General features: G+C 60.4%; 48 protein-coding genes and 1 pseudogene (1 of these 49 running past the window's edge). 18 read left to right on the top strand and 31 right to left on the bottom strand.

Annotated elements, in window-relative coordinates; genetic code table 11:
• From NTD85_RS21490 to NTD85_RS21470, 5 genes are all read left to right on the top strand, one after another.
• A protein-coding gene (locus NTD85_RS21490; RefSeq protein WP_262143156.1) for a DUF308 domain-containing protein crosses the window boundary here: on the top strand, nucleotides 1–1,189 show its 3' portion. Its footprint begins 131 nt before the window's first position; only the last 1,189 of its 1,320 coding nucleotides appear in the window; its start codon lies beyond the left edge, outside the window; it ends in the stop codon at nucleotides 1,187–1,189.
• A 237-nt stretch (nucleotides 1,190–1,426) separates the two neighbouring features.
• Complete coding sequence (locus NTD85_RS21485) at nucleotides 1,427–1,909, top strand: MarR family winged helix-turn-helix transcriptional regulator (RefSeq protein WP_045122382.1); 483 nt, start codon at nucleotides 1,427–1,429, stop codon at nucleotides 1,907–1,909.
• Nucleotides 1,899–3,368, top strand: a complete 1,470-nt coding sequence (locus NTD85_RS21480) for an efflux transporter outer membrane subunit (protein WP_103522140.1) — start codon at nucleotides 1,899–1,901, stop codon at nucleotides 3,366–3,368. The genes NTD85_RS21485 and NTD85_RS21480 overlap by 11 nt, the downstream gene beginning before the upstream one ends.
• Before the next feature lie 15 nt (nucleotides 3,369–3,383).
• Nucleotides 3,384–4,586, top strand: a complete 1,203-nt coding sequence (locus tag NTD85_RS21475; protein ID WP_103485344.1) for an efflux RND transporter periplasmic adaptor subunit — start codon at nucleotides 3,384–3,386, stop codon at nucleotides 4,584–4,586.
• A 140-nt stretch (nucleotides 4,587–4,726) separates the two neighbouring features.
• Complete coding sequence (locus NTD85_RS21470) at nucleotides 4,727–6,256, top strand: DHA2 family efflux MFS transporter permease subunit (RefSeq protein ID WP_003223741.1); 1,530 nt, start codon at nucleotides 4,727–4,729, stop codon at nucleotides 6,254–6,256.
• 125 nt (nucleotides 6,257–6,381) lie between these two features.
• Here the strand turns inward: NTD85_RS21470 and lpxH are convergent, their stop codons facing one another.
• Together lpxH and NTD85_RS21460 are read right to left on the bottom strand one after the other, a co-directional pair.
• Complete coding sequence (lpxH, locus tag NTD85_RS21465; RefSeq protein WP_262143155.1) at nucleotides 6,382–7,134, bottom strand: UDP-2,3-diacylglucosamine diphosphatase; 753 nt, start codon at nucleotides 7,132–7,134, stop codon at nucleotides 6,382–6,384.
• Nucleotides 7,131–7,637 carry a peptidylprolyl isomerase gene (locus NTD85_RS21460; RefSeq protein WP_003223743.1) on the bottom strand — a complete coding sequence of 169 codons (507 nt, stop codon included), beginning with the start codon at nucleotides 7,635–7,637 and terminating at the stop codon, nucleotides 7,131–7,133. The genes lpxH and NTD85_RS21460 overlap by 4 nt, the downstream gene beginning before the upstream one ends.
• A 250-nt stretch (nucleotides 7,638–7,887) precedes the next feature.
• Here NTD85_RS21460 and NTD85_RS21455 point away from each other — a divergent pair, with 250 nt between their 5' ends.
• Both NTD85_RS21455 and cysS read left to right on the top strand, forming a co-directional pair.
• Nucleotides 7,888–9,588, top strand: a complete 1,701-nt coding sequence (locus tag NTD85_RS21455; protein ID WP_262143154.1) for a glutamine--tRNA ligase/YqeY domain fusion protein — start codon at nucleotides 7,888–7,890, stop codon at nucleotides 9,586–9,588.
• 22 nt (nucleotides 9,589–9,610) lie between these two features.
• Entirely contained in the window at nucleotides 9,611–10,993 is a 1,383-nt protein-coding gene (gene cysS, locus NTD85_RS21450) for a cysteine--tRNA ligase (RefSeq protein ID WP_262143153.1), read from the top strand.
• Between the two features lie 61 nt (nucleotides 10,994–11,054).
• Here cysS and uppP read toward each other — a convergent pair whose 3' ends face one another.
• Nucleotides 11,055–11,927: an undecaprenyl-diphosphatase UppP gene (uppP, locus tag NTD85_RS21445; protein WP_003223749.1), complete on the bottom strand. Its 873-nt coding sequence runs from the start codon at nucleotides 11,925–11,927 to the stop codon at nucleotides 11,055–11,057.
• A gap of 253 nt (nucleotides 11,928–12,180) precedes the next feature.
• Nucleotides 12,181–14,028: a sigma-54-dependent Fis family transcriptional regulator gene (locus NTD85_RS21440; RefSeq protein WP_262143152.1), complete on the bottom strand. Its 1,848-nt coding sequence runs from the start codon at nucleotides 14,026–14,028 to the stop codon at nucleotides 12,181–12,183.
• A gap of 371 nt (nucleotides 14,029–14,399) precedes the next feature.
• On the opposite strand from NTD85_RS21440, the gene NTD85_RS21435 reads away from it, so the two are divergent.
• The 6 genes from NTD85_RS21435 to NTD85_RS21410 are packed head-to-tail and all read left to right on the top strand — an operon-like array spanning nucleotide 14,400 to nucleotide 20,354.
• Nucleotides 14,400–15,494: an ABC transporter ATP-binding protein gene (locus tag NTD85_RS21435; protein WP_262143151.1), complete on the top strand. Its 1,095-nt coding sequence runs from the start codon at nucleotides 14,400–14,402 to the stop codon at nucleotides 15,492–15,494.
• The gene (locus NTD85_RS21430; protein WP_262143150.1) at nucleotides 15,494–16,609 is read left to right on the top strand and encodes an ABC transporter ATP-binding protein; all 1,116 of its coding nucleotides are present in this window, start codon (nucleotides 15,494–15,496) and stop codon (nucleotides 16,607–16,609) included. Before NTD85_RS21435 ends, NTD85_RS21430 begins: the two co-directional genes overlap by 1 nt.
• On the top strand, nucleotides 16,606–17,472 hold the full coding sequence (locus NTD85_RS21425) for a carbohydrate ABC transporter permease (RefSeq protein WP_262143149.1): 867 nt from the start codon (nucleotides 16,606–16,608) through the stop codon (nucleotides 17,470–17,472). The genes NTD85_RS21430 and NTD85_RS21425 overlap by 4 nt, the downstream gene beginning before the upstream one ends.
• 10 nt (nucleotides 17,473–17,482) lie before the next feature.
• Entirely contained in the window at nucleotides 17,483–18,283 is an 801-nt protein-coding gene (locus tag NTD85_RS21420; RefSeq protein ID WP_003223758.1) for a carbohydrate ABC transporter permease, read from the top strand.
• A gap of 10 nt (nucleotides 18,284–18,293) precedes the next feature.
• Complete coding sequence (locus tag NTD85_RS21415) at nucleotides 18,294–18,566, top strand: DUF2160 domain-containing protein (RefSeq protein WP_003223760.1); 273 nt, start codon at nucleotides 18,294–18,296, stop codon at nucleotides 18,564–18,566.
• A gap of 45 nt (nucleotides 18,567–18,611) precedes the next feature.
• Nucleotides 18,612–20,354: an ABC transporter substrate-binding protein gene (locus NTD85_RS21410; RefSeq protein WP_103485333.1), complete on the top strand. Its 1,743-nt coding sequence runs from the start codon at nucleotides 18,612–18,614 to the stop codon at nucleotides 20,352–20,354.
• A 305-nt stretch (nucleotides 20,355–20,659) separates the two neighbouring features.
• Here NTD85_RS21410 and NTD85_RS21405 read toward each other — a convergent pair whose 3' ends face one another.
• The 3 genes from NTD85_RS21405 to NTD85_RS21395 form a co-directional block, all read right to left on the bottom strand.
• A complete protein-coding gene (locus tag NTD85_RS21405; RefSeq protein ID WP_262143148.1) occupies nucleotides 20,660–20,863 on the bottom strand; it encodes a type II toxin-antitoxin system prevent-host-death family antitoxin in 204 nt (67 codons plus the stop codon).
• Between the two features lie 394 nt (nucleotides 20,864–21,257).
• Nucleotides 21,258–22,691 carry a heavy metal sensor histidine kinase gene (locus NTD85_RS21400; RefSeq protein WP_103521753.1) on the bottom strand — a complete coding sequence of 478 codons (1,434 nt, stop codon included), beginning with the start codon at nucleotides 22,689–22,691 and terminating at the stop codon, nucleotides 21,258–21,260.
• Nucleotides 22,688–23,362 carry a heavy metal response regulator transcription factor gene (locus NTD85_RS21395; RefSeq protein WP_003223767.1) on the bottom strand — a complete coding sequence of 225 codons (675 nt, stop codon included), beginning with the start codon at nucleotides 23,360–23,362 and terminating at the stop codon, nucleotides 22,688–22,690. Before NTD85_RS21395 ends, NTD85_RS21400 begins: the two co-directional genes overlap by 4 nt.
• Before the next feature lie 412 nt (nucleotides 23,363–23,774).
• Between NTD85_RS21395 and NTD85_RS21390 the strand changes: the two genes are divergently transcribed.
• The 5 genes from NTD85_RS21390 to NTD85_RS21370 all read left to right on the top strand — a co-directional run bounded on the left by NTD85_RS21390 (nucleotide 23,775) and on the right by NTD85_RS21370 (nucleotide 30,257).
• Nucleotides 23,775–25,022 carry a TolC family protein gene (locus NTD85_RS21390; RefSeq protein ID WP_262143147.1) on the top strand — a complete coding sequence of 416 codons (1,248 nt, stop codon included), beginning with the start codon at nucleotides 23,775–23,777 and terminating at the stop codon, nucleotides 25,020–25,022.
• A gap of 47 nt (nucleotides 25,023–25,069) precedes the next feature.
• On the top strand, nucleotides 25,070–26,263 hold the full coding sequence (locus NTD85_RS21385; RefSeq protein WP_262143146.1) for an efflux RND transporter periplasmic adaptor subunit: 1,194 nt from the start codon (nucleotides 25,070–25,072) through the stop codon (nucleotides 26,261–26,263).
• Nucleotides 26,264–26,278: 15 nt separating this feature from the next.
• Complete coding sequence (locus tag NTD85_RS21380; RefSeq protein ID WP_262143145.1) at nucleotides 26,279–29,428, top strand: CusA/CzcA family heavy metal efflux RND transporter; 3,150 nt, start codon at nucleotides 26,279–26,281, stop codon at nucleotides 29,426–29,428.
• A 212-nt stretch (nucleotides 29,429–29,640) separates the two neighbouring features.
• Complete coding sequence (locus NTD85_RS21375) at nucleotides 29,641–29,844, top strand: co-regulatory protein PtrA N-terminal domain-containing protein (protein WP_003223774.1); 204 nt, start codon at nucleotides 29,641–29,643, stop codon at nucleotides 29,842–29,844.
• Nucleotides 29,845–29,924: 80 nt separating this feature from the next.
• On the top strand, nucleotides 29,925–30,257 hold the full coding sequence (locus NTD85_RS21370; RefSeq protein WP_262143144.1) for a DUF2790 domain-containing protein: 333 nt from the start codon (nucleotides 29,925–29,927) through the stop codon (nucleotides 30,255–30,257).
• A gap of 118 nt (nucleotides 30,258–30,375) precedes the next feature.
• On the opposite strand, the gene NTD85_RS21365 is transcribed toward NTD85_RS21370, so the two are convergent.
• From NTD85_RS21365 to NTD85_RS21250, 24 genes and pseudogenes are all read right to left on the bottom strand, one after another.
• Entirely contained in the window at nucleotides 30,376–31,560 is a 1,185-nt protein-coding gene (locus NTD85_RS21365) for an acyltransferase family protein (RefSeq protein WP_262143143.1), read from the bottom strand.
• 179 nt (nucleotides 31,561–31,739) lie between these two features.
• Nucleotides 31,740–33,065, bottom strand: coding sequence for an OprD family porin (locus tag NTD85_RS21360; RefSeq protein ID WP_262143142.1), 1,326 nt, complete (start codon nucleotides 33,063–33,065; stop codon nucleotides 31,740–31,742).
• Between the two features lie 425 nt (nucleotides 33,066–33,490).
• A pseudogene (locus NTD85_RS21355) lies at nucleotides 33,491–33,586 on the bottom strand (transcriptional regulator); the annotation flags it as partial.
• Between the two features lie 269 nt (nucleotides 33,587–33,855).
• Entirely contained in the window at nucleotides 33,856–35,319 is a 1,464-nt protein-coding gene (gene nuoN, locus NTD85_RS21350; protein WP_103486072.1) for an NADH-quinone oxidoreductase subunit NuoN, read from the bottom strand.
• A 7-nt stretch (nucleotides 35,320–35,326) separates the two neighbouring features.
• Complete coding sequence (nuoM, locus tag NTD85_RS21345) at nucleotides 35,327–36,859, bottom strand: NADH-quinone oxidoreductase subunit M (protein WP_003223785.1); 1,533 nt, start codon at nucleotides 36,857–36,859, stop codon at nucleotides 35,327–35,329.
• A 39-nt stretch (nucleotides 36,860–36,898) separates the two neighbouring features.
• Nucleotides 36,899–38,752, bottom strand: a complete 1,854-nt coding sequence (gene nuoL, locus NTD85_RS21340; protein ID WP_083366307.1) for an NADH-quinone oxidoreductase subunit L — start codon at nucleotides 38,750–38,752, stop codon at nucleotides 36,899–36,901.
• A complete protein-coding gene (gene nuoK, locus NTD85_RS21335; RefSeq protein ID WP_003223790.1) occupies nucleotides 38,749–39,057 on the bottom strand; it encodes an NADH-quinone oxidoreductase subunit NuoK in 309 nt (102 codons plus the stop codon). The genes nuoL and nuoK overlap by 4 nt, the downstream gene beginning before the upstream one ends.
• Before the next feature lie 3 nt (nucleotides 39,058–39,060).
• Complete coding sequence (gene nuoJ, locus NTD85_RS21330; RefSeq protein ID WP_003223793.1) at nucleotides 39,061–39,561, bottom strand: NADH-quinone oxidoreductase subunit J; 501 nt, start codon at nucleotides 39,559–39,561, stop codon at nucleotides 39,061–39,063.
• Between the two features lie 9 nt (nucleotides 39,562–39,570).
• Nucleotides 39,571–40,119 (bottom strand): NADH-quinone oxidoreductase subunit NuoI, encoded by a 549-nt coding sequence (gene nuoI / locus NTD85_RS21325; protein ID WP_003223795.1) that lies wholly within the window; start codon nucleotides 40,117–40,119, stop codon nucleotides 39,571–39,573.
• Nucleotides 40,120–40,130: 11 nt separating this feature from the next.
• Nucleotides 40,131–41,138, bottom strand: a complete 1,008-nt coding sequence (gene nuoH / locus NTD85_RS21320) for an NADH-quinone oxidoreductase subunit NuoH (RefSeq protein WP_003223797.1) — start codon at nucleotides 41,136–41,138, stop codon at nucleotides 40,131–40,133.
• The gene (gene nuoG, locus NTD85_RS21315) at nucleotides 41,135–43,849 is read right to left on the bottom strand and encodes an NADH-quinone oxidoreductase subunit NuoG (protein WP_262143141.1); all 2,715 of its coding nucleotides are present in this window, start codon (nucleotides 43,847–43,849) and stop codon (nucleotides 41,135–41,137) included. The genes nuoH and nuoG overlap by 4 nt, the downstream gene beginning before the upstream one ends.
• Nucleotides 43,850–43,984: 135 nt before the next feature.
• Complete coding sequence (gene nuoF, locus NTD85_RS21310) at nucleotides 43,985–45,340, bottom strand: NADH-quinone oxidoreductase subunit NuoF (protein WP_027614663.1); 1,356 nt, start codon at nucleotides 45,338–45,340, stop codon at nucleotides 43,985–43,987.
• Complete coding sequence (gene nuoE, locus NTD85_RS21305; RefSeq protein ID WP_003223804.1) at nucleotides 45,337–45,834, bottom strand: NADH-quinone oxidoreductase subunit NuoE; 498 nt, start codon at nucleotides 45,832–45,834, stop codon at nucleotides 45,337–45,339. Before nuoE ends, nuoF begins: the two co-directional genes overlap by 4 nt.
• Nucleotides 45,835–45,836: 2 nt before the next feature.
• Complete coding sequence (nuoC, locus tag NTD85_RS21300) at nucleotides 45,837–47,621, bottom strand: NADH-quinone oxidoreductase subunit C/D (protein ID WP_003223807.1); 1,785 nt, start codon at nucleotides 47,619–47,621, stop codon at nucleotides 45,837–45,839.
• 69 nt (nucleotides 47,622–47,690) lie between these two features.
• Nucleotides 47,691–48,365, bottom strand: a complete 675-nt coding sequence (locus tag NTD85_RS21295; protein WP_003223809.1) for a NuoB/complex I 20 kDa subunit family protein — start codon at nucleotides 48,363–48,365, stop codon at nucleotides 47,691–47,693.
• A gap of 10 nt (nucleotides 48,366–48,375) precedes the next feature.
• A complete protein-coding gene (locus NTD85_RS21290; protein WP_003223812.1) occupies nucleotides 48,376–48,789 on the bottom strand; it encodes an NADH-quinone oxidoreductase subunit A in 414 nt (137 codons plus the stop codon).
• A gap of 645 nt (nucleotides 48,790–49,434) precedes the next feature.
• Nucleotides 49,435–50,760: an isocitrate lyase gene (gene aceA, locus NTD85_RS21285; protein WP_003223815.1), complete on the bottom strand. Its 1,326-nt coding sequence runs from the start codon at nucleotides 50,758–50,760 to the stop codon at nucleotides 49,435–49,437.
• A 473-nt stretch (nucleotides 50,761–51,233) separates the two neighbouring features.
• A complete protein-coding gene (locus NTD85_RS21280) occupies nucleotides 51,234–51,971 on the bottom strand; it encodes a secretin N-terminal domain-containing protein (protein ID WP_201138135.1) in 738 nt (245 codons plus the stop codon).
• Nucleotides 51,972–52,214: 243 nt separating this feature from the next.
• Nucleotides 52,215–52,640, bottom strand: a complete 426-nt coding sequence (locus NTD85_RS21275) for a GNAT family N-acetyltransferase (RefSeq protein WP_003223818.1) — start codon at nucleotides 52,638–52,640, stop codon at nucleotides 52,215–52,217.
• The gene (locus NTD85_RS21270; RefSeq protein WP_262143140.1) at nucleotides 52,633–53,805 is read right to left on the bottom strand and encodes a cupin domain-containing protein; all 1,173 of its coding nucleotides are present in this window, start codon (nucleotides 53,803–53,805) and stop codon (nucleotides 52,633–52,635) included. Before NTD85_RS21270 ends, NTD85_RS21275 begins: the two co-directional genes overlap by 8 nt.
• 86 nt (nucleotides 53,806–53,891) lie before the next feature.
• Nucleotides 53,892–55,262 carry an adenylosuccinate lyase gene (gene purB / locus NTD85_RS21265; RefSeq protein ID WP_003223822.1) on the bottom strand — a complete coding sequence of 457 codons (1,371 nt, stop codon included), beginning with the start codon at nucleotides 55,260–55,262 and terminating at the stop codon, nucleotides 53,892–53,894.
• Between the two features lie 127 nt (nucleotides 55,263–55,389).
• A complete protein-coding gene (gene hflD / locus NTD85_RS21260) occupies nucleotides 55,390–56,013 on the bottom strand; it encodes a high frequency lysogenization protein HflD (protein WP_003223824.1) in 624 nt (207 codons plus the stop codon).
• Complete coding sequence (mnmA, locus tag NTD85_RS21255) at nucleotides 56,010–57,134, bottom strand: tRNA 2-thiouridine(34) synthase MnmA (RefSeq protein WP_262143139.1); 1,125 nt, start codon at nucleotides 57,132–57,134, stop codon at nucleotides 56,010–56,012. The genes hflD and mnmA overlap by 4 nt, the downstream gene beginning before the upstream one ends.
• A 59-nt stretch (nucleotides 57,135–57,193) precedes the next feature.
• Entirely contained in the window at nucleotides 57,194–57,640 is a 447-nt protein-coding gene (locus tag NTD85_RS21250) for an NUDIX hydrolase (protein WP_003223828.1), read from the bottom strand.
• Between the last annotated feature and the right edge of the window lie 31 nt (nucleotides 57,641–57,671).

The raw sequence follows: 57,671 nt of genomic DNA, 5'->3' as shown, positions 1-57,671 counted from the left end.
GTATTTTCCGCTGCATGTCTTTGGCTATCTGCTGTTACTCGAGGCCCTGATCATTCTGTTGGTGCCGGCACCGCAGACCGGCACCGCCGCCGCTTTGCGCAAGGCGCGCGGTCTGGCGTTCCTGCTGCTTGGGCTGCTGATCGTCGACCGGCAACATGTCGCCAGCCTGATTCTGGCAGTGCTGTTCGGTGTGGCGTTTCTGCTCGATGGCGGCTTTCGGCTGGCGGCGGCGGTGGTGGTGCGTTTTGTCGGTTGGCGACTGTCACTGCTGACCGGATTGTTCGAAATCACCTTTGGCCTGTTCATCCTCGAACCGTATCCAACGCTGTATAAGGGCACGGTGCCGTTCTGCATTGGCATGAGCATCTTTCTTTCAGGCTGCGCGTTGTTGCGCCAGTCACTGCGCTTCAAGCACCAGCCACCGTTGGCGAGTCCGGCCTCGGTCGGTGGGCCGGCCCCCAGCACCGCGCTGGTGATCCATGTCTGGACACCCAGCGGCACCGTTGATGACACCCTGGTGCGCAACCGCCTGCTCAACCGCTATATCGCGGCAGTCGACATCAACGGTGTGATTTCTGCCGGCCACGCGGCCCTGGAATGCGGCCCGGACATTTACATCAGTCATTACCCGCTGGATGACATCGATCGTTCGGCGGGGGATTTCGTGCGGTTGCTGCGGGCGACGCCGAACAATGATGTCGCCGGCCGGTTTCTGCCTGACTATGCGGGTGAGGTGGCGGACTGGTGTCCGTCTTCGGTTCAGGTCAGTTTTGCTCATTACGACGCCCGGCGACTGCAGGCGTTCTGGAGCGAATACCGGCAGAACAGCACGTACAACCTCACCAGCCGCAACTGTTCCAGTGCCGTCGCCCATAGCCTCGAAGCGGCCCTTGAAGGGGCGATGAATCGCGGGCATTCGAACATGCTCGATTTCGCCCGAGTGATCGTCAGCCCCGAGTTCTGGGTGGCGGCGCAAGTGCGCAAGCGCGCCGAAGTGATGGCCTGGACGCCCGGTCTGGTGCTCGACTATGCACTCGCACTGCATGCCGCGATCGAGCCCGCACCGCCGGGCTGGCACAGCATGTATGCGGTGATCAAACGCGCTTGCGGTTATGCGCTGACGGCCTTGCGCGGGCGCGAAGTGCATCCCCTCCAGCCGCCATCTGTGCATCCTTCCGACAAATCCTGACCGACGTTACACCCAGTCGCTGCCTTCGCGAGCAAGCTCGCTCCCACATTGATCCATGTATGCATGAGATCCCTGTGGGAGCGAGCTTGCTCGCGAAAGCGTCAGTGCGGGCAACACAAAAACCCACTCCACTGGTCAACTAATTACAAAGCAACCTAACTATTACGTTGACATTCGCTGCCTAGGCAGTAACATCTCGACATACATTCACTGCCTAGGCAGTTATTAGGTGAGCACATGAAGCATTTCACCCCGGACGAATTCAAGCATTGCCATCTCGGCCTGTTGCTGGGCCGTGCCGCGCTGCTCAAAGACAAGATCATCGACACCCACATGGACCCCCACGGCATCACCGCCGCGCAGTTCAAGGTGTTGATCATCATGGCCCAGTACGGCGTCGATACTCCGGCCGAGCTGTGCCGGCATCTGTCGCTGGACAGCGGTTCGATGACACGCATGCTCGATCGTCTGGAACAGAAAGGTTTCCTGGCTCGCCAACGCAGCGAAGGCGATCGCCGTCAGGTGCAGCTCAAACTCACCGAGCAGGGCCAGCAACTGGCCGATCGTCTGCCGCACATCGGCGCCGATGCAATGAATGAACTGGCCGGCGCCGTCACTACGGACGAGTTGAAGACCCTGGAATACATCCTCAAGAAAATCCTGCTGGCCGCCGGTGACCCGATCACCATCCAGCGCTTAGGTGAACACAATGAGCAGTAAAACCTTGCGCAGCAGCCTGACCCTGGTGCTGTCGGCAATGATCCTTGCCGGTTGCGCCAATTACAGCGGCCTCGACACTCAAGGCAAAAATCTTGATGCGAAAAGCCTGAAAGTCGGCCAGTCCCTCAACGGTGTGACCCTGTCGCCGGCGGCATGGCCGAAAAGCGACTGGTGGACCAGCCTTGGCGACCCACAACTCGACGGTCTGATCCGCGAAGCCCTGCACGACAGCCCGGACATGCAGATCGCCGAAGCCCGCGCGCATCAGGCCAGCGCCGCCGCGTATGCTGCCGATGCCGAACGCTATCCGACCCTCGACGCCAGCGCCGGTATCAGCCGCTCGCGTCTGGCCAAGGACCAGGATCCGCTGGGCAAGGGCGATGCCTATGCCACCGTGCGCAATATCAGCGCCGGCTTCAATTACAACTTCGACCTGTGGGGCGGCCAGCGAGATGCCTGGGAAGCCGCACTCGGTCAGGCCCGCGCTGCCGAAGTCGACCGTCAGGCCGCGCAATTGACCCTCGCCGCCGACGTGGCCCGGGCCTACAGCGATCTGGGACAGGCGCACATCGTCTACGACCTGGCCAACGACGATCTGAAACGCACCAAACAGATGCTCGATCTGAGCCAGCGCCGCTTGAGTGCCGGGATCGACAGCCAGTACCAGTTCCAGCAAACCCAGAGTCTGGAAGCCAGTTCCGAAGCCAGCCTGATCGATGCCGAAAAGCGCTTGAACAGCGCCAAGATCGCTCTGGCCGTGTTGCTCGGCAAAGGCCCGGATCGCGGCAACGAAATTGCTCGGCCGAAAGTCCTGCAAGCCAGCGCCGTGGCGGTGCCGTCGGTGTTGCCGGCGGAACTGCTCGGTCGGCGTCCGGATCTGGTCGCTGCGCGCTGGCGCGTAGAGGCGGCGAGCAAAGACATCGACTCGGCGAAAACCCGCTTCTATCCCAACCTGAACCTTACGGCGTCTGCCGGTGCCGAATCCTTGTTGGGTGACGCAATGTTCGGGTCGGCCAGTCGCTTCTTCAGCATCGCCCCGACCATCTCGGTGCCGATCTTCGACGGCGGGCGACTGCGCGCCAACCTTGATGCGCGCGACGCCGATTACGATCTGGCAGTGGCGCAGTACAACAAAAGCCTGGTGAAAGCACTGGGTGATGTCAGCGACACGATCAACCAGTTGCGTGACATCGGCCGGCAGATCGGGGCGCAGCAACACGCCACCGAGATTGCCCAGGACTCTTACAACACCGTCGTCCAGCGTTACGGTTCCGGCATCGGCAACTACCTGGACGTGCTCAGCATCGAGCAGCAATTGCTGCAGGCCCAGCGTCAGCTGGCCAACCTCAATGCCGAGCAGATCGACCTGTCGATTCAACTGATGCAAGCGCTGGGCGGCGGCTTTCAGGGTGAAACCCTGACCGCAGCCAACGCCACCCCAGCCACGTCGCACAACTAAATTCAGGTATTTGTCATGGCCACTGCCGAAAACACTCAAACTCAAGACAACACCCCCGACACCGGTAATCCACGCAAGCGCAAAGTGATGCTGCTGGTGCTGGCCGTCGTGGTTCTGCTCGCCGGTGCTGGCGTGTGGGCGTATCACGAATTCATCGGGCGCTTCAACGAAAGCACCGACGACGCCTACGTCAACGGCAACGTCGTTGAGATCACGCCGCTGGTCACCGGCACCGTGGTCAGCATTGGCGCTGACGATGGCGATCTGGTCCACGAAGGCCAGGTGCTGATCAACTTCGACCCCAACGATGCCGAAGTCGGTCTGCAAAGTGCCCAGGCGAAACTGGCGCGTACCGTGCGTCAGGTGCGCGGCCTGTACAGCAACGTCGATGGCATGAAAGCCCAGGTCAACGCGCAACAGGCTGAAGTGCAGAAGGCTCAGGACAACTACAACCGGCGGAAGAACCTCGCTGCTGGCGGCGCGATTTCCCAGGAAGAACTGTCCCACGCCCGCGATGACCTGACCTCGGCGCAAAACGCCCTGGCCAACGCCAAACAGCAACTGAAAACCACCAGCGCGCTGGTCGATGACACCGTGGTTTCGTCGCACCCGGACGTGATGCAGGCTGCTGCTGAACTGCGCCAGGCCTACCTGACCAACGCTCGCAGCACCCTGATTGCGCCGGTCACCGGTTACGTCGCTAAACGTACCGTGCAACTCGGTCAGCGCGTACAGCCGGGCACCGCGCTGATGGCGGTGATCCCGCTGGATCAGCTGTGGATCGACGCCAACTTCAAGGAAACCCAACTGCGTGACATGCGCATCGGCCAACCGGTGGACATCGAGTCTGACATCTACGGCAGCAGCGTGAAGTACAGCGGCACCGTCGACAGCCTCGGCGCCGGTACCGGCAGTGCGTTTGCTCTGTTGCCGGCGCAGAACGCCACCGGTAACTGGATCAAGATCGTCCAGCGTGTGCCGGTGCGGATTCACATCAACGCCGAAGAGCTGGCCAAGCATCCGCTGCGGGTCGGTCTGTCGACCAACGTTGAAGTGAACCTGCATGACCAGAGCGGTCCGGTGCTGGCCCAGCAACCGCCGCAAAAGGCCTCGTTCACCACCAACGTCTACGAGCAGCAACTGGCCGAAGCCGACGCGATGATTGCGCAGCTGATCCACGACAACAGCGCTGCGGTGAGCAAGACCGCACAACGCTAAGGTCACACCTGACCCTGTGGGAGCGAGCTTGCTCGCGAAAGCGGTGTGTCATTCAGCATTGATTTGTCTGACAGGCCGCCTTCGCGAGCAAGCTCGCTCCCACAAGAGGGCGGCGTCAACCCGGTTTCATAGGATTCACAATGAGCAATAACGCCTCTTTCACGCCGCCCAGCCTGTTGCTCAGCACCATCGGCCTGTCGCTGGCGACTTTCATGCAAGTGCTCGACACCACCATTGCCAACGTGGCCTTGCCGACCATTTCCGGCAACCTGGGCGTGAGTTCGGAGCAGGGCACCTGGGTCATCACCTCGTTTGCCGTGAGCAACGCCATCGCGCTGCCGCTGACCGGCTGGCTCAGTCGGCGTTTCGGCGAGGTGAAGCTGTTTCTCTGGGCGACCATTCTGTTTGTGTTGGCCTCGTTTCTCTGTGGTATCTCCACGTCGATGCCGGAACTGATCGGCTTCCGTGTGCTGCAAGGCCTGGTGGCCGGGCCGCTGTACCCGATGACGCAGACCCTGTTGATTGCCGTCTATCCCCCCGCGAGGCGCGGCATGGCCCTGGCATTGCTGGCGATGGTCACGGTGGTTGCGCCAATTGCCGGGCCGATTCTCGGCGGCTGGATCACCGACAGCTATAGCTGGCCGTGGATCTTCTTCATTAACGTACCGATCGGCATCTTCGCGGTGATGGTGGTGCGCTCGCAACTGGCCAAGCGTCCGGTGGAAACCAGTCGCCAACCGATGGACTACGTCGGCCTGATCTCGCTGATCATCGGCGTCGGCGCGTTGCAGGTGATCCTCGACAAGGGCAATGACCTGGACTGGTTCGAATCGAACTTCATCATCATCGGCGCGGCGATTTCGGTGATCGCTCTGGCGGTGTTCGTCATCTGGGAAATGACCGACCAGCACCCGGTGGTGAACCTGCGGTTGTTCGCCTACCGCAACTTCCGCATCGGCACGCTGGTGCTGGTGCTGGGTTACGCCGGGTTCTTCGGCATCAACCTGATCCTGCCGCAGTGGCTGCAAACGCAGATGGGTTACACCGCGACCTGGGCTGGTCTGGCGGTGGCGCCGATCGGCATTCTGCCGGTGCTGCTGTCGCCGTTTGTCGGCAAGTACGCGAACAAGTTCGACCTGCGCCTGTTGGCCGGTCTGGCGTTCCTGGCGATTGGCCTGAGCTGCTTCATGCGCGCCGGATTCACCAACGAGGTGGACTTCCAGCACATCGCTCTGGTGCAGCTGTTCATGGGGATCGGCGTGGCACTGTTCTTCATGCCGACCCTGAGCATCCTGATGTCCGACCTGCCGCCGAGCCAGATTGCCGACGGTGCTGGTCTGGCCACCTTCCTGCGGACTCTGGGCGGTAGCTTTGCGGCATCGCTGACCACGTGGATCTGGATTCGCCGCGCCAATCAGCATCATGCCTACATGAGCGAAAGCATCAGCACCTTCGAGCCGGCGACCCGCGAGACGTTGAATCATTTAGGCGGCGCGAGCCAATCGGCGTACGCGCAGATGGATCAGATCCTCACCAGCCAGGCGTACATGCTCTCCACCGTGGATTATTTCACGTTGCTGGGCTGGGGGTTCATGGGGCTGATTCTGATTGTGTGGCTGGCGAAACCGCCGTTTGCGGCCAAGGCCGGCCCGGCCGCCAGCGGTCACTAAGCAAAACGCGGTCAAAAATGTGGGAGCGGGCTTGCTCGCGAAAGCGGTGTGTCATTCAGCAGAGATGTCGACTGAACCACCGCCTTCGCGAGCAAGCCCGCTCCCACATTGGGTTTTGTGTTGTGTCAGTTGGCAGGTGCTGCCAGTTGTGGTGGCGGAGCGAAGTCGAACGGTGCCAGGGCATACCCGTTCTCATCCACCTGCAACGCCCAACCCTGACGATCCCAATCCCCCAGCACAATCCGCTTCGCCGCCTGCTCGCCGAGCTGCAGCTTGTGGATCGCAGGACGATGGGTGTGGCCGTGGATCAGGGTTTTCACCCCGTATTGCTGCATGATCCGCGGAATCTCTTCCGGCGTGACATCGACGATGTCATTGGCCTTCATCCGCACCTGCGCACGGCTTTCGCTGCGCAGCTTGCGCGCCAGTTTGTGGCGGGTGCTCAGCGGCAGGTGGCGCAGGATGAACAGGGCGATCGGGTTGCGCAGGTAGCGCCGCAGCTTCATATAGCCGACATCGCGGGTGCACAGGCTGTCGCCGTGCATCAACAACACCGGCTCGCCGTAAAACTGCACGACACTCGGGTCCTTCAACAGCGTGCAGCCGGCTTCTTTGCAGAAGGCCTTGCCGAGCAGGAAGTCGCGGTTGCCGTGCATCAGAAAAATCGCCGTGCCGCTGTCGCTCAATTGGCGAAGGGCCTGGCAGATGGAACGCTGGAAGGGCGTCATGGCATCGTCGCCAATCCACGCCTCGAAAAAGTCGCCCAAGATGTACAACGCACTCGCCGAGCGGGCGCGTCCGGCGAGCAAATCCAGAAACGCCCGGGTGATGTCCGGGCGCTCCTCTTCCAGATGCAAGTCTGAAATCAGCAATATCACGCTTCGATGATCTCGGCTTTCTCGATGATCACGTCGTCTTTCGGCACGTCCTGGTGACCGGCCTTGGAAGTGGTGGCAACGGCTTCGATCTTGTCGACGACATCGGTGCCGGCAACGACTTTACCGAACACGGCGTAACCCCAGCCCTGAGCGGTCTTGGCGGTGTGGTTGAGGAAGCTGTTGTTGGTGGCGTTGATGAAGAACTGCGCCGAGGCCGAATGTGGATCCATGGTGCGGGCCATGGCCAGGGTGTACTTCTCGTTCTTCAGGCCGTTGTCGGCTTCGTTCTGGATGCTCGGGCGCTTGTCTTTCTTTTCCTGCATGCCAGGCTCGAAACCGCCGCCCTGGATCATGAAACCCTTGATGACGCGGTGGAAAATCACGTTCTCGTAGTGACCGTTTTTAACGTATTCGAGGAAGTTGGCAGCGGTGATCGGCGCTTTTTCCGCGTCCAGTTCGATGACGATGTCGCCGTAGTTGGTGGTCAGTTTGACTTGAGTCATGATCGCTACTCTTTATAAGGAATTCGTGGTTATGGGACATTCAGCCCCATGACCGGTTCAGCCTGCATCGGCCAAGGTGCGCAGTTTAGCGTGACAGGCGCGAATTTCGAGGCTGTTTTTCATATCCCGGCGATTAAATGCGCTCCTTTATAGGCCGCGCTCTGTCAGGCCCTTGACAGCATCGGCTATGATAGCGGCTTTGTTTTGTCTGGCCCCCTTTGCGGCCGCGCACATGTAAGTCAAGGATCCTATGAGCAAGCCCACTGTCGACCCTACCTCGAATGCCAAGTCCGGCCCTGCCGTGCCGGTCAATTTCCTGCGGCCGATCATCCAGGCAGACCTGGACTCGGGCAAGCACACCCAGATCGTCACCCGTTTTCCGCCTGAGCCCAACGGCTACCTGCACATCGGCCACGCCAAGTCGATCTGCGTGAACTTCGGCCTGGCCCAGGAGTTCGGCGGCGTCACGCACCTGCGTTTCGACGACACCAACCCGGCCAAGGAAGACCAGGAATACATCGACGCGATCGAAAGCGACGTCAAATGGCTGGGCTTCGAGTGGTCCGGCGAAGTGCGCTACGCCTCGCAGTATTTCGACCAGTTGCATGACTGGGCGGTCGAGCTGATCAAGGCCGGCAAGGCCTACGTCGACGACCTGACCCCTGAGCAGGCCAAGGAATACCGTGGCAGCCTGACCGAACCGGGCAAGAACAGCCCGTTCCGCGACCGTTCGGTGGAAGAGAACCTTGACTGGTTCGCGCGCATGCGTGCCGGTGAGTTCCCGGACGGCGCCCGCGTGCTGCGCGCGAAGATCGACATGGCCTCGCCGAACATGAACCTGCGCGACCCGATCATGTACCGCATCCGCCACGCCCATCACCATCAGACCGGTGACAAGTGGTGCATCTACCCGAACTATGACTTCACCCACGGTCAGTCGGACGCCATCGAAGGCATCACCCACTCGATCTGCACCCTGGAATTCGAAAGCCATCGTCCGCTGTACGAGTGGTTCCTGGAAAACCTGCCGGTGCCGGCCAACCCGCGCCAGTACGAATTCAGCCGTCTGAACCTGAACTACACCATCACCAGCAAGCGCAAGCTCAAGCAACTGGTCGATGAAAAGCACGTCAACGGCTGGGACGACCCGCGCATGTCGACGCTGTCCGGCTTCCGTCGCCGTGGCTACACGCCGGCTTCGATCCGCAACTTCTGCGACATGATCGGCACCAACCGTTCCGATGGCGTGGTCGACTTCGGCATGCTCGAGTTCAGCATCCGTCAGGACCTCGACGCGAACGCCCCGCGTGCCATGTGCGTGCTGCGTCCGTTGAAAGTCGTGATCACCAACTACCCGCAAGACCAGGTCGAAAACCTCGAACTGCCGCGTCATCCGCAGAAAGAAGAACTCGGCGTGCGCAAGCTGCCGTTCGCCCGTGAAATCTACATCGACCGCGATGACTTCATGGAAGAACCGCCAAAGGGCTACAAGCGCCTCGAGCCGAACGGCGAAGTGCGTCTGCGTGGCAGCTACGTGATCCGTGCCGACGAAGCGATCAAGGACGCCGACGGCAACATCGTCGAGCTGCGTTGCTCGTACGATCCGGACACCCTGGGCAAGAACCCTGAAGGCCGCAAGGTCAAAGGCGTGATCCACTGGGTGCCGGCGGCTGCCAGCATCGAGTGCGAAGTGCGTCTGTACGATCGCCTGTTCCGTTCTCCGAACCCGGAGAAGGCCGAAGACAGCGCGAGTTTCCTCGACAACATCAACCCTGACTCACTGCAAGTGCTGACCGGTTGTCGTGCTGAGCCATCGCTGGGCGATGCACAGCCGGAAGACCGTTTCCAGTTCGAGCGCGAAGGCTACTTCGTCGCCGATATCAAGGACTCGAAACCAGGTCAGCCGGTATTCAACCGTACCGTGACCCTGCGTGATTCGTGGGGCCAGTGATTTAGCGTCAAGGAAATCTAAAGTGCTGACGATCTACAACACGCTCACCAAGAGCAAAGAAGTCTTCAAGCCGCTGGATGGCAACAAGGTGCGCATGTACGTGTGCGGCATGACCGTGTACGACTACTGCCACCTCGGCCACGGCCGCAGCATGGTCGCGTTCGACCTGGTGACCCGCTGGTTGCGGTTCAGCGGTTACGACCTGACCTACGTGCGCAATATCACCGACATCGACGACAAGATCATCAATCGTGCCCGCGAGAACGGTGAGTCGTTCGACGCGCTGACCGAGCGCATGATCGCGGCGATGCACGAAGACGAAGCGCGCCTGAACATCAAGAAGCCGGACATGGAACCGCGTGCCACGGATCATATTCCGGGCATGCACGCGATGATCCAGACCCTGATCGACAAGGGCTTCGCTTACGCCCCGGGCAATGGCGACGTGTACTACCGCGTCGCCAAGTTCATGGGCTACGGCAAGCTGTCGCGCAAGAAGATCGAAGACCTGCGCATCGGTGCGCGCATCGAAGTCGACGAGTCGAAAGAAGATCCGCTGGACTTCGTCCTGTGGAAAGCCGCCAAGCCGGGCGAGCCGAGCTGGGAATCGCCGTGGGGCGCCGGCCGTCCGGGCTGGCACATCGAGTGCTCGGTGATGTCCACCTGCTGCCTCGGTGAGACCTTCGACATTCATGGCGGCGGCAGCGACCTCGAGTTCCCGCACCATGAAAACGAAATCGCCCAAAGCGAAGCGGCCACCGGCAAGACCTACGCCAACGCGTGGATGCATTGCGGCATGATCCGTATCAATGGCGAGAAGATGTCCAAGTCCTTGAACAACTTCTTCACCATTCGCGACGTGCTCGACAAGTACCACCCGGAAGTTGTGCGTTACCTGCTGGTGTCGAGCCACTACCGCAGCGCGATCAACTACTCGGAAGACAACCTCAAGGACGCCAAGGCCGCTCTCGAGCGTTTCTACCACGCGCTGAAAGGCCTGCCGAGCGTGGCCCCGGCCGGCGGCGAAGCCTTCGTCGAGCGTTTCACCACGGTGATGAACGACGACTTCGGCACGCCGGAAGCCTGCGCGGTGTTGTTCGAGATGGTGCGTGAGATCAACCGCCTGCGCGACAGCGATCTCGATGCAGCGGCCGGTCTGGCGGCACGTCTGAAAGAACTGGCGAGCGTGCTGGGTGTGTTGCAACTGGAAGCCGATGACTTCCTGCAAGCGGGCGCCGAAGGGCGTGTCGATGCGGCTGAAGTCGACGCACTGATTGCAGCACGTCTGGCGGCACGCGCCGGCAAGGACTGGGCCGAATCCGACCGCATCCGCGACCAGCTCACCGCCATGGGCGTGGTGCTGGAAGACGGCAAGGGCGGCACGACCTGGCGTCTGGCTGACTGATTGCTTGATCCGCGTTAAAACAAAACCCGCCATGTGCGGGTTTTGTTTTTTCTGGCGGGTGTCAGCTCAAGGCCCCGGTGCTGACCGCGACGATCAGGAAAATCCCCAGCACCGCGCGGTAGATGACGAATGGCCAGGTGGAGAATTTCTCGAGAAAGCGCATCAGGCCCCAGATCGCGAAGAACGCCGAGATGCTGGCAATCACCAGACCGAAAATCAGGTGTCCCCAAACGGCGGCTGGAAGGTCGGCATGGAACAACACCCACAACTCTTTCAAACCGGCGAGGGCAATCGCCGGCAGCCCGAGCAGGAACGAGAACCGCGCCGCTTCTTCACGCTTGAAGTTGAGAAACAACGCTGCCGTCAGCGTCGAGCCGGAGCGCGACACGCCGGGAATCAGCGCGCCAATCTGCGCAATGCCGACGATCAGCGCATCGCGCAGACGCATTTCGTCCACGGTGCGCCGATGCCGGCACGACAGTTCGGCAGCGGCCAGCAGAACCGCCATGACCACGCAGGAAATCCCGATCACCATCAGGCCGCGCAGGGGCGAGTTGCAGGCGTTGAGCGTCGAGGACAGCGCAATGCCGGCAATGCCGATGGGTATGGTCGCCAGCACGATGGCCACCGCGAGGATGAACCAGCGGTTGTTGAAATCCCGTTGGCGCACCGCGTCGACGCTGCCACCGACCACTTGCTTGACGTCGCGCCAGAAATAACTGACCACCGCCGCCAGTGCAGCCAGCTGCATGGCCGCGGAAAACGCCGAGCCGGGATCCGGCCAGCCGAGCAGGGCCGGGACGATGCGCATATGCGCGGTGGAGGAAACGGGCAGCAACTCGGTGATGCCTTGAATGATGCCGAGGAAGCCGATCTGCAGGTAATCCAGCGAGGCGAAACCGATATCAAGGCCGGTGGAACAGATGTTGGTCAAAGCACTTATCCTGTGAAAATCAGGAGGAGGGAGGTGTCTGAATCAATGGCATGGCGAAAAACTGAAACATTTCGTCACAGTCTAGTCGGTTCGGTCAATGGGGGCGGATTGATAGTTGTGGGGTGTCTGGGCTGACGCCTTCGCGAGCAAGCCCGCTCCCACAGGGGATCAGTGTCGTAGACAAGAATCAGACATGACAAAAATCCAATGTGGGAGCGGGCTTGCTCGCGAAGAGGCCGGTTCAGCCACCCCGTCACTCAGCCTGACGCAAGCGCTTGTAAAGGGTATTGCGACTAACCCCCAACCGCCGCGCCAGATGCGAAATATTGCCCCCAGCCGCCAGCAATTCGCGGCTCAACGCCTCGGCATCGTTCAGATCAACTCCCAGCGGCGGCGCCAATTCCACCGGCTCCATCTCCAGATCGACAAAAAAATCATCCGGCAGATGCTCGGGCCGCACCGGTTGTTCCTCGGCCATCGCCAGAGCCACCTGCATCACGCTGCTGACCTGGCGCAGATTGCCCGGCCATGGATGACGGGTGAACAGTTCCAGCACCTCACGGCTCAGCCCGGCCCATTGCGTCGGTTCGCGATGTTGCTCCCACAGGCGTTTGAACAGCGCCTCCTTGTCGCTGCGCTCGCGCAACGGTGGCAGTTCCAGGGTCAGCCCACCGATGCGGTAATAAAGATCTTCGCGGAATCGCCCCAGTTGCACCTGCTCCCTGAGCGAACGGTTAGTCGCCGAGATGATCCGCAAGTCCACCGCGAACAACTCGCTGCTGCCCACCGGTTGCACGCAGCGCTCCTGCAACACCCGCAACAACCGCGCCTGAGTGGGCAATGGCATGTCGCCGATTTCGTCGAGGAACAGGGTGCCTTTGTCAGCCTTGCGGATCAGGCCGATGCTGCCTTTCTGGTTGGCGCCGGTGAACGCACCTTTTTCATAGCCGAACAGTTCCGACTCCACCAGTTCGGCCGGGATCGCCGCGCAGTTGACGGCGATGAATGCCTGTTTGCTGCGTGAACTGGCTTGATGCAGGGCTTTGACGAAGACCTCCTTGCCAACCCCGGTTTCGCCGTGGATCAGCAGCGGAATGTCTTTCTCCAATAGGCGCTCGGCCTGACGCACGGCTTTTTCCACGCGGCTGTCGCCAAAATGCAGAGAGTTGAGGCTGATCGTTCCCGGCACTTTGATCGGCGCTGCGGCGGGCTTGGGTTCGGCAAATACCCGAGCCTGAATCGGCGTCTGTTGCGGGCGCTTCAGCAAGCACTGGAAGCGGTTGCGTCCAGAAGTCTGCAGGGCGAACGGCAAGCCGTCAGGCTGATTCAACAGCTCTAATAGCGACACGTTGAACAGGCTCTCGATACTGACCCGTGACAGGCGCACGCCGAGCAGATTGTCCGCCCGCCGGTTGGCCGACAGCACCTGACCGCTCTCATCGAAGATCAGCAAACCGGCCCACTGACTGTCGAGGTTGTTCAACCCGGTGTTGAAGGTCAGTTGAAAGTGCTGGCCATGGAACAGGTTGAGGATCAGCCGGTTCTCCACGGTCTGGCTCATCATCTTGACCATGCCCAGGGTGTGCGAGGGCGGCAGGTAGCTGTCGCTGGACACATCGAGTACGGCGATGACCTTGCGCTCGGCGTCGAAAATCGGCGCGGCGGAGCCGGTCATGAAGCGATTGGCCTTAAGGAAGTGTTCATCGTGTTCGATGTGCACCGCTTGTTCGCAGGCCAGCGCAGTGCCGATCGCATTGGTGCCGCTGGAGCGCTCCATCCAGCTCGCCCCGGCGCTAAACCCACGGGCGAGGTTCGGCTCGATAAAGCGCTGAGTGCCCCACGATGTCAGCACCTGGCCCTGATGGTCGGCGAGCATGATCAGGCAATTGGAGTTGCTGAGGATGTTTTCGTAATAGGGCAGGACTTCCTGGTGGGTGGTCTGCACCAGTGAATGATGACGGTCGAGTAAATGCGCGATGCCGGAGGCGGGCAATTGATCGAACGCCGGGCTGCTTTGGTGGCTGAGGCCGAACGCGCGGCACCGTTGCCAGGAGCTCTGGACGATCGCGTCGTGGGACAGCGGCGGGGTAGGTGCGGCCATGGTGGTGGGCCTCTGATGCAGCGTTTTTATTATTGTTATGAACCCAAATCCTGAGCAAAACACAGATCAACTGTGGGAGCGTGCTTGCTCGCGAAAGCGTCGTATCAGTCACCGAATCGGCTGAACGACACACCGCATTCGCGAGCAAGCTCGCTCCCACAGGATCTCCGGTGTTCACCGAAATGAGTTCACAGAGTGTTGTTCACGATTGTTCATTGTCAATCGCCAGACTGTTCAAATCTGTTCAGTCATGAACACCCATTCCCTACGTTTTCGGTGCTTTTCACGACAAATCAACCACTTGCCATTTCTGGCACGAATGTCGCTCTGCTGCACAGGTCGCTTGACTCCAATAATAAAAAGGCCGAGCCATGTCACTCACCCTGGAGCACGTCTGCCGTACCGTCGAGGGCCAGACCTGGATCGACGATGCCTGCCTGACATTCGAACCCGGATCCTTCAACGTTCTGCTCGGCCGCACGCTGTCCGGCAAAACCAGTCTGATGCGCCTGATGGCCGGTCTGGACAAGCCTGACAGCGGCCGCATCCTGATGAACGGCGTCGACGTCACCCAGCGCCCGGTGCGCCTGCGCAATGTGTCGATGGTCTATCAGCAGTTCATCAACTACCCGACCATGACCGTGTTCGAGAACATTGCCTCGCCGTTGCGCCAGGCCGGTGTTGCCAAGGACATCATTCACAGCAAGGTGCAGGAAACCGCACGGATGCTGCGCATCGAGAGGTTTCTGCAGCGCTATCCGCTGGAGCTGTCCGGCGGCCAACAGCAGCGCACGGCGATGGCCCGGGCGCTGGTCAAGGATGCCGAGTTGATCCTGTTCGACGAGCCGCTGGTCAACCTCGACTACAAGCTGCGCGAAGAACTGCGCCAGGAAATGCGCGAGCTGTTCAAGCTGCGCCACACCATCGCGATCTACGCCACCACTGAACCCAACGAAGCGTTGGCGCTGGGCGGCACCACGACGATTCTGCACGAGGGCCGGGTGATCCAGAGCGGCCCATCGACCTCGGTCTACCACCAGCCGCAAACCGTGCTGGCGGCGGAGTTGTTCTCCGAGCCGCCGATCAACCTGATGCCCGGGCGCATTGCCGGCAACGAAGTCAGCTTCGCCAACTTCGTGCACTTCCCGTTGAACGTCGACCTGCGCCCGGTGGGTGAGGGCGAGTTCCGCTTTGGCGTGCGCCCCAGCCATATCTCGCTGGTGCCGAGCAACGATGACGACTTGGAACTGGCGGTCACCGTCGAAGTGGCGGAGATCAGCGGCTCGGAAACCTTCCTCCACGTGCGCAACGAGCATTTCCTGCTGGTGCTGCACCTGCCGGGGGTTCACGAATACGACGTCGATGCGCCGATCCGCATTTACATCCCGACGCACAAACTGTTCGTGTTCGATGCGCAGGGCCGTCTGGTGCAGGCACCGGGCCGGCGTGTCGCGAGGGTTGCCTGATGGCCGAAATCCGTTTGCAGCACCTCGCCCACAGCTACAGCAAAACCCCGAGCGGGCCAGAGGACTACGCGATCCGCGAGATGGATCACATCTGGGCGCAGGGCGGCGCCTATGCCTTGCTCGGCCCTTCGGGTTGCGGCAAATCGACCTTGCTCAACATCATTTCCGGCCTGCTCAGCCCCTCGCAAGGGCATGTGTTGTTCGACGGCAAAGCGGTCAACGACTTGACCCCGGAGAAGCGCAACATCGCTCAGGTGTTCCAGTTCCCGGTGGTCTACGACACCATGACCGTGTTCGACAACCTGGCTTTCCCCCTGCGCAATCAGGGCATGGCCGAGGCGAAAGTGCACAGTAAGGTGCAGGAAATCGCTGAAGTCCTCGACCTGCAAAACCTGCTGGGCAAGAAGGCGCGTAACCTCACCGCCGACGAAAAACAGAAAGTCTCCATGGGCCGTGGCCTGGTGCGCGACGACGTCTCGGCGATCCTCTTCGACGAGCCGCTGACGGTGATCGACCCGCACCTGAAGTGGAAGCTGCGACGCAAGCTCAAGCAGATCCACGAGCAGTTCAACATCACCATGGTCTATGTGACCCACGATCAGCTCGAAGCCTCGACCTTCGCCGACAAGATCGCGGTGATGTACGGCGGGCAGATCGTGCAGTTCGGCACGCCCCGGGAATTGTTCGAGCGGCCGAGCCACACCTTCGTCGGCTACTTCATCGGCAGCCCGGGGATGAACCTGATCGAGGTGCAGCCGCAACCGGGCGGGGTCGGTTTCGCCTCGACGCACCTGCCGTTGTCCGACGCCTTGCAACGGCATATCGAACACGGTCAGTGGAAAAATCTGAAGGTCGGCATCCGCCCCGAGTTCATCCATGTCTGGGACGAGCCGTTTGACGAGGCGATGCAGGCGCGGGTGGTTCACGTCGAAGACCTCGGCACCTACAAGATCCTCACCCTCGACCTCGATGGCGCGCCGTTGAAGGTGCGTCTGGCCGAAGACAAACCGGTGCCCCAGGGCACGGCGTACATCAGTTTTCCGGCGCAGTGGCTGATGGTCTACGCCGACGAATTCCTCCTGGACGACACCGACCCTACTGAGGTGCAGCCATGAACAAGGTGCAGAACAACAAGGCCTGGTGGCTGGTGTTGCCGGTGTTTCTGCTGGTGGCGTTCAGTGCGGTGATCCCGATGATGACCGTGGTCAACTACTCGGTGCAGGACATCTTCGACCAGTCCAGCCGCTACTTCGTCGGTGCCGACTGGTATCGCCAGGTGCTGCTCGATCCACGTCTGCATGACTCATTGCTGCGTCAGTTCATCTACTCGGCATGCGTGCTGCTGATCGAAATCCCGCTGGGCATCGCCATCGCCCTGACCATGCCGACCAAGGGGCGCTGGTCGTCGGTGATGCTGATCATTCTGGCGATTCCACTGCTGATTCCGTGGAACGTGGTCGGCACCATCTGGCAGATCTTCGGCCGCGCCGACATTGGCTTGCTCGGGTCGAGCCTGAACGCGCTGGGCATCAGCTACAACTACGCGGCCAACACCATGGACGCCTGGGTCACGGTGCTGGTGATGGACGTCTGGCACTGGACGTCGCTGGTGGCGCTGTTGTGTTTCTCCGGGTTGCGCGCAATTCCCGACGTGTATTACCAGGCGGCGCGGATCGACCGGGCTTCGGCGTGGGCAGTGTTCCGCCACATCCAGTTACCCAAGCTGAAAAGCGTACTGCTGATCGCGGTGATGCTGCGCTTCATGGACAGTTTCATGATTTACACCGAGCCGTTTGTGCTCACCGGCGGCGGGCCGGGCAATGCCACCACCTTCTTGAGTCAGACGTTGACCCAGATGGCCGTAGGCCAATTCGATCTGGGGCCGGCGGCGGCGTTTTCGCTGGTGTACTTCCTGATCATCCTGCTGGTCTCGTGGCTGTTCTACACCGCCATGACCCATTCCGACGCCAACCGCTGAGGGCCCGGCCATGAGCAAGACAAAGCTTTTTCCGCTGCTGATCTACATCCTGTTCGTGCTGGTGCCGATCTACTGGCTGCTGAACATGTCGTTCAAGAGCAACACCGAAATCCTCGGTGGCCTGACACTTTTCCCACAGAACTTCACGCTGGCGAACTACAAGGTGATCTTCACCGATCCGAGCTGGTACAGCGGTTACATCAACTCGGCGTACTACGTGACACTCAACACCGTCATCTCCCTGAGTGTGGCGTTGCCGGCGGCGTACGCGTTTTCGCGCTATCGCTTTCTGGGCGACAAGCACCTGTTTTTCTGGCTGCTGACCAACCGCATGGCGCCGCCGGCGGTATTCCTTTTGCCGTTCTTCCAGCTGTATTCGTCGATTGGCCTGTTCGATACGCACATCGCCGTGGCGCTGGCGCACTGCCTGTTCAACGTGCCATTGGCGGTGTGGATTCTCGAAGGCTTCATGTCCGGTGTGCCCAAGGAAATCGACGAAACCGCCTACATCGACGGCTACAGCTTTCCCAAATTCTTCGTGAAGATTTTCATCCCGCTGATCGGCTCCGGCATCGGCGTCACCGCGTTTTTCTGCTTCATGTTTTCCTGGGTCGAACTGCTGCTGGCGCGCACGCTGACCTCGGTGAACGCCAAGCCGATAGCTGCGGTAATGACCCGCACCGTGTCGGCCTCGGGCATCGACTGGGGCGTGCTGGCGGCGGCGGGGGTGTTGACCATCCTGCCGGGCATGCTGGTGATCTGGTTCGTGCGCAATCATGTGGCCAAGGGCTTTGCTCTGGGTCGTGTATGAGGAACGAATGATGGAATGGATGAGCTGGACGGCCCCTACGGCGGGTTTCTTCATCGCCATTGGCTTGCTGCTGGTCGGCATGACCACTTGGGAGTTGCGTTCGCCGAGCATTCTGCGGCGAGGTTTTCTGCCGATTGCCACCACCCGTGGCGATCGCTTGTTCATCGGTCTTCTCGGCAGCGCCTACCTGCATCTGCTGGTCATTGGCGTCACCGACTGGAGCATCTGGGCGGCGTCCGCGCTGTCTTTGGTGTGGCTGTTGCTTGTGATGCGTTGGGGCTAGTCGACTCTCGGCAATCGTGCTCCGAAAATCAAACAGGAGGTCTCTATGTTCGACAAAAACAATAAGCTGCGACATAGCATTTCATTGGCGGCCGTGCTGGCACTCAGCGGTTTGAGCGCATCGGCCTGGGCCGATGCCTATGAGGACGCTGCGAAAAAATGGATCGGCAGCGAATTCAAGCCATCGACCCTGACGCCCGAACAGCAACTCGATGAATTGAAGTGGTTTATCAAGGCCGCCGAGCCGTTTCGCGGGATGGACATCAAAGTGGTCTCGGAGACCCTGACCACCCACGAATACGAGTCCAAAGTGCTGGCCAAGGCCTTCACCGAAATCACCGGGATCAAGTTGACCCACGACCTGCTGCAGGAAGGCGACGTGGTGGAAAAACTGCAGACGGTGATGCAGTCGGACAAGAGCATCTACGACGGCTGGGTCAACGACTCGGACCTGATCGGTACGCACTTTCGCTACGGCAAGACCGAGGCGATCACCGACCTGATGGCCAACGAAGGCAAGAACTTCACCTCGCCGACGCTCGACATCAAGGACTTCATCGGCATCTCGTTCACCACGGCGCCGGACGGCAAGATCTACCAACTGCCCGACCAGCAGTTCGCCAACCTGTACTGGTTCCGCGCCGACTGGTTCGAACGGGCCGATCTGAAAGCCAAGTTCAAGGAAAAGTACGGCTACGAATTGGGCGTGCCGGTGAACTGGTCAGCCTATGAAGACATCGCCAAATTCTTCAGCGAAGACGTCAAGGAAATCGACGGCAAACGCGTCTATGGGCACATGGACTACGGCAAGAAAGACCCGTCGCTGGGCTGGCGTTTCACCGATGCCTGGTTCTCCATGGCCGGTGGCGGCGACAAGGGTATTCCCAATGGTTTACCGGTGGACGAGTGGGGAATTCGCGTCGAGGATTGCCACCCGGTTGGTTCCAGCGTGACCCGCGGCGGCGACACCAATGGCCCGGCGGCAGTCTTCGCCACGCAGAAATACGTCGACTGGCTCAAGGCCTACGCGCCACCGGAAGCGGCGGGCATGACCTTCTCCGAGTCCGGCCCGGTGCCGTCGCAGGGCAACATCGCCCAGCAGATCTTCTGGTACACCGCGTTCACCGCCGACATGACCAAGCAGGGCCTGCCGGTGATGAATGCCGATGGCACACCGAAGTGGCGCATGGCGCCGTCGCCGCGCGGGCCGTATTGGGAGGAGGGCATGAAGCTTGGTTATCAGGACGTGGGTTCGTGGACGTTCATGAAATCCACGCCCGAGAAACAGAAACTCGCGGCGTGGCTGTACGCGCAGTTCGTCACCTCGAAAACCGTGTCACTGAAGAAAACCATCGTCGGCCTGACGCCGATCCGCGAGTCGGACATCAACTCGCAGGCGATGACCGATCTGGCACCGAAACTTGGTGGGCTGGTCGAGTTCTACCGCAGCCCGGCCCGCGTGCAATGGACCCCGACCGGGACCAACGTGCCGGACTATCCGCGTCTGGCGCAACTGTGGTGGAGCCACATCGCCGAAGCGGCCAGCGGCGAGAAGACTCCGCAGCAGGCGTTGGACGGTCTGGCCAAGGATCAGGACGCGATCATGTCGCGTCTCGAACGCTCCAAGGCGCAAGCAGTGTGCGCCCCGAAAATGAACCCGGAACGCGACGCGCAATATTGGTTCGACCAGCCGGGCGCACCGAAACCGAAACTGGCCAACGAGAAGCCGCAGGGCGAGACCGTGAGCTACAACGAACTGCTGAAATCGTGGGCGGATGCGCGTAAGTGATGGTTGATGTGTGAAAAGCAAACGGCACCGTGAGGTGCCGTTTTTTTTGTTGCCTGATCTACCGCTTTCGCGAGCAGGCTCGCTCCCACACTGGATCTGTATCGTTCATAAATGCCGATCACAATCGAGATTACTGTGGGAGCGAGCTTGCTCGCGAATACGGTCTGCCATTCAGCATGGATAGTGACTGACACGCCGCCATCGCTTGCAGGCAAGCAATCCCACAGATTGCAGTGGTGTTCACAAAACTCAAAAATACCCTGCCCACTGCAGCAGCTACTAAAGGGCATCGGTCAATGCCAGCTTCATGCTTGAGTTTCTTCAAAGGTATCAAGCATGGCGTCAGGCAATGGCGAATCGAAATCTTCAGGCAGCACCAACTTGCCTTTCATAGCGCCAATTCGTGGTGTGCCGGTTTTTCCTGTGTGAGCGAGAAGGCGCTGCGCCCGACCTTGGACTGCCAGAGTGTCGATTTCTGCAACCAACTCACAAAACATGTCTCTGCTCATAGTGCCCCCCATCGTTCTTCTACATGCAAAGACCTTCACCATAAAACTACCCACTCAAGGCTGGCTGTAGGACGAGGCGGATGTTAGGGCGGGAGCTTTCGGAGTTTGTGCGGAGACGAGAGCGTATCGGTAAAAAATCGTACAAAACTTCCGATTCCCATTCTGACATTCAACATGGATATCGCCTGATCCGACGCTTTCGCGAGCAAGCTCACTCCCACAGGTTTTGGCGGCGTCCACACATTTTGTGAATGACTACTGTCCCTGTGGGAGCGAGCCTGCTCGCGAAGGCTCAGTATCAGGCAGTGCAGATGTTGCAGGACCCACCGCCATCGTGGGCAGGCGAAGGCCTACAGGTTTCAGTGGTGTTCACAAAACCTGAGTACCCCGCAAATCACTGTGGGAGCTTGCCTGCAAGCGATGGGGCCATGGGTGTCGCCGCAGGAAAACCGAGGCGGAATACGGTCATGACGCCGGGCAAGCTCTTCACCTCGGCTACTCCCTGATGCAAGCTCATGATCGAACGCACGATTGCCAGTCCCAGCCCGGTGCTGCCCTGCGAGCGCGAGCGGGCGCTGTCGACGCGGTAGAAGCGGTCGAACAGATGCGGCAGGTGTTGCGCCTCGATGCCGGCGCCGGGATTGCTGACCAGCAGTGAAGCCTGCGTCGCGCCTTGCTCGATCAGCAAGGTGATGGTTTTGCCGTTCGGGCAATGGCGCAGCGCGTTGGACAGCAGATTGGAAATCGCCCGCTGGATCATCAATCGATCGCCCAGCACCGATGCGCAACCAACAACATTCAAATGAATCTGCTTGTCCTGCGCCGACAGCGAAAACATCTCCGCGACCTTCGCCGCTTCATCCTCCAGCGCCACCGATTCAAACGGCGCCAGCGCCGACGGATGACTGACCTGCGCGAGAAACAGCATGTCGGAAACGATCCGCGCCACGCGCTCCAGCTCCTCGGTGCAGGACACCAACACGTCCTGGTATTCCTCGGTCGTGCGCTCACGAGACAGCGTCACTTGGGCCTTGCCCATCAAGTTGTTGATCGGCGTGCGCAGCTCATGCGCCAGGTCATCGGAGAACTGCGACAACTGCTGCACCCCGGCATCCAGCCGATGCAGCATGAAGTTGATGCCCTGCGCCAGTTCGCTCAGCTCCTGCGGCATGTTCACCACCGACAGCCGATGATCCAGATCCTGAGTCGAGACCATCGCCGCCACTTTGCGAAACTCGCGCAGCGGCGCCAATCCGCGCTGCACCGCGCCCCACGCCGTCAGGCCGATGAACACCAGCAACAGCGGCAAGGCAATCAGCGTCGAGCGCAGGTAGGCGCTGAGTAGCGCCTGATCATGCGCGTTGTCCATCGACAGCAGCACCGGCACGCGGCTGCCATCCTTGAGGCGAATCAGCTTTGACGCGGTAAGGAATTTCGCACCCTCGCCATCGCTGCTGTCGCTGTAGGTCAATTGCTCGGTGGCGGCTCGCACCGCGCGTAACTCGGCGCGCGGATCCTTCAGTCCTGAGCCGGATTTCAGCAGCGGCGAACGCAGGTTCGAACGGTCATAAATCGTCAGCGTCAGGTTGTCATGGCCCATGACCTGATCGAGCAGAATGTGCGGCTTGCCACTGACTTCATTGGCGTCGACGTACAGCGACAGGCTGTGTTCAACCTGCGCCATCTTCTTGTCCAGGCTGTCGCGGGACAGCGCATTCAGCTCATGGGTCAGGGCGAAATAGGCGAGGATCGCCAGAAACACCACCAACAGCGCGCCGAGAATACTCACGGTCAGACCGAGGCGCATCGACAGGCTGGCCGGCTTCATTCCCGCGCCTCCAGCACGTAGCCGACACCGCGCAGGGTGTGGATCAGCTTGTTGTCGAACGGGTCATCGATCTTCGCCCGCAAGCGCCGGATCGACACTTCGACCACGTTGGTGTCGCAGTCGAAATTCATGTCCCACACCAGCGAGATGATTTGCGTACGGGTCAGCACCTCGCCGGACTGGCGCATCAGCAAGTGCAGCAGGGCGAATTCCTTGGTGGTCAGGTCGATGCGCTGCTCGCCACGAAACGCCCGATGCCGGCCCGGATCAAGCTCCAGATCAGCGACTTTCAACACTTGCGGCACCGGGATATTTTCACTGCGGCGCATCAGGGTGCGTACCCGCGCGAGCAATTCGGGAAACTCGAACGGCTTGACCAGATAGTCGTCGGCGCCCAGATCCAGACCACGAATTTTGTCCGCCAGCCGCCCGCGCGCGGTGAGCATCATCACCCGCGTCGAGTGGGTACGACGCAGTTGTTCCAGCACGCCCCAGCCGTCCAGTTCCGGCAAGTTCACGTCGAGAATGATCAGGTCATACGCCTGCTGTTGCGCCAGATGCAATCCATCGGCACCGGTGGCGGCGTGGTCAACGATATAACCACTTTCGGTCAAACCCTGATGCAAGTATTCGGCAGCTTTAAGCTCGTCCTCGACGACAAGGATTCGCATGATCTTTCACCACTTTTATTTAAGGGATATTTAATTAAGGTGGCCGGGAAAATTATGGTTTTTGTAAGTTCTTCCGGACGCTGTTCGATAACTGAATGACGAACACGGTAAAGGCTGTAGTGGCTACAGGGTCAATCTCGGAGGCCTTTAAAACGGCTATCCGCGACAGCCTGTCGCAGTCTGAATGCGCCAATAGACATGTATTGCATTCAGGCAAGTGCTGTTCGGCAGATAACTACCGAGTATTTGTTTCCATGTATTACGGCAAAGCCGTTTGCACTTCGCATCCTAGAACAAAACAACTTTGCCAAACCGTGGATAACGGATTTGTAATGTTTCAGTCACCTTGTCGATAAGTTCAAAACCCTAACGTGGCGGCATCGAAAAATCCCGTATTAAAGGAAGTCCTCCATTGCCCGGTTTAATCGAACTGACGGCGCGATCACGCCTGAACAAAACCGCCAGCGGCCTCTTGTTGTTGGCGTGTAGCAGCCTGACCAGCGCATCGACCCTGACGCTGGATCAGGCGCTGCAAAGTGCCTTCGCCGGCAACCCCGATCTCGCCGCCGCGCAGTGGGAAATCGGCATAGCCGAGGGCGACCGCCAACAGGCTGGGCTGATCCCCAATCCCGAGGTGTCGTGGGAAGCCGAAGACACCCGACGCGACTCGCGCACCACCACGGTGATGCTCAGCCAGCCGATTGAACTGGGCGGCAAACGCGGTGCGCGCATCGATGTCGCCAGCCGTGCGCAGGACGCCGCCGGTATCGAACTGGAGCGCAAGCGCAATGCCTTGCGCGCCGATGTGATCCAGGCGTTCAACAGCGCGCAAACCGCGCAGCAACGCTTGCAGCTGTCGCGCCAGTCACTGCAACTGGCCGAGCACGGTTTGCGCGTTGCTCAGGGGCGCATCGAGGCCGGCAAATCGTCGCCGGTCGAAGGCACGCGGGCGCAAGTGCAGCTCTCGGAGGTGCGCCTGGAGGTGAGCCGCGCCGAGCGCGATCAGGCCAACGCCTATCAGCAACTGGCGCAAGTCATGGGCGCACCGTTGCCGACTTCGACCAATGTGCAAGCCGCGACGCAAAATTTCGCCACGCTGCCGCCGCCCAGTCGTTTGCTCGAGCGTCTGAACCAGACCGCCGAGCTGCGTCTGGCGAAACTGCAGATCGATCAACGCGAAGCATCGTTGGGCCTGGAAAAGTCGCAGCGCATTCCCGACCTGACCGTGAGCATTGGCAGCCAGTACAGCGAAACCGAGCGTGAGCGAGTCAACGTGGTCGGGCTGTCGATGCCGATTCCGCTGTTCAACCGCAATCAGGGCAACGTGCTCGCCGCCGCACGGCGCACCGATCAGGCGCGGGATCTGCGCAACGCCACCGAGCTGCGTTTGCGCACCGAAGTCCAGACCAGCCTTGAGCAATGGCAGACCGCCAATGGCGAAGTCAACACGTTCAACCAGAGCATCCTGCCCGCCGCACAAAGTGCAGTGGACAGCGCCACTCGTGGTTTCGAAATGGGCAAATTCGGCTTCCTCGATGTGCTCGACGCCCAGCGCACCCTGATTGCCGCGCGCAGCCAATACATCCAGGCCGTCAGCGAGGCGACCGACGCCCGCGTGCGCCTCGAACGGATCTTCGGCGACCTCAGCGTCAGCCCTTGAATTTCATTTTCAGACAACTGCGCGAAGCACGTCGCAGAGGAGTTTCCATGGATAAAAAACTGCTGGTGGTCGCGGTCGCGACCTTGGCGCTGGGCATTGGCATCGGCTCGATGTGGCCGGCCAATTCGAGTATCGACGCGCATGCCGATGAAGCGGCGGAGCACGCCGATCACGCCGAGGAGGGCGCGGCCGCCGAAGGCGAACATGCCGAAGAAGGCCACATCGAATTGAGCGCCGAGCAGATCGCGGCGGCAGGCATTCAACTGGCCGAGGCGCGGGCGCAGAGCATCAGTCTCGGCCTGTCGTTCCCCGGCGAAGTGCGCTTCGACGAGGACCGCACGGCGCACGTCGTGCCGCGCGTGCCGGGGGTGGTCGAGTCGGTGGCGGTCAACCTCGGGCAACCGGTGAAGAAGGGCCAGTTGCTGGCGGTGATCGCCAGTCAGCAGATCTCCGATCAGCGCAGCGAGCAGGCCGCCGCGCAACGTCGCTTGGCGTTGGCGCGCACCACCTACGAACGCGAGAAAAAGCTCTGGCAGGACAAGATCTCCGCCGAACAGGATTTCCTCCAGGCGAAGCAAGCGTTGGAAGAGGCGGAAATCGCCATGAACAACGCCCGGCAGAAAATCAGCGTACTCAGCGGCAGCGTGGTCGCCACCGGCGGCAATCGCTACGAACTGCGCGCACCGTTCGATGGCGTGGTGGTGGAAAAACACCTGACGCCGGGCGAGGTGGTCGATGAAACCACGGCCGCTTTCACCCTTTCGGACTTGTCCCGCGTGTGGGTCACGTTCGGCGTTTCGCCCAAGGATCTGACCCAGGTGCAGGTGGGCAAAACCGTCACCGTCAGTGCGCCGGAATTGCAAGCTGAAGTCACTGGCAGCGTGGCGTACGTCGGCAGCCTGCTCGGCGAACAAACGCGCACCGCGACCGTGCGCGTGACGCTGGAAAACCCGCAGGGTTCATGGCGCCCGGGGCTGTTCGTCACCGCACGGGTCGCCACCGACAGCCGCCAGGCCAAAGTCGCGGTGCCGGAAACCGCGATCCAGACCGTCGAGGACAAACCCACGGTGTTCGTCCGTACCGACGACGGCTTCAAGGCGCAGACGGTGGAACTGGGCAGCCGCGCCGCCGGCCACGTGGAAATCACCCAAGGGCTGGAACCGGGCGTGCAAGTCGCCAGCGCCGGCAGCTTCGTCCTCAAGTCGGAGCTGGGCAAAGCCTCAGCCGAGCACAGTCATTAATTCTGGAAGGTTCCCATGTTCGAACGCCTGATCCAGTTTGCCATCGAGCAGCGCATCATCGTATTGCTCGCCGTTCTGCTCATGGCCGGCCTCGGCATCGCCAGTTATCAAAAACTGCCGATCGACGCCGTGCCCGACATCACCAACGTCCAGGTGCAGATCAACACCGGCGCCGCCGGGTTCTCGCCGCTGGAAACCGAGCAGCGCATTACTTTCCCGATTGAAACCGCGATGGCCGGGTTGCCGGCGCTGGAGCAGACCCGTTCGCTGTCGCGTTCCGGGCTGTCGCAAGTGACGGTGATCTTCAAGGACGGCACTGACCTGTTCTTCGCTCGCCAACTGGTCAACGAGCGTTTGCAGATCGCCAAGGAGCAATTGCCCGAAGGCGCTGAAGCGGTGATGGGGCCGATCTCCACCGGCCTCGGTGAGATCTTTCTGTGGACGGTCGAGGCGAAGGAGGGGGCGTTGAAGGACGACGGCACTGCCTACACGCCGACCGATCTGCGAGTGATTCAGGACTGGATCATCAAGCCGCAATTGCGCAACGTGCCGGGTGTCGCCGAGATCAACACCATCGGCGGGTTTGCCAAGGAATACCAGATCGCGCCGGACCCGAAACGCCTCGCCGCGTACAAGCTCACCCTCACCGATCTGATCACCGCGCTGGAGCGCAACAACGCCAACGTCGGCGCCGGGTACATCGAGCGCAGCGGCGAGCAATTGCTGATCCGCGCACCGGGGCAGGTGGCGAGTACCGAAGACATCGCCAACATCGTCATGGCCAACGTCGACGGCACGCCGATCCGGGTGAAGAACGTCGCCAGCGTGGAAATCGGCCGTGAGTTGCGCAGCGGTGCGGCCACCGAAAATGGTCGTGAAGTGGTGCTCGGCACCGTGTTCATGTTGATCGGCGAGAACAGCCGCACCGTCTCGCAAGCGGTGGCCAGCAAGCTTGAACAGATCAACAAATCCTTGCCCAAAGGCGTGATCGCCGTGCCGGTCTATGACCGCACGCACCTGGTCGACAAAGCCATCGCCACGGTGAAAAAGAACCTGATCGAAGGCGCGATTCTGGTGATCGCGATTCTGTTCCTGTTCCTCGGCAACATCCGCGCCGCGTTGATCACCGCGATGGTGATTCCGCTGTCGATGCTGTTCACCTTCACCGGGATGTTCAGCAACAAGGTCAGTGCCAACCTGATGAGCCTCGGTGCGCTGGACTTCGGGATCATCGTCGACGGTGCGGTGGTGATCGTCGAAAACACCCTGCGTCGCCTGGCCCACGCGCAGCAGCATCACGGCCGCTTGCTGACCCGTGCCGAGCGTTTCAAGGAAGTCTTTGCGGCAGCGAAAGAGGCGCGGCGACCGCTGATTTTCGGCCAGTTGATCATCATGGTGGTGTACCTGCCGATCTTCGCGTTGAGCGGCGTCGAAGGGAAAATGTTCCACCCGATGGCGTTCACCGTGGTCATCGCGCTGCTCGGTGCGATGCTGCTGTCGGTGACCTTTGTGCCGGCAGCGATTGCGCTGTTCGTCACCGGCAAGGTCAAGGAAGAGGAGGGTGCGGTGATGCGCGGCGCCCGTCGGGTGTATGCGCCGGCGTTGGCCTGGGTTATGGCCCATCGCACGGTTGCGGTGGGCGTGGCGTTGGCGGTGATCGTGCTCAGCGGCGTGCTCACCAGCCGCATGGGCAGCGAGTTTGTGCCGAGCCTCAGTGAGGGGGATTTTGCCCTGCAAGCGCTGCGCGTGCCGGGCACCAGCCTGACGCAATCGGTGGACATGCAGCAGCGGCTGGAGACGCTGATTCTGGCCAAAGTGCCGGAGGTTGAACGGGTGTTCGCCCGCACCGGTACGGCGGAAATCGCTTCCGACCCGATGCCGCCGAACATCTCCGACAGCTACGTGATGCTCAAGCCGAAGGACCAATGGCCAGACCCGAAAAAGTCCCGCGAAACCCTGATGGCCGAGTTGCAACAAGCCGCCGCGACGTTGCCGGGCAGCAACTATGAGCTGTCGCAGCCGATCCAGTTGCGCTTCAACGAACTGATCTCCGGCGTGCGCAGCGATGTCGCGGTCAAGGTGTTCGGCGATGACATGGACGTGCTCAACGCTGCGGCGGCGAAGATCGCGGCGGCGATGCAGAAGGTCAACGGCGCCTCTGAAGTGAAGGTCGAGCAGACCACCGGGCTGCCGGTGCTGACCATCAATATCGATCGCGACAAGGCGGCGCGTTATGGCCTCAACGTTGGCGATGTGCAGGACACCATCGCCGTCGCAGTGGGGGGACGGCAGGCTGGCACTTTGTACGAGGGTGATCGGCGCTTCGACATGGTGGTGCGCTTGTCCGACGCGATGCGCAAGGACATCGACGGCTTGTCGGCGCTGCTGATTCCAGTGCCGGCGCTGAGTGGTGCGGCGAACCAGATCGGTTTTATCGCCCTGAAGGACGTCGCCAGCCTCGATCTGGTGCTCGGGCCAAACCAGGTCAGCCGCGAGAACGGCAAGCGTCTGGTGATCGTCAGCGCCAACGTGCGCGGGCGCGATATCGGCTCGTTCGTCAGTGAGGCCGGTGCGGTGATCGAGCGCGAGGTGCAGGTGCCGGCCGGTTACTGGACCAGTTGGGGCGGGCAGTTCGAGCAACTGCAATCGGCGGCCAAGCGCTTGCAGATTGTGGTGCCGGTGGCGTTGCTGCTGGTGTTCGGGTTGCTGTTCATGATGTTCAACAATCTGAAGGACGGCTTGCTGGTGTTTACCGGGATTCCGTTTGCCTTGACCGGCGGGGTGATGGCGCTGTGGCTGCGGGATATTCCGTTGTCGATTTCCGCTGGCGTGGGGTTTATCGCGTTGTCCGGGGTGGCGGTGCTCAACGGTTTGGTGATGATCGCGTTCATTCGCAATTTGCGCGAGGAAGGGCGCTCACTGACGGAGGCAATCAACGTCGGCGCGCTGACGCGCTTGCGGCCAGTGTTGATGACCGCGCTGGTGGCGTCGCTGGGGTTTATTCCGATGGCGCTGGCGACCGGCACCGGCGCCGAGGTGCAGCGGCCACTGGCAACCGTGGTGATCGGCGGGATTCTGTCCTCGACGATCCTCACGTTGCTGATCTTGCCCGCGCTGTACCAGATCGCCCATCGCCGGGATGAGGACACCGTACCGTCTGAGTAGGTGATCTCCTGTGGGAGCGGGCTTGCTCGCGAAGAGGCCGTGTCAGTCGACATCAATGTTGGATGACACACCGCTTTCGCGAGCAAGCCCGCTCCCACATGGGTTCCGTGCACTGATCCGGCAGATAACGGATATGTAATTCCCCCGCCACCGTCACGAAAGGTTCACCTTGTTACCTTGATCCCGTCAGTTACTTAAACGAGGAATCAACCATGAAATTCGCCCAACTGAGTGCCTTCGCAACCGCCCTGATGCTGTCGTCGCTGGCCATGGCCGAAGGCGGTGGTGACCGCACCTTCGACCGGATGATGACCGCCAACGACCGTGCCGTGGAGCTGTTCGTGGCCAAGGAAAAAGCCGCTGCCAACCCGGTGGTGGTCAATGAAAAGAACGACCAGAAAACTCAGGATCTTTAACGCGGCCTGAACCTGCGCAAGCCCGTCATCGCGCATCGATGCCGGGCTTTTTTTCGGGCCTGGAAGGGAAGGAAATGGAGATGAAAATGCTTAAGTCGATCGTGTGCGCCAGCGTCATGGCGATGTCCGTGAATGCACTGGCCGAGGGCGGCGGTGATCGCACCTTCGAGCGCGCTTTCAGCGCCAACGCCAAAGCCATGGAGCAATACGCGGCTGAACGCGGCAAAGCGGCGCCGGTGGTCAAGGAATACGAATACGGCATGCAGCTCGACGTGGTGAAAATCGTCAGCGTGGTGAAGCCGCAACCTGCCTGCTCGGTGGTCCCTACCGCTATGACCTACGAAGACTCGCAAGGGCAACTCAACACCCTCAGATACAGCGTGGCCGGCGTGTGCCGCAACAGTGGTGGCTAACCAACACATGATTCCCGGAGCTGCATTTAAAAGTTGTGTGGGAAAAGCAGAACCTTCCCACAATGTTTTCAGGTTGCCCTTCGGACGTCAGCTCTCTAGCCTGTGTGTTCAAGGAGGGTTACCTGGTCGGCAAGGGCTCGACGTCGACAGTGGCCGGGAGCGGAGACGCTTCCTGGTTCAACTTGCGTCGGGCAATCTCGGCGCCGCGCAGACGCAGAGGGGTTTCGATAAAGCGGTAGTTGAGTTCGCTCAGCAGCACCAGCAGACCCACCGACGTCAATAACAGCTCAAGGGTGAAACGCCCATCCAGCGGCACGCCTTGGTTGGCGGCAACACGCGTCCAGATCTCTGTACTCAGGTGATTGGTGAAAACGTGGATCACGTAGAGCCCATACGACCGTGAGCCGAGCCACTGCATGAGACCGCGCATGAACGCCGGGCAGTAGATGTAGCCCTTCTGATAACTCGCCAGCCAGACAATCAATACCGCGACCATCGCGACGATGCCGACAGCAATGGGCATGGCAATCAGCTGGATGGCGACAGAACCCAGCATGTAGAGCAGGAACAGCGTGCAAAGCAGCGGTTTGATCGTTCCCTGACCCAGCCCGACCGGTTCTATCTGCCGATAGAGGCGGGTACGGGTGAACAGGCACAGGAGAATTCCCCAGAGCATTGCATCCAGACGGAAGTGCGTGAGGATGCTTGTGGGTTGGCCGTAGGGGTTTCGATCAATACCGAACTGCAACGCAATCAGTGCGAACAGGGCGATGATCCGCCAACGCGGGGCCGTGACAAACAGCAGAAAAAACGGAAACACGAAGTAAAACTGCTCTTCGAGCGCCAGGCTCCAGTATTGAGGGCTGGGGCCCAGCAGCGAGTTGTAATGCATCGCCAGATTGCCGCTGAAGGTCGCGACGGCGGTGAAACTGCGCAGATTGTCGTACCACGAACCAAAGGCGTTCGATTGGTTGAAAACAATGGAAAACAACAGCGGAATGAGTATCCAGAGCCATGCTGTGGGCAGCAGACGATAGGCGCGGCGCAGCCAGAAACAGGCAGTTGCCAGACCGAACTGACCTTGGGCGCGCTGTTGGTCGAAATGGTCCAGATAGGCCTTGCTGACCACGAAACCGGAAATGCAGAAGAACAGGTCGACACCGGTCCAGGGCATGAAAATCGAGAATATTCTCAGCAGCGTATCGGTATGGAACGGCAGCATCATGGTGACATGGCACAAGAAGGTCATGGCCACAGCAGCCCCTCGCAAGTACTCGATTTCCAGGTTCTTACGGCTACTCATCGGTCCCTCGTTATTCTTGTTGGTCAGCGCAGGCGAAGATGGCAGGTGGCTTGCGGTTCGGTCAAGAAAACGATGAGTTTGTTCAGCGCAAAAAAAGGCGCCCCGAAGGACGCCAAAAAATTCACCTCTGACCAAAGGAGCAAGGAGCTTCTAAAGGTGAATGGTATTGCTCGGGAAACTCAGAGAATCGCCAGCGGGTATTCGACGATCACCCGCACTTCATCCAGATCCGACTCGAACGCCGTGGCGCGGGTGGTGGCCTGGCGCAAACGCAGTGACAGGTCTTTCATCGAACCGCTCTGCACCACGTATTTGACTTCGACGTCGCGCTCCCAGCGCTTCTGGTCGGTCAGCGGATTGCCTTCGGCATCACGGCGCATGTACACGGCGTTGGCGTTGGAATAGTCGGCGTCGGTGCCGCGTGCGTAACGGGTCATGAACGACAGACCGGGTACGCCGTAAGGGCTCATGTCGAGGTCGTAGCGCACCATCCACGAACGCTCCTTCGGCGAGTTGAAGTCGCTGTACTGGATCGAGTTATCGAGGAAGATCGAGTCGGACTGGCGCAGGTAATCGAAATCATCGTTGCCGTTGTTGCGCTGGTGGGAGAGGGCGACGGAGTGCGCACCGAGTTTCACCCCGACGCGGCCGCTCCAGATGTTGTTGTCGAATTGGCCGAGCAGTTGCTTGCCTTCGTCGACCGCCTTGTAATAGTTCAGGCCGCCGAACAGCGACAGGTCGTCCGCCAGCGGATAGGTCCAGGCGGTGCCGGCGTAATACTGGTTCCAGGCATCCTTGAGGCGGCTGGAGTACAGGCTGAAACTGAGGTTCTTGTTCAGCACATAATCACCACCGCCATAAGCGATCCACGGCGAGTTGACCGGGCCTGCGTAGAACGTGGCGAAATTTTCGCGCATGTCGCTGGACACCGGTTGGCTCATCGCATGCAAACGACCGCCCTGAATCGACAGACCGTCGATACTGGTGTTGGTCGCCGTCACACCGCGAAAGCTTTCCGGCAGCAGTCGCGAATCACCTGCGGCCACCACCGGGTTGGCCGGGAACACATCACCGACCTTGACCACGGTATCGAACGCCCGCACTTTGGCAGCGCCACCGATCTTGGTGTATTCATCCCGCGCCTGGCCGTCACGGTTGACCGGCAGCACATCGAACGAACTGCGCCCGCCGTTGCGGCCGTCACCGGTGTCGAGTTTCAAGCCGAGCATGGCAAATGCATCGACACCGACCCCGACGGTGCCTTGGGTGAAACCGGATTCGAACTTGCTGATCACCGCATGCGCCCAGGCTTCGGAATAACCGTTGCCGGTGGGGCTGGACTGGCCGTCGCGATGATCACGATTGAAGTAGAAGTTGCGGTTGAGCACCGTCAGGCTGCTGCCTTCGACAAAGCCTTCGGGCTTGTCTTCTGCAAACACCATGGACGGCCCGGAGCCGACCACCACCGCTAAAGCGGCCATCGACATTTTTGTATTGTTAACCATCAAACACTCCTTGGGTTCGGCAGAACGGGAACGTGCGTCGGCGTGGTTTTATTGTTCGACGGGCAAAGGCCCGCCGGCATTGGTCGCCGGGTCACATCGTTGCAAGCTGCGGATAACGCCAAGGTGATGGGGGAATTACAATTTCGTCATGTGGTTATATGGATTGAGTGAACGCCACATAAACCTGTGGGAGCGAGCCTGCTCGCGAAAGCGCAGTGTCAGGCAATGAAGATGGGGAGGTGCCGACGCCTTCGTCGGAACGCCGCCCGGAGCAGGCTCGCTCCCACAGTGGGTTGAGTGAGTCTGATAGATCACATGAGAGCAGATGTGGCTTTTTATCGTTCGAAGGTATCCAGCAAACCGTGTGATAGAGAGGCATCAGTTTCGGCGGGAAGTAGGAGTTTGCCCTTCGTGTCTCCGATCCGTTTTACACGCGTCTTCTTCAAGGTAATTTTGCCTTGGCGTTCTTCGGCTATCGCATCAAGGCCATCCATCAACTCTGAAAAAATATCCCGCTTCATGGTTCGTAGATCTCCACTTGATAGGTGATCCTCAAATTTAACCGCAATTACCTTCTGCAGAATGTCAGGCATTGCTCACCGCTTTGCAGGCAAATTCCTAGAAAGGGGAGAGCGTTATAAGTCAAAAGATCGCAGCCTTCGGCAGCTCCTACAGACCGCATACCATCCCAATGTAGGAGCTGCCGAAGGCTGCGATCTTTTGACGTTAAATCCCACAAAAACAAAAACGGCACCCGAAGGTGCCGTTTCCGTTTCCAGCCAGCCGAATATCAGCCCGCCAGACCCGCCTGCTGAACCAGAGTCAGCAATGGCTGCGGGTACACACCCAGGAAGAACGCGACCAGGGCGATGGCCAGCAGCATTACGCCGCCAGCCTTCTGTTCCCAGTGCAGCTGGGCGTCGTGGCGGCGCAGGTTCGGTTCGATCAGGTACAGGGTGACCATCACGCGCAGGTAGTAGAACACGCCGATGGCGCTGCCCAGTACCAGCGAACCGACCAGCCACCATTGGTGCGACTCGACGCCGGTAGCGATGATGTAGAACTTGCCGATGAAGCCGGCAGTCAGCGGGATACCGGCCAGGGACAGCATCATCACGGTCAGAACGGCGGTCAGGTACGGACGGCGCCAGAACAGGCCGCGGTACTCGTACAGCGCGTCGGCGTCACGGCCGTTGTACGGCGAAGACATCAGAGTGATCACGCCGAATGCGCCGAGGCTGGTGATCACGTAGGTGACCAGGTACACGCCGATGGCTTCCACCGCCAGACCCTTGCTCGCCACCAGGGCAATCAGCAGATAGCCGAAGTGTGCAATGGACGAGTAACCGAGCAGACGCTTGAGGTTGCTCTGGGTCAGGGCCAGCAGGTTACCGAACAGGATCGAGGCGATGGCGATCACGCTCAGCACGTCGCTCAGCACGCCACTGCTCGCGGCAGGGGAGATCTGGAACAGACGCACCATCACCGCGAACACGGCAACCTTCGACGCCGTGGCGAGGAACGCAGCGACCGGCGCCGGAGCACCTTCGTAGACGTCCGGGGTCCACAGGTGGAACGGTACCAGCGACAGCTTGAACGCCAGACCGATCAGCATCATGCCCAGACCCAACTGCGCCAGCGAGCTCGGCAGGTTGGTGGTAGCCAGGGCCTGACCGATACCGTTGAAGCTCAGGGTGCCGGCGTCAGCGTAGAGCAGGGCCATACCGAACAACAGGAACGCGGAACCGGCGGCCGACAGCACCATGTACTTGATGCCGGCTTCCAGCGAACGCTTGTTGAAGAAGGCATAAGCCACCAGACCGTAGACCGGCACCGACAGCAGTTCCAGACCGATGAACAGCCCGGCCAAGTGCTGCGCGCTGACCAGAACCAGACCACCGGCGGCGGCCATCAGGATCAGCAGGTACAGTTCTTCACGGTTGCCCGGGTAACCCGAACCGCCATCGCCGAGGTAGGCGTGGGCGAGGGTTACACAGGCGAGGGTGGCGACCAGGATCAGCGCCATGTACAGGCAGGCGAAGGTGTCGACTTGCAGCAGTGGCGTCACGGCCAGAGGCGCGACTTTCAGGGCTGGCAGGATCGACAACAAGGCCAGGTTCAGACCGGCGACCGAGATCAGGAAGGTCTGCGAGTGGTTGCGGCGCCAGGCGATTGCCAGCATCACCACGATAATGGTGAGGCTGGTGATCAACAGTGGCGCAAGCGCAATAAAGTGTTGAATCGTGAATTCCATAGCGCTCTTACCGGGCCGAAGCGAGTTGAGTGAAGGCGGTGCCGAGCCACTGCTGCACGCCATGCATCGTGGCGGCGGAAGTGTCGAGGAACGGTTGCGGGTAGACGCCGAGGTAAATCAGCAGCACCGCAAGGCCCAGCACCATGATCAGTTCGCGACCGTCCATGCCGTGCAGGATCGAATCCGATTTCGACGGACCGAAGTAGGCACGGTGAATCATGATCAGCGAGTAGACCGAACCGAACACCAGACCGGAAGTGGCAATCGCGGTGATCCATGGCGCACTGGCGAACGTACCGATCAGGATCAGGAACTCGCCGACGAAGTTACCGGTACCCGGCAGACCCAGCGAAGCGGCGGCGAAGAACAGGCTGATCGCCGGCAGGTAAGCGATACGCGACCACAGACCGCCCATCTCACGCATGTCACGGGTGTGCAGACGCTCGTACAGCTGACCGCTGAGGATAAACAGTGCCGCGGCCGACAGACCGTGCGCCAGCATCTGGATCACTGCACCTTGCAGTGCCAGTTGGCTGCCGGAGTAGATGCCGATCAGTACGAAGCCCATGTGGGAAACGGACGAGAAGGCGATCAGACGCTTGATGTCGGTTTGCGCGAAAGCGAGGAACGCACCGTAGAAGATCCCGATCAGACCGAGGGTCATGGCGATCGGCGCGAACTCGGCCGAAGCGTTCGGGAACAGCGGCAGGGCGAAACGCAGCAGACCGTAGGCAGCGGTTTTCAGCAGGATACCGGCGAGGTCGACGGAACCGGCAGTCGGCGCCTGGGCGTGGGCATCAGGCAACCACGAGTGGAACGGCACCACGGGCAGCTTGACCGCGAAGGCGATGAAGAAGCCGAGCATCAGGATGTACTCGGTGGTCATCGACATCTTGGTCTTCAACAGGTCGGCGTAGTTGAAGGTAATCACGCCAGTGTTGTTGAAGTTGACCAGCACCAGACCGAGGATCGCCACCAGCATGATCAGGCCGGAAGCCTGAGTGAAGATGAAGAACTTGGTCGCTGCGTAGATCCGGGTTTTCTTGCCGTCCGAAGAACTGTGACCCCAGAGCGCGATGAGGAAGTACATCGGCACCAGCATCATTTCCCAGAAGAAGAAGAACATGAACAGGTCGAGGGCGAGGAACACGCCGACCACGCCGCCCAGGATCCACATCAGGTTCAGGTGGAAGAAGCCAACGTGACGTTGAATCTCTTTCCACGAGCAGAGTACCGAGAGGATACCCAGCAGGCCGGTCAGCAGGATCATCAACAGCGACAGGCCGTCGAGGGCCAGGTGCACGTTGATGCCGAAGCGCTGGATCCAGACGTGCTTGAACTCAAGCGCCCAGGTCGGATCGGCGCCAGGCGCCGGAGCAAATGAATAGTCACCGTGGGCCCACAGCCAGAGGCCGAGGGCGAGTTCCAGGGTCATGGTCAACAGCGCAATCCAGCGGGGGAGGGTAGCGCCGAAGCGCTCACCCATCCAGCACAGCAGGCCGCCGATGAAGGGGATCAGGATTAGCCAAGGCAGAATCATGACGGGCTCGTTTCCTTTCGCAAATTCGCAAGGTTCATATCAGACCGCTACCAGCACGATGGCGCCGATTACCAGCACGGCACCAGCAGCCATCGAGGCGGCATACCAACGCAGTTGACCGGTCTCGGTGCGGCTCAGGGCGGTGTGACCGCCTTTGGCCATACGCGGGATCAGACCGATGGTCTGGTCGAGCGGGTCTCTGCGCAGTACATGGCTGATCGCAAGGTACGGCTTGACGAACAGTTTGTCGTAGATCCAGTCGAAGCCCCAGGCAGCGAACCACCAGGCCGAAAGGAAACGGCCGATGCCGCTGTTGGCGATCGCCGTCACGAAGCGACGCTTGCCGAGGAACAGCAGGGCCGCCAGCAGGATACCGGCCAGGGCGATGGCGCCCGAAGCGATTTCCAGACTGTGCTTGGCTTCGCCACCGGCATGGCCAACGCTTTCCGGCAGTACGCCGTGCAGCGGTGGAACGATCATCGCGCCGATGAAGGTCGACAGCACGATCAGTACCGACAGTGGCAGCCAGTGAGCGATGCCGTGACCGGCGTGGGCTTCAGTCTTGGCTTCACCGTGGAACGTGATGAAGATCAGGCGGAAGGTGTACAGCGAAGTCATGAACGCACCGACCAGACCTGCGTAGAGCAGACCGTGGTTGCCGCTGGCGAACGCTTCCCAGAGGATTTCGTCCTTGGAGTAGAAACCGGCGGTGACCAGTGGCAGGGCGGCCAGAGCGGCACCACCGACGATGAAGCTGGCGTAGGCCAGTGGCAGTTTTTTCCACAGACCGCCCATCTTGAAGATGTTCTGCTCGTGATGGCAGGCAACGATCACCGCACCGGACGCAAGGAACAGCAGGGCCTTGAAGAAAGCGTGGGTCATCAGGTGGAAAATCGCGCCATCCCAGGCACCAACGCCCAGCGCCAGGAACATGTAGCCGATCTGGCTCATGGTCGAGTAGGCGAGGATGCGTTTGATGTCGGTTTGTACCAGTGCGGCGAAACCTGCGAGAACCAGCGTCACACCACCGACGATGCCGACCAGGTGCAGGATTTCCGGCGCCAGGGTGAACAGACCGTGGGTACGGGCGATCAGGTAGACACCGGCGGTCACCATGGTTGCAGCGTGGATCAGTGCCGACACCGGGGTCGGACCGGCCATTGCGTCCGCAAGCCAGGTTTGCAGTGGCAGTTGCGCCGATTTACCGACCGCACCACCCAGCAGCATCAGGGTCGCCAGGGTGATCCAGAAGTCGCCGACCTGGAATTTCTGCGGTGCCAGCACCAGCAGTTCCTGGATGTTCAACGTGCCCACTTGCTGGAACAGGATGAACAGGCCGATGGCCATGAACACGTCGCCGATCCGGGTCACGATGAAGGCCTTGAGTGCGGCGTTACCGTTGTTGCGGTTGCTGTAGTAGAAACCGATCAACAGGTACGAGCACAGACCCACGCCTTCCCAGCCGAAGTACAGGAACAACAGGTTATCGCCGAGCACCAGGAACAGCATGCTGGCGATAAACAGGTTGGTGTACGAGAAGAAGCGCGAGTAACCCGCTTCGCCGCGCATGTACCAGGACGCGAACAGGTGGATCAGGAAACCCACGCCCACCACCACGCCGAGCATGGTGATCGACAGGCCGTCGACGTAGAGAGCGAAGTCAGGCTTGAAGCCTTCGACCGCCATCCACTTCCACAGCACCAGGGTGTAGTGACCGCCTTCGGGCGGTGCGACATTGAATTGCCAGATGACGTAGGCGGCGACAATCGCCGACAAGCCAATGGAACCCACGCCGATCAGCGCCGAGAGGTTTTCCGACCATCGTCCACGGGAGAACGACAGCAGCAGGAAACCGATCAGAGGGAATACAAAAGTCAGAAAGATTAGGTTCATCCGCGCATCTCACTGGCAGCGTCGATATCGAGCGTGTGGAAGCGGCGATACAGTTGCAGCAGGATCGCCAGGCCAATACTGGCCTCGGCGGCTGCCAGGCTGATCACCAGGATGAACATGATCTGTCCATCCGGTTGGCCCCAACGGGCGCCTGCAACGATGAAGGCCAGTGCAGAGGCGTTCATCATCACTTCCAGACTCATCAACACGAACAAAATGTTGCGGCGGACCATCAGGCCGACCAGACCAAGGCAGAACAGGATCCCGGCAACGGCCAATCCATGTTCGAGAGGGATAGCAGGCATGTCTTACTCCTTCGCCTCGTTACGGCCCAAATGGAACGCCGTGACGGCTGCGGCGAGCAGCAGCATCGAGGCGAGTTCGACCACCAGCAGATACGGACCGAACAGGCTGACGCCCACGGCTTTTGCATCGACGGTGGTGTGGCCGATGGCCTGGCCGCTCTGGTGAGCGAACAGCACATACAGCAGTTCGGCCAGCAGCAGGGCAGCGAGAATCACCGGCCCGGCCCAGATACCGGGCTTGAGCCAGGTGCGTTCCTGCTGAACCGAGGCCGGGCCCAGGTTCAGCATCATCACCACGAACACGAACAGCACCATGATGGCGCCGGCGTAGGCGATCACTTCCAGCACGCCGGCGAACGGTGCGCCGAGTGCGAAGAAGGTCATGGCCACGGCGATCAACGAGATGATCAGGTAGAGCAGGGCGTGCACAGGGTTGGTGTTGGTGACCACACGAAGCGTGGACACCACCGCGATACCCGATGCGAAATAGAAAGCGAATTCCATCGTTCTTCCTTAAGGCAGCAAGCTCTTCACGTTGATCGGTTCGGCTTCGTTCTGCGCAGAGCCTTTCGGCTTGCCAGCGATTGCCATACCTGCAACACGATAGAAGTTGTAATCAGGGTTTTTGCCGGGGCCGGAGATCAGCAGATCTTCTTTCTCGTACACCAGGTCCTGACGTTTGAACTCGGCCATCTCGAAATCCGGGGTCAACTGGATTGCGGTGGTCGGACAGGCTTCCTCGCAGAGACCGCAGAAAATGCAGCGCGAGAAGTTGATACGGAAGAAGTCCGGGTACCAGCGACCGTCTTCGGTTTCAGCTTTCTGCAGCGAGATGCAACCTACCGGGCAAGCCACGGCGCACAGGTTGCAGGCTACGCAACGCTCTTCGCCATCGGGGTCACGGGTCAGGACGATGCGACCACGGTAGCGTGGCGGCAGGTAGACCGGCTCTTCCGGGTATTGCAGGGTGTCGCGCTTGCGGAAGCCATGGCCGAAGACCATGACCAGGCTGCGCAACTGGGTACCGGTACCCTTAACGATGTCGCCAATATATTTGAACATGGGTCAAATCCTCACTGAACCGCAACCGCAGGTGTGTTCCACAACACAACCGCAGCGGTTATCAGCAAATTGATCAGGGTCAGTGGCAGGCAGAATTTCCAGCTGAAATCCATCACCTGGTCATAACGCGGACGCGGGATGGAAGCGCGCAGCAGGATGAACAGCATGATGAAGAACGCGGTCTTCAGTGCGAACCAGACGAAGGACAGTTGCGGCAGGATGCCGAACGGACCGTGCCAGCCACCGAAGAACAGGGTGACCAGCAGCGCCGAGATCAGGATGATGCCGATGTATTCACCGACGAAGAACATGCCCCATTTCATACCGGCGTATTCAATGTGGTAACCGTCGGCCAGTTCCTGTTCCGCTTCCGGCTGGTCGAACGGGTGACGGTGAGTCACGGCTACGCCAGCGATGAAGAAGGTACAGAAGCCGAAGAACTGCGGAATGATGAACCACAGGTTCTGCGCCTGGTACTCGACGATGTCGCGCATGTTGAACGAGCCGACCTGCACCACGATGCCCATCAGGGACAGGCCCATGAACACTTCGTAGGACACGGTCTGCGCCGAGGCACGCAAGCTGCCGAGCAGGGCGAACTTGTTGTTGCTCGACCAGCCGGCGAACAGCACCGCGTAGACCGACAGACCGGCCATGGCGAAGAAGAACAGCAGGCCGATGTTCAGATCCGCCACGCCCCAGGTCGGGGTGATCGGGATGATCGCGAACGCGATCAGCAGGGCGGACATGGCCACCACCGGTGCCAGGGTGAAGATCACCTTGTCGGCAAACGGCGGGGTCCAGTCTTCCTTGAAGAACATCTTCAGCATGTCGGCGGCGATCTGGAACATGCCGAACGGGCCAACGCGGTTCGGACCGTAACGGTCCTGCCACCAGCCCAGCAGGCGACGTTCGACAAAGCTGAGCAACGCGCCCGCGACCACGACGGCCAGCAGAATCACGATGGCTTTGATGACCGTCAGGATCACATCGATCACTTCAGGGGTGAACCAGGTCATTGCGCTGCCTCCTGCAGACCGTCGACGGACAGGCCGGCGAATGCCGGTGGAATGCCGGCGATGCCCGCAGGCAAGGCCACCAGACCAGCGCCCAGTTCTTCATTGATGCGCAGCGGCAGACGCAGGGTCTGGCCGGCCACGTTCAGGCTCAGCAGAGCACCGTCGTTGACGCCCAGGCGATCCGCTTCGGATTTGGCCAGAGCCACGTACGGAGCCGGGATGCGTTCCTGCACCGGCGCGGCTTTCGACGAGTTTTCGTCGCTGCCGAACAGGTGGTAGAACGGCACGGCTTGCCAGGTGCCCGGCGCCGGGTTGAAGGCGCGCGGAGCAGCGGCGAACCAGTTCAGCGAATCGCCAGTGCTTTCGATCAGGCGGGTGCCCGGGTCGCCAGCGCGCAGGTGACCACCGACTTCGTCCTGGAACTTGTTCCACGCTTGTGGCGAGTTCCAGCCCGGGGACCAGGCGAATGGCACTTGCTGACGTGGTTCAGCCGAACCCGAGTAACCTTCCATGGAGAAGGCGAACGCGGTGTCTTTGTCTTGCGGGGTGCGTGGTTCGTGGACGCTGATGTCGGCGCGCATCGCGGTGCGACCGGAATAACGCAGCGGCTCACGCGCCAGTTTCAGACCCTTGATGCGGAACGCGGCAGACGGTGCGGCGTCGACGATACGTGCCAGTTGCTCGGTGCTCGAAGCCACGGCAGCGGTGACGTGGTCGAGTTGCGTCCAGTCGATCGGCTGGTTCAGCAGGGTCGAGCGCAGGGCGTGCAGCCAGCGCCAGCCTTCGTGAACCAGAATGCTCGCATCCATGTATTGCGGATCGAAAACCTGGAAGAAGCGCTGGGCGCGACCTTCCTGGCTGACCAGCGTACCGTCGCCTTCAGCGAAGCTCGCCGCTGGCAGAACCAGTTGCGCGCGGTCAGTGGTGGCGGTCTTCTGGTGGTCGGCAACGATCACTACTTTCGCAGCGTTCAGCGCGGCATCGACCTTGGCTTTGGAGGTGCGGGTGTACAGATCGTTTTCCAGCACGACGATGGCGTCGGCCTGGCCATCGATCACGGCTTGCAGCGCCGCGTCGACCGATTCGCCACCGAGCATGGCCAGGCCAAGGCTGTTGGCTTCCGGCACGATCAGGCTGATCGAACCGTTCTTCTCGCGCAGCTTCAGGGCTTTGGCGATGTTCGCCGCCGCTTCGATCAAGGCTTTGGAGCCCAGCGAAGTACCGGCGATGATCAGCGGACGTTTGGCCGCGAGCAGGGCATCAGCAATGCGCTTGGCCAGTTCCTGGGCTTCCGCGTCCAGACCTTCAACGGCCGGGGCGCTGGCGTCCAGGGCGTGGGCCACGGCGAAACCGATGCGCGCCAGATCATCCGGAGCTGCGTGTACGCATTCTTCAGCGATGTCGTCGAGCTTGGTTTCGGCCAGGCTGGCGATGAACAGCGGGTTCAGTTCGTGCTGACCGATGTTCTTCACCGCAGCGTCGAGCCACGGCTGAACGCGCATGGCTTCGGCCATGTCTTCAGCTTTGCCCTTGACCGACTGACGCAGGGACAGCGCCATACGGGCGGCGGTCTGGGTCAGGTCTTCACCGAGGACGAAAACGGCGTCGTGGTCTTCGATGTCGCGCATGTTCGGCACGGGCAGCGGGCTGTCTTTGAGCACTTGCAGGACCAGACGGATGCGCTCCAGTTCGGAGGCCTCGATACCGGAGTAGAAGTGCTCGGCGCCGACCAGTTCACGCAGCGCGTAGTTGCTTTCGAGGCTGGCGCGTGGCGAACCGATACCGACGATGTTGCGCCCGCGCAGCAGATCGGCCGCCTTGTCCAGCGCCTGATCCAGGCCCAGCTTGGTGCCGTCGGCCAGCATTGGCTGACGTGGACGGTCGGTGCGGTTGACGTAGCCATAACCGAAACGGCCGCGGTCGCACAGGAAGTACTGGTTCACCGAACCGTTGAAACGGTTTTCGATGCGACGCAGTTCGCCGTAACGCTCGCCCGGGGATATGTTGCAACCGCTGGAGCAGCCATGGCAGATGCTCGGCGAGAACTGCATGTCCCATTTACGGTTGTAGCGCTCGGAGTGAGTCTTGTCGGTGAACACACCAGTCGGGCAGACCTCAGTGAGGTTGCCGGAGAACTCGCTTTCGAGGGTGCCGTCTTCAACGCGACCGAAGTACACGTTGTCGTGGGCGCCGAAGACACCGAGGTCGGTGCCGCCGGCGTAGTCCTTGTAGAAACGCACGCAGCGGTAGCAGGCGATGCAGCGGTTCATTTCGTGGGAAATGAACGGGCCCAGTTGCTGGTTCTGGTGGGTGCGCTTGGTGAAGCGATAACGGCGCTCGTTGTGGCCGGTCATCACCGTCATGTCTTGCAGGTGGCAGTGACCGCCTTCTTCGCACACAGGGCAGTCGTGCGGGTGGTTGGTCATCAGCCATTCGACAACACTGGCGCGGAACGCCTTGGATTCTTCATCGTCGATGGAGATCCAGGTGTTGTCGGTGGCAGGCGTCATGCAGGACATGACGATGCGACCACGGGTGTCGTTCTCGTCGGTGTACTGCTTGACCGCGCACTGGCGGCAGGCCCCGACGCTACCAAGCGCGGGGTGCCAGCAGAAATAAGGGATGTCGAGGCCCAGCGACAGACATGCCTGTAACAGGTTGTCTGCCCCGTCGACTTCGAGCGCTTTGCCGTCTACGTGGATAGTGGCCATGGTTCAAAGGTCTTCGTTGGCCCGGTGTCAGCGGGCGTGGCTAATGGAATCTTGTTATCCGTCCGAATCCAGTCAGCCCCGAAAGGCGTCATCGGACGAAAGGCGAAGGGCACGGACCCTTCGCCTTTTAAGCGTTTACGCGCCGACTACGATCGGCCTTGCCAGAGGCGGGACGGCGGCGCTTGCAGGCGCGATACCGGCTTCGAACTCTGGACGGAAGTATTTGATGGCACTGCCCAACGGCTCCACGGCACCCGGTGCGTGAGCACAGAAGGTCTTGCCTGGGCCGAGGAAGCCGACCAGACCCAGCAGGGTCTCGATATCGCCTGGCTGACCACGGCCTTCTTCGATGGCCATCAAGAGCTTGACGCTCCATGGCAGGCCATCACGGCACGGGGTGCAGAAGCCGCAGGACTCGCGGGCGAAGAACTGCTCCATGTTGCGCAGCAAGGAGACCATGTTGACGCTGTCGTCCACCGCCATCGCCAGGCCGGTACCCATCCGGGTGCCCACTTTGGCGATGCCGCCGGCGTACATTTGTGCGTCGAGGTGTTCCGGCAGGAGGAAACCGGTACCGGCGCCACCTGGTTGCCAGGCCTTGAGCTTGTAACCGTCGCGCATGCCGCCGGCGTAGTCTTCGAACAGCTCGCGCCCGGTGACGCCGAATGGCAGTTCCCACAGGCCCGGATTCTTGACCTTGCCGGAGAAGCCCATGAGCTTGGTGCCCATGTCTTCGCTGCCTTCGCGGGCCAACGATTTGTACCAGTCAACGCCGTCGGCAATGATCGCCGGCACGTTACACAGGGTTTCAACGTTGTTTACGCAGGTCGGCTTGCCCCAGACGCCAACGGCGGCAGGGAAGGGCGGCTTGGAGCGCGGGTTGGCGCGGCGGCCTTCGAGGGAGTTGATCAGCGCGGTTTCTTCACCGCAGATATAACGCCCGGCGCCGGTGTGGACGAACAGCTCGAAATCGAAGCCGCTGCCCAGAATGTTCTTGCCCAGCAGACCTGCCGCCTTGGCTTCTTCCACGGCACGGTTGAGGTGCTTGGCGGCGGTGGTGTACTCGCCACGCAGGAAGATGTAGCCACGGTAGGTTTTCAGTGCGCGGGCACTGATCAGCATGCCTTCGATCAGCAGATGGGGCAGTTGCTCCATCAGCATGCGGTCTTTCCAGGTGTTCGGTTCCATTTCATCCGCGTTGCACAGCAGGTAGCGGATGTTGATGGATTCGTCCTTGGGCATCAGGCCCCACTTCACGCCAGTGGGGAAGCCTGCACCGCCGCGGCCTTTGAGGCCGGCGTCTTTCACGGTCTGGACGATGTCGTCCTGAGCCATGTCGGCGAAGGCTTTGCGCGCAGCGGCGTAACCGTTCTTGGCCTGGTATTCGTCGAGCCACACGGCTTCGCCGTCATCACGCAGACGCCAGGTCAGCGGGTGAGTCTCGGCCGAACGCTTGATGCGGTTGGCAGGACCGAAAGATGTCAGGGTCATACGTAGCCCTCGAGCAGTTTGGCCACGCCGGCAGGCTGCACGTCGCCAAAGGTGTCGTCGTCGATCATCAGCGCCGGTGCCTTGTCGCAGTTGCCGAGGCAGCAGACAGGCAGCAGGGTGAAACGACCGTCGGCGGTGGTCTGACCCAGGCCGATGCCCAGATTGTTCTGGATTTCGCTGACCACCGACTCGTGGCCGCCGATGTAGCAGACCATGCTGTCGCAGACGCGAATGATGTGGCGGCCGACCGGCTGACGGAAGATCTGGCTGTAGAACGTCGCCACGCCTTCAACGTCGCTGGCCGGGATTCCGAGGATCTCGCCGATCGCGTACAGGGCGCCATCCGGCACCCAGCCGCGTTCTTTCTGAACGATCTTCAGGGCTTCGATCGACGCCGCGCGCGGGTCTTCGTAGTGATGCAGCTCGTGCTCGATGGCCGAGCGCTCGGTTTCACTCAAGGTGAAACGGTCTGTCTGGATAAGCGTGCTGTTCATGCTTAGCGGTCCACGTCGGCCATAACGAAGTCGATACTACCCAGGTACGCAATCAAGTCCGCGACCATGCTGCCTTTGATCACCGAAGGGATCTGTTGCAGGTGCGGGAAGCTCGGAGTGCGGATCCGGGTACGGTAGCTCATGGTGCCGCCGTCGCTCGTCAGGTAATAACTGTTGATGCCCTTGGTCGCTTCGATCATCTGGAAGGATTCGTTGGCCGGCATGACCGGACCCCACGAAACTTGCAGGAAGTGCGTGATCAGGGTTTCGATGTGCTGCAGCGTGCGCTCTTTCGGCGGCGGCGTGGTCAGCGGGTGATCCGCCTTGTACGGGCCTTCCGGCATGTTGCGCATGCACTGGTCGATGATCTTGATGCTCTGGCGCATTTCTTCGACGCGGACCATGCAGCGATCGTAGGCATCGCCGTTGGCGGCCAGCGGTACTTCGAATTCGAAGTTCTCGTAGCCGGAGTATGGACGCGCTTTACGCAGGTCGAAGTCGCAACCGGTCGAACGCAGGCCGGCACCGGTGACGCCCCATTCCAGGGCTTCTTTGGTGTTGTACTGCGCGACGCCGATGGTCCGGCCTTTGAGGATGCTGTTCTGCAGGGCAGCCTTGGTGTATTCGTCGAGGCGTTTTGGCAGCCATTCAACGAAGTCTTTCACCAGTTTGTCCCAGCCGCGCGGCAGGTCGTGGGCGACGCCACCGATGCGGTACCAGGCCGGGTGCAGACGGAAACCGGTAATGGCTTCGATCACCGTGTACGCCTTCTGGCGGTCGGTGAAGGTGAAGAACACCGGGGTCATGGCGCCGACGTCCTGGATGTAGGTCCCCAGGAACAGCAGGTGGCTGGTGATCCGGAAGAACTCGGCCATCATGATGCGGATGACGTCGACCTTCTCGGGTACCTTGATGCCGGCCAGCTTCTCGACCGAGAGCACGTACGGCAGGTTGTTCATCACGCCGCCGAGGTAGTCGATACGGTCGGTGTACGGGATGAAGCTGTGCCAGGACTGACGCTCGGCCATCTTCTCGGCACCACGGTGGTGGTAACCGATGTCCGGTACGCAGTCGACGATCTCTTCGCCATCGAGTTGCAGAATGATGCGGAACGCACCGTGCGCCGAAGGGTGGTTCGGGCCCAGGTTGAGGAACATGTAGTCCTCGTTGGCCCCGGAACGCTTCATGCCCCAGTCTTCAGGACGGAAGCGCGCGGCTTCTTCCTCAAGCTGCTGCTTGGCGAGGTTGAGGCTGAACGGATCGAATTCGGTGGCGCGCGCCGGGAAGTCCTTGCGCAGCGGGTGACCTTCCCAGGTCGGCGGCATCATGATGCGCGACAGGTGCGGGTGGCCTTTGAAGTCGATGCCGAACATGTCCCAGACTTCACGCTCGTACCAGTTGGCGTTCGGCCAGATGCTGGTGACGGTCGGCAAGCTCAGGTCGCTTTCGGACAAGGCGACTTTGATCATCACGTCACTATTACGCTCAAGCGACATGAGGTGATAGAACACGGTGAAGTCGGCGCCCGATGGCAGCCCTTGACGCTTGGTGCGCAGACGCTCGTCCACGCCGTGCAAGTCATAGAGCATGACGTACGGCTTGGGCAGGTTGCGCAGGAAGGTCAGGACTTCGACAAGTCTGGCGCGCGCCACCCACAGCACCGGCATGCCGGTGCGGGTCGACTGAGCGGTGAACGCTTCGGCGCCAAAACGGTTGTTCAATTCGACGACCACATCCTGGTCGTCTGCCTTATAAGGCGGGATGTACAGAGCGCTGCCTGTAGTCATGGTTATTTTTTCGCTTTCGGTCAACGTAAAGAATGAAGCCAGCTTCTCGTTTCTTTGAAACAGACTGGATCAGACTTCGTCAGGGCTGCGCAGGTTGGTGACTGCGATTCGCTGTTCGCGGCGCTGTTCCTTTTGCGAAGGCATGTCGGCGCGATAAACGCCTTGATCGCCAACGACCCAGGAAAGCGGACGACGCTCCTGTCCAATCGATTCCTGCAACAGCATCAAGCCTTGCAGGAATGCTTCTGGACGAGGCGGGCAGCCAGGTACGTAGACGTCCACGGGCAGGAACTTGTCCACCCCTTGAACCACGGAGTAGATGTCGTACATGCCACCGGAGTTGGCGCACGAACCCATGGAGATAACCCACTTCGGCTCGAGCATCTGCTCGTAGAGACGCTGAATGATCGGCGCCATCTTGATGAAGCAGGTACCGGCGATAACCATGAAGTCGGCCTGACGCGGTGATGCCCGGATCACTTCGGCGCCAAAGCGCGCGATGTCGTGGGGCGCCGTGAAGGCGGTGGTCATTTCCACGTAGCAGCACGAAAGGCCGAAGTTGTACGGCCACAGGGAGTTTTTTCGCCCCCAGTTGACCGCGCCACTCAGCACGTCTTCGAGCTTGCCCATGAAAATGTTTTTGTGAACTTGATCCTCTAACGGATCGGAAACGGTTTCCCGTTCGCCAATCGGATACTGCTCGTTAGGAGCATCTGGGTCGATTCTGGTGAGATTGTATTGCATTGCCAAAGCCTCATTGTTTCAGCTTCGCCTGCCGCTTGCGACGAGCTTCCGGAGCCCAGTCAAGGGCGCCCACTCGGAACAGGTAGACAAGACCTGCCAACAGAATTGCTATGAAAACGAGAGCTTCGACGAATCCGGTCCAGCCGCTTTCGCGGACGGACACAGACCATGCAAAGAGAAAGAGGGCTTCGATATCGAAGATCACGAACAGCATCGCGACCAGATAGAATTTGGCTGAGAGCCGCAAGCGGGCGCCACCGGTAGGTAGCATGCCGGACTCGAACGGTTCGTTTTTGCTGCGGCCCCAGGCTTTTGACCCGAGGAGGCTGGAGACGCCGAGCATGAAGGCACACAGGCCGACTACACCCAGAAGGAAAATGGCAAAGCCCCAGTTGTGGGCCATGAGTCCTGTCGCTTCGGGCATGCTGGTAATCCTTAACAGAGAGCAAAGGTCTCTGAGCTTGATAAAGAAATAAGGCAGTGACGATATGTCGCAGCAATCAATCGCGCTGATTTTATGGCTAAACACCCGGCAAGTAAAATTCCTATAGCGAAATTATTTATTGGAATAAGGACATAGCGCACCTCCAATGCCCTGTAGCCCATGCAGTGCGGGCATTAGCCGGGTTTCCGCGAATTATGTTTTGTAGGAAATGTAACGAACATAGTTGCTGCTAAATGATAATTGATATCGTTTGGAGTGGTTTTGTAACTGTTTAGCGGTGCAGTAAACAGAAAGTTGTCTTATATGCCTGTTACTGCAAGTAGCGGTGGCGCCAGTTTTAGCTGATTTTTCTGGCGTTCGTACCGCTCTGGATCAATGTTTTTGTCCGGGCGACGTCGATCCCTGTAGGAGTGAGCCTGCTCGCGATAGCGGTTTGTCAGCTAGCACATGCATTGACTGACCCACCGCTATCGCGAGCAGGCTCACTCCTACAGGGGGGGGTTGTGGTCTTTGGGAAATCGGCGCGCAAAAAAAACGCCCCGAACCAGTCGGGGCGTCAGTCTTGCGGCTTTGCGGTTAGCTTTCCATCCGATCCGCAAAGGCCGTTTGCTCAGCGAAGCCGAATCAGTGGAACTGTTCTTCTTCGGTCGAACCGGTCAGCGCGGTCACCGACGACGAGCCACCCTGAATCACGGTGGTCATGTCGTCGAAGTAGCCCGTACCCACTTCCTGCTGGTGAGCCACGAAGGTGTAACCCTTGGCGGCGTCAGCGAATTCCTGCTCTTGCAGCTTCACGTAGGCAGTCATGTCGTTGCGGGCGTAGTCGTGCGCCAGGTTGAACATGCTGTGCCACATGTTGTGAATGCCGGCCAGGGTGATGAACTGGTGCTTGTAGCCCATGGCGGACAGTTCGCGCTGGAACTTGGCGATGGTCGCGTCGTCCAGGTTTTTCTTCCAGTTGAAGGAAGGCGAGCAGTTGTACGACAGCAGTTGGTCCGGGTATTCCTTCTTGATCGCTTCAGCGAAGCGGCGGGCTTCTTCCAGATCCGGCTTGGCGGTTTCGCACCAGATCAGGTCGGCGTAAGGCGCGTAAGCCAGGCCACGGGCGATCGCTTGATCCAGACCGGCGCGAACTTTGTAGAAACCTTCCTGAGTACGTTCGCCAGTCACGAACGGCTGGTCGTACGGGTCGCAGTCCGAAGTCAGCAGGTCAGCCGCGTTGGCGTCGGTGCGGGCCAGGATGATGGTCGGCGTACCGGCAACGTCAGCCGCCAGACGAGCAGCGGTCAGCTTTTGTACCGCTTCCTGAGTCGGAACCAGTACCTTGCCGCCCATGTGGCCGCATTTCTTCACGGAAGCCAGTTGGTCTTCGAAGTGAACGCCGGCGGCGCCTGCTTCGATCATGCTTTTCATCAGCTCGTAGGCGTTCAGCACGCCGCCGAAACCGGCTTCAGCGTCAGCCACGATTGGTGCGAAGTAGTCGATGTAGCCTTCGTCGCCCGGGTTCTTGCCGGCTTTCCACTGGATCTGGTCGGCACGACGGAACGAGTTGTTGATGCGCTTGACCACGGTTGGCACCGAGTCCACCGGGTACAGCGACTGGTCCGGGTACATCGATTCTGCGGAGTTGTTGTCCGCAGCCACCTGCCAGCCCGACAGGTAGATCGCCTGGATACCGGCCTTGACCTGCTGAACAGCCTGGCCGCCGGTCAGGGCGCCCATGCAGTTGACGAAATCTTTCTCTGGGCGGAAGGACGGCTTGGCACCCTGGGTCACCAGGTTCCACAGCTTCTCGGCGCCCATTTTCGCGAAAGTGTGCTCAGGTTGAACCGAGCCACGCAGACGGACGACGTCAGCAGCGGAGTAAGTGCGAGTCACGCCTTTCCAGCGCGGGTTTTCAGCCCAGTCTTTTTCAAGGGCTGCAATTTGCTGTTCGCGTGTCAGTGCCATGGAGATAAACCTCGTCGCGTCTTTATGAAAAGTTGTTCTGCGGTGGAAAATTCCTGCGCTCGCTGACCAGAAGCTTAGGTGGTCAAGTCGGATTCGGCGGGGGAGGCGACGGGATGAACGATGGGCTCGAGGGGAAGTGAGCAGGTAAAGGCGGACTGCGGGCGCATTCAGGCGTCGTGGGCCTTGGTACGAACATCAGTGTGGTGCCGGGTTACCTAATAACGCTTCCGTCCCTCGGGACAACTTCGTTCCAGTCGACAACCTCGTCAAACACACCTTGTGGGCGGTACAGACACGAAGCGGTTCGCGGGGTAGGTGCGAACATCGCTTCGAAGGCCCTTGCCAGGGCCTCTGATTAGCGGGAGCGAGGCCATCATGCCTTCGCTTTTTTGGCCCGTCAAACGTTTTGTAGTGCTTTTTTTCAAGCACTACATCTTTCGTCTAATACGACTAATCAGTCAGTTTTCGGTGCTTTAGTCCAGGGAATCGACTTTGACCCGCAGCGTCATGTCATCCCGGCCTTGAGTCGAGTAGCTGCGGGTCGCGCCCTGTTTGTCGGCCTGGGTTTCGCGGTTCACCCCGGCCAGGGTAATCCATTCGCCCAAGCGTCCGCTGACGGTTGTGTCGGTACTTTGCACGTTCACTACATCGGGACGTTCCTGGCTCATTCGGTCACGATTGGTGCTGATCGCCAGATGAACGATGTCGCCGGTGACGCTGGCTGTCACGTAGAAACCCTGGGTGACGTTGCGATATTGCGTCTGGCTGCTGTAATCGCCGTAGGAATTGCTCTGGCTGCTGGTGATCGGCACGCTCTGGCCGACCTGGATCAATGCCGGTGCGCCTTCGCTGGCCTGAATCTGCTGGATGCCGCCATCACGGCTGGCGGTGCTGTAGTTGATGATCCGGGTTTGTTGATCGCCAGTGTTCTGTTGGTTGTTTTCGTTGGTATCGACGGTGATCAGCAGGCGTTTGGGCGCAGTGTCGAGCTGGGTGATCAGCGCTTTGACTTCCTGGATCTTGTCAGGCTCAGCCTTGATGATCAGTTGGTTGCCGTAGGCGCTGACCTGGCCGTCCTTGCCGATGAAGTCCTGCGCCATCGGCAGCATGTCGGCGCTGGTGCGGTACTTGAGAGGCACGATTTCTGTGGCTGCCATCACCGACAGGCTGCAGCCGAGCAGCAGGGTGGTGAGCAGGGTGCGTAGGGACATGTCCGTTATCTCCGCTTTCGAAAGGCTTGATATTGCCAGTTTGTCGGCCCGGGGTGGGGCAAGTTGAATCGTAGACAGCAAAACGCCCCGGCATCGGTTGATGTCGGGGCGTTTTGTGGTGTTTTTGCTGGCCTCTTCGCGAGCAAGCTCGCTCCCACATTGAATCTCTGTCTGACACACAATCTGTGTCTAATGCAGATCAACTGTGGGAGCGAGCTTGCTCGCGAAAGCCGCGCCGCGGTCTCAGGCCGAATGGCGAACCATATCGACGTGCGGAATCCCGGCTTCAAGGAATTCCTCGCTGACCAGGCTGAAGCCCAGGCGCTCATAGAACGCCGTGGCCTGTACCTGGGCGCTGAGCATCTGCTGCTGCAGGCCACGGGCTTCGGCTTCAGCGATGACCGCTTGCATCAGCGCATCGCCTACCTTCATGCCGCGCCAGTCCTTCAGCACCGAAACCCGGCCAATGTGCCCGTCGGGCAGCAGGCGGGCGGTGCCGATCGGAAAGTCGCCTTCGAACGCCAGAAAATGCACGGCGGTCGCGTCATCGGCGTCCCATTCAAGCTCGGGTGGCACCGATTGTTCGGCGATGAACACCGTTTCACGAATGCGCCGGATCTCGGCGTTGTCCTTTTGCCAGTCTGCGACACGTACGCGAATCTTATTCATCGGCAAATCCCAGGCTGCCTTGTTTGACCAGCTCGCACAGCAGGCCGCGACCGTCTTCGTCGTTCAGCCACTCGCCGAGGTTGTCGACATGCAGTGCATCGGCGGCGCAGATCATCTTCAGCAGTTCGCGCAGCTTGCCCGGCAGGTAACGGCTCTGGCCGCTGGCGAACAGCAGCAGGTCGTCATCGACTTCCGACCAGGCCAGGCGCGCACTCGGGTTGCGGATCAGCACCGCGCCGTCCTGCAGGGCATTGAGGAAGTCATCTTCTTCAACGTCTTCCGGGCCGACCACCAGTTCCGGGTAGCGCGGCTCGGTCATGTACTGGCCGAACCAGGTCAGCAGCAGGCGTTCGTCGCTCATGTGCTCGGCGAGCAGGCTTTTCAGGCGGCCGAGTGCGTCGTGCTGGATCTGATGTGGATCATCGCTGACCGGTTTCGCATCGGCGTCGGTGTAGCGTTCTTCGTCAGTCAGGAACTGGCTGAGGAAGTCGGTGAAGTGGGTCAGCACTTCCGAGGCGCTTGGCGCACGGAAACCAACCGAGTAGGTCATGCAGTTGTCCACGGCGACACCGCAGTGAGCCAGACGCGGCGGCAGGTAGAGCATGTCGCCCGGATCCAGCACCCACTCTTCGGTCTCGTGGAATTCGGCGAGAATGCGCAGATCCGCGTGTTGCAGCAGCGGGCTCTCGGAGTCGCACATCTGGCCGATCTTCCAGTTGCGCTGGCCGTGGCCTTGCAGCAGGAACACGTCGTAATTGTCGAAGTGCGGACCAACGCTGCCACCCGGGGCGGCGAAGCTGATCATCACGTCATCGACGCGCCAGCTCGGCAGGAAGCGGAAGTTTTCCAGCAGCTCGCTGACTTCCGGAACGAATTGATCAACGGCCTGAACCAGCAGGGTCCACTCTTTTTCTGGCAGTTTGCTGAATTCGTCTTCGGCGAACGGGCCGCGACGCAGCTCCCACGGACGCTCGCCGTGCTCGATCACCAGGCGCGACTCGACCTCTTCTTCAAGGGCCAGGCCGGCCAGTTCATCGGCGTCGATCGGGCTTTCGAAGTCAGGAATGGCCTGACGGATCAGCAGCGGCTTTTTCTGCCAGTAATCGCGCATGAATTCGCGCGCCGTGAGACCGCCCAGAAGTTGAAGAGGAGTATCAGGATTCATGTGTAACCTATTGAAAAAAAGCATTTTTCAGACGGGAATAAAAACGCCCGGCGCGGCCGGGCGTCTCAAACGGGTCAAGCGGTGAATCAGATGCGTTTGGCTTGCGCTACAGCGTTGCCGATGTAGTTGGCTGGAGTCAGCTGTTTCAGCTCGGCTTTCGCTTCGGCTGGCATGTCCAGGCCGTCGATGAAAGTCTGCAGCGCTTCCGGGCTGATGCCCTTGCCGCGGGTCAGTTCTTTCAGCTTTTCGTACGGGTTTTCGATGTTGTAGCGACGCATTACAGTCTGGATCGGCTCGGCCAGCACTTCCCAGCAGGCGTCGAGGTCAGCGGCGATCTTCTGCTCGTTGAGCTCCAGTTTGCTGATGCCTTTGAGGCTGGCTTCGTAGGCGATCACGCTGTGAGCGAAGCCCACACCGAGGTTGCGCAGTACGGTGGAGTCGGTCAGGTCACGCTGCCAGCGGGAGATCGGCAGTTTGCTCGCCAGGTGCTGGAACAGTGCGTTGGCGATGCCCAGGTTGCCTTCGGAGTTTTCGAAGTCGATCGGGTTGACCTTGTGCGGCATGGTCGACGAACCGATTTCGCCGGCGATGGTGCGCTGCTTGAAGTAACCCAGGGAGATGTAGCCCCAGATGTCACGGTCGAAGTCGATCAGGATGGTGTTGAAGCGCGCAATCGCGTCGAACAGCTCGGCGATGTAGTCGTGCGGTTCGATCTGCGTGGTGTACGGGTTGAAGCCCAGGCCCAGCTCGTCTTCGATGAAGGCGCGGGCGTTGGCTTCCCAGTCGATCTGCGGGTAGGCCGACAGGTGCGCGTTGTAGTTGCCCACGGCGCCGTTGATCTTGCCCAGCAGCGGCACGGCAGCGACTTGAGCGATCTGGCGCTCGAGACGGTAAACCACGTTCGCCAGTTCTTTGCCCAAGGTGGTCGGCGAGGCCGGCTGACCGTGGGTGCGCGACAGCATCGGCACGTCGGCGAAACGGATCGCCAGTTCGCGGATGGCGTTGGCGGTCTGGCGCATCAGCGGCAGCATCACGTCGTCGCGGCCTTCGCGCAGCATCAGGGCGTGGGACAGGTTGTTGATGTCTTCGCTGGTGCAGGCAAAGTGGATGAATTCGCTGACCTTGGCCAGCTCCGGCAGCTTGGCCGCCTGCTCCTTGAGCAGGTATTCGATCGCCTTGACGTCGTGGTTGGTGGTGCGCTCGATCTCTTTGACGCGCTCGGCGTGCTCCAACGAGAAGTTTTCAGCCAGTTCATTGAGAACGGCGTTGGCCTCGGCGGAGAAGGCTGGCACTTCCGGGATACCGGCGTGGGCGGCCAGGCGCTGGAGCCAGCGCACTTCAACCAGGACGCGGGCACGGATCAGGCCGTACTCGCTGAAAATCGGGCGCAGGGCCTGGGTTTTGCCGGCGTAGCGGCCGTCAACAGGGGAAACCGCAGTGAGCGAAGAGAGCTGCATGGGGTGTTCTCGGACAGTCGGGCAACGAAATGGGGCGCGTATCATACATGAAAAAATCCGCCGGTCCGTTGCCAACTGACCGGCGTATTACGCGCTACAGACTACAAAACTTTTATTGCGCGACGATTTACTCGCTGCGCATCAACGGATACAGCTCTTTGAGCAGCTTGCGCCGGCTGATCACCAACTGCCAGCGGTGCCCGCCGAGCTGTCGCCACAGGCGTGCCGAACGGATGCCGGCCAGCAGCAGGGCGCGGATCTTCGAGGCGTTGCTCGGCTGCTGCAGGTTGCGCATGTCGCCATGTACCTGAATCCGCTGGCGCAGGGTGCTCAGGGTGTCCTGATACAGCGCACCGCAGGCGGCGATCACGTTTTCGTGGGCCGGGCCGAAGTGTTCGACCTGCGACTGGATCTGCGGCAGGCGCTTGCCAATGGTGTCGAGCATGTCGTCACGTTTGGCCAGTTGGCGTTCCAGGCCGAGCATCGACAGGGCATAGCGCAGCGGTTCGCGTTGCAGGGTGCTCGGGTCGCGCTCGAGGGCGCCGATCAATGCCCGATAACCCTCGCGCAGATTGAGGTCGTCGCCGCCGTACACGTCCAGTGTGTCCTTCGGGTCGCGTACCAGCAGGCTGCCGAGCATGCAGCTCAGGCCGGCCTCGCTGGTCTGCCCGGTCTTGGCAATGCGGTCAACCAGCACGGCGGCGAGAAACACGCCGCCCAGCGCCGTCAGTTGCTCCTGAGTCGGGCTCATGCCTGGCCGCTCCACGGCTCGGCGACTTCGATCACGCCACCACCGAGGCAGATTTCACCGTCGTAGAACACCACGGACTGGCCCGGGGTCACCGCGCGCTGCGGTTCGTCGAACACGGCGCGGTAGCCGCTGGCGGTTTTTTCCAGGGTGCAGGCCTGATCGCTCTGGCGATAACGCACTTTGGCGGTGAGGTGCAGCGGCTGGCTCAGGTCGATCGGGTTGACCCAATAGATTTCCGAAGCGAGCAGGGCGCTGGAGAACAGCCACGGATGGTTGTTGCCCTGGCCGACGATCAGCTCGTTGGTGTCCAGATCCTTGCGCAGCACGTACCACGGCTCGTCGCCGGCATCTTTCAGGCCGCCGATGCCCAGGCCCTGACGCTGGCCGATGGTGTGGTACATCAAACCGTGGTGACGACCGATGACTTCGCCTTCGGTGGTCTTGATCTCGCCCGGTTGCGCCGGCAGGTATTGCTTGAGGAAGTCGCTGAAACGTCGCTCGCCGATGAAGCAGATCCCGGTGGAATCCTTCTTCTTGGCGGTCGCCAGCTCGTATTTCTCGGCAATGGCGCGGACTTCGGGCTTTTCCAGTTCGCCGACCGGGAACAGGGTCTTGGCGATCTGTTCGCCGCCGACAGCGTGCAGGAAATAGCTCTGGTCCTTGTTCGGATCGAGGCCCTTGAGCAGTTCGGTACGACCATCGATGTCGCGACGGCGCACATAGTGGCCGGTGGCGATCAGGTCGGCGCCAAGCATCATGGCGTAGTCGAGGAACGCCTTGAACTTGATCTCGCGGTTGCACAGGATGTCCGGGTTCGGCGTGCGACCGGCCTTGTATTCGGCCAGGAAGTGCTCGAACACGTTGTCCCAGTACTCGGCGGCGAAGTTGGCGGTGTGCAGCTTGATGCCGATCTTGTCGCACACGGCCTGGGCATCCGCCAGGTCGTCCATGGCGGTGCAGTACTCCGTTCCGTCGTCTTCTTCCCAGTTCTTCATGAACAGGCCTTCCACCTCGTAACCCTGCTCGATCAGCAGGAGAGCGGAAACGGAAGAGTCCACGCCGCCGGACATGCCGACAATGACGCGCTTCTTGGATGTGTCAGAAGGGGCTGGATCACGCATAGGGATTCAATGAGTGTCTTGAAAAAGGACGCGATTCTATCAGGCTCACGGCCTCAAGGCTAAAGAGAAGGGCGGATCAGTTCGAGACTGAAGTGATGGCCGGCCAGATAGTCGTCGATGCAACGGATGATCAGCTCGCTGCGCCAGTTGTCGCGCTGGGCGATTAATTCGCTGCGGGTCAACCACTTGGCGCCGACGATGCCATCGTCGAGTTGATAGTCCGGGTGGTGTTTCACCGCTTTGGCGCTGAAGCACACGCGTTGATAAGTCACGCCGTTGCTCGGCGCGGTGTACAGGTAAATCCCGACCACGCCGGTGGGTTCGACGTCCCAGCCGGTTTCCTCGAGGGTTTCGCGGACGGCAGCTTCGATCAGGGTTTCGTTCGGATCCAGGTGGCCGGCCGGCTGATTGAGCACGTTACGCCCGGCCTTGTGTTCTTCGACCATCAGGAAGCGGCCGTTGTCTTCGACGATGGTGGCGACGGTGATGTGGGGGAGCCATTCCATAAAACCTTCCTCAAAATCCAGATTAAAACTC

Source organism: Pseudomonas sp. 13B_3.2_Bac1, assembly GCF_025466205.1.
Classification (GTDB): Bacteria; Pseudomonadota; Gammaproteobacteria; order Pseudomonadales; family Pseudomonadaceae; genus Aquipseudomonas; species Aquipseudomonas fluorescens_H.
This window is presented reverse-complemented; position numbering and strand designations above follow the sequence as displayed.

Excerpts from the sequence above, each read along its gene's own strand:
- nuoL (WP_083366307.1), bottom strand. The coding sequence starts at position 38,752 with ATGAACCTAATCTTTCTGACTTTTGTATTCCCTCTGATCGGTTTCCTG.
- NTD85_RS21270 (WP_262143140.1), bottom strand. The coding sequence starts at position 53,805 with ATGAATCCTGATACTCCTCTTCAACTTCTGGGCGGTCTCACGGCGCGC.
- nuoN (WP_103486072.1), bottom strand. The coding sequence starts at position 35,319 with ATGGAATTCACGATTCAACACTTTATTGCGCTTGCGCCACTGTTGATC.
- NTD85_RS21385 (WP_262143146.1), top strand. The coding sequence starts at position 25,070 with ATGGATAAAAAACTGCTGGTGGTCGCGGTCGCGACCTTGGCGCTGGGC.
- nuoI (WP_003223795.1), bottom strand. The coding sequence starts at position 40,119 with ATGTTCAAATATATTGGCGACATCGTTAAGGGTACCGGTACCCAGTTG.
- NTD85_RS21410 (WP_103485333.1), top strand. The coding sequence starts at position 18,612 with ATGTTCGACAAAAACAATAAGCTGCGACATAGCATTTCATTGGCGGCC.
- NTD85_RS21280 (WP_201138135.1), bottom strand. The coding sequence starts at position 51,971 with ATGTCCCTACGCACCCTGCTCACCACCCTGCTGCTCGGCTGCAGCCTG.
- NTD85_RS21475 (WP_103485344.1), top strand. The coding sequence starts at position 3,384 with ATGGCCACTGCCGAAAACACTCAAACTCAAGACAACACCCCCGACACC.
- NTD85_RS21435 (WP_262143151.1), top strand. The coding sequence starts at position 14,400 with ATGTCACTCACCCTGGAGCACGTCTGCCGTACCGTCGAGGGCCAGACC.
- NTD85_RS21420 (WP_003223758.1), top strand. The coding sequence starts at position 17,483 with ATGAGCAAGACAAAGCTTTTTCCGCTGCTGATCTACATCCTGTTCGTG.
- NTD85_RS21375 (WP_003223774.1), top strand. The coding sequence starts at position 29,641 with ATGAAATTCGCCCAACTGAGTGCCTTCGCAACCGCCCTGATGCTGTCG.
- NTD85_RS21415 (WP_003223760.1), top strand. The coding sequence starts at position 18,294 with ATGGAATGGATGAGCTGGACGGCCCCTACGGCGGGTTTCTTCATCGCC.
- NTD85_RS21405 (WP_262143148.1), bottom strand. The coding sequence starts at position 20,863 with ATGAGCAGAGACATGTTTTGTGAGTTGGTTGCAGAAATCGACACTCTG.
- NTD85_RS21360 (WP_262143142.1), bottom strand. The coding sequence starts at position 33,065 with ATGGTTAACAATACAAAAATGTCGATGGCCGCTTTAGCGGTGGTGGTC.
- nuoM (WP_003223785.1), bottom strand. The coding sequence starts at position 36,859 with ATGATTCTGCCTTGGCTAATCCTGATCCCCTTCATCGGCGGCCTGCTG.
- NTD85_RS21365 (WP_262143143.1), bottom strand. The coding sequence starts at position 31,560 with ATGAGTAGCCGTAAGAACCTGGAAATCGAGTACTTGCGAGGGGCTGCT.
- purB (WP_003223822.1), bottom strand. The coding sequence starts at position 55,262 with ATGCAGCTCTCTTCGCTCACTGCGGTTTCCCCTGTTGACGGCCGCTAC.
- nuoE (WP_003223804.1), bottom strand. The coding sequence starts at position 45,834 with ATGAACAGCACGCTTATCCAGACAGACCGTTTCACCTTGAGTGAAACC.
- nuoF (WP_027614663.1), bottom strand. The coding sequence starts at position 45,340 with ATGACCCTGACATCTTTCGGTCCTGCCAACCGCATCAAGCGTTCGGCC.
- aceA (WP_003223815.1), bottom strand. The coding sequence starts at position 50,760 with ATGGCACTGACACGCGAACAGCAAATTGCAGCCCTTGAAAAAGACTGG.
- NTD85_RS21380 (WP_262143145.1), top strand. The coding sequence starts at position 26,279 with ATGTTCGAACGCCTGATCCAGTTTGCCATCGAGCAGCGCATCATCGTA.
- NTD85_RS21370 (WP_262143144.1), top strand. The coding sequence starts at position 29,925 with ATGAAAATGCTTAAGTCGATCGTGTGCGCCAGCGTCATGGCGATGTCC.
- nuoH (WP_003223797.1), bottom strand. The coding sequence starts at position 41,138 with ATGACCTGGTTCACCCCTGAAGTGATCGATGTGATCCTGACGGTCATC.
- NTD85_RS21485 (WP_045122382.1), top strand. The coding sequence starts at position 1,427 with ATGAAGCATTTCACCCCGGACGAATTCAAGCATTGCCATCTCGGCCTG.
- NTD85_RS21290 (WP_003223812.1), bottom strand. The coding sequence starts at position 48,789 with ATGCCCGAAGCGACAGGACTCATGGCCCACAACTGGGGCTTTGCCATT.
- NTD85_RS21430 (WP_262143150.1), top strand. The coding sequence starts at position 15,494 with ATGGCCGAAATCCGTTTGCAGCACCTCGCCCACAGCTACAGCAAAACC.
- NTD85_RS21295 (WP_003223809.1), bottom strand. The coding sequence starts at position 48,365 with ATGCAATACAATCTCACCAGAATCGACCCAGATGCTCCTAACGAGCAG.
- nuoJ (WP_003223793.1), bottom strand. The coding sequence starts at position 39,561 with ATGGAATTCGCTTTCTATTTCGCATCGGGTATCGCGGTGGTGTCCACG.
- NTD85_RS21250 (WP_003223828.1), bottom strand. The coding sequence starts at position 57,640 with ATGGAATGGCTCCCCCACATCACCGTCGCCACCATCGTCGAAGACAAC.
- hflD (WP_003223824.1), bottom strand. The coding sequence starts at position 56,013 with ATGAGCCCGACTCAGGAGCAACTGACGGCGCTGGGCGGCGTGTTTCTC.
- NTD85_RS21440 (WP_262143152.1), bottom strand. The coding sequence starts at position 14,028 with ATGGCCGCACCTACCCCGCCGCTGTCCCACGACGCGATCGTCCAGAGC.
- NTD85_RS21425 (WP_262143149.1), top strand. The coding sequence starts at position 16,606 with ATGAACAAGGTGCAGAACAACAAGGCCTGGTGGCTGGTGTTGCCGGTG.
- mnmA (WP_262143139.1), bottom strand. The coding sequence starts at position 57,134 with ATGCGTGATCCAGCCCCTTCTGACACATCCAAGAAGCGCGTCATTGTC.
- nuoG (WP_262143141.1), bottom strand. The coding sequence starts at position 43,849 with ATGGCCACTATCCACGTAGACGGCAAAGCGCTCGAAGTCGACGGGGCA.
- NTD85_RS21470 (WP_003223741.1), top strand. The coding sequence starts at position 4,727 with ATGAGCAATAACGCCTCTTTCACGCCGCCCAGCCTGTTGCTCAGCACC.
- NTD85_RS21400 (WP_103521753.1), bottom strand. The coding sequence starts at position 22,691 with ATGAAGCCGGCCAGCCTGTCGATGCGCCTCGGTCTGACCGTGAGTATT.
- NTD85_RS21460 (WP_003223743.1), bottom strand. The coding sequence starts at position 7,637 with ATGACTCAAGTCAAACTGACCACCAACTACGGCGACATCGTCATCGAA.
- NTD85_RS21275 (WP_003223818.1), bottom strand. The coding sequence starts at position 52,640 with ATGAATAAGATTCGCGTACGTGTCGCAGACTGGCAAAAGGACAACGCC.
- NTD85_RS21455 (WP_262143154.1), top strand. The coding sequence starts at position 7,888 with ATGAGCAAGCCCACTGTCGACCCTACCTCGAATGCCAAGTCCGGCCCT.
- nuoK (WP_003223790.1), bottom strand. The coding sequence starts at position 39,057 with ATGCCTGCTATCCCTCTCGAACATGGATTGGCCGTTGCCGGGATCCTG.
- NTD85_RS21395 (WP_003223767.1), bottom strand. The coding sequence starts at position 23,362 with ATGCGAATCCTTGTCGTCGAGGACGAGCTTAAAGCTGCCGAATACTTG.
- NTD85_RS21480 (WP_103522140.1), top strand. The coding sequence starts at position 1,899 with ATGAGCAGTAAAACCTTGCGCAGCAGCCTGACCCTGGTGCTGTCGGCA.
- nuoC (WP_003223807.1), bottom strand. The coding sequence starts at position 47,621 with ATGACTACAGGCAGCGCTCTGTACATCCCGCCTTATAAGGCAGACGAC.